General features: G+C 59.5%; 53 protein-coding genes, 4 tRNA genes, 1 pseudogene and 1 riboswitch (1 of these 59 only partly in view). Of the genes and pseudogenes, 41 read left to right on the top strand and 17 right to left on the bottom strand.

Annotation, left to right across the window (positions count from 1 at the left end):
* Positions 1-960, top strand: the 3' portion of a protein-coding gene (htpG, locus tag ICA16_RS13810; protein WP_150618448.1) for a molecular chaperone HtpG. Its footprint begins 945 nt before the window's first position; 960 of the gene's 1,905 nt are visible here — the last part of the coding sequence; its start codon lies off the left edge, out of view; the stop codon is at positions 958-960.
* Positions 961-1,028: 68 nt separating this feature from the next.
* Positions 1,029-1,757, top strand: coding sequence for a dienelactone hydrolase family protein (locus ICA16_RS13805; RefSeq protein WP_150618449.1), 729 nt, complete (start codon positions 1,029-1,031; stop codon positions 1,755-1,757).
* Positions 1,758-1,850: 93 nt separating this feature from the next.
* Here ICA16_RS13805 and ICA16_RS13800 read toward each other — a convergent pair whose 3' ends face one another.
* Positions 1,851-2,717, bottom strand: coding sequence for a pirin family protein (locus tag ICA16_RS13800; RefSeq protein ID WP_210700830.1), 867 nt, complete (start codon positions 2,715-2,717; stop codon positions 1,851-1,853).
* 61 nt (positions 2,718-2,778) lie between these two features.
* Entirely contained in the window at positions 2,779-3,195 is a 417-nt protein-coding gene (locus ICA16_RS13795) for an OsmC family protein (protein ID WP_042558302.1), read from the bottom strand.
* A 151-nt stretch (positions 3,196-3,346) separates the two neighbouring features.
* On the opposite strand from ICA16_RS13795, the gene ICA16_RS13790 reads away from it, so the two are divergent.
* The 3 genes and pseudogenes from ICA16_RS13790 to ICA16_RS28445 all read left to right on the top strand — a co-directional run bounded on the left by ICA16_RS13790 (position 3,347) and on the right by ICA16_RS28445 (position 6,132).
* Positions 3,347-4,369, top strand: coding sequence for an amidohydrolase family protein (locus tag ICA16_RS13790; protein ID WP_210553674.1), 1,023 nt, complete (start codon positions 3,347-3,349; stop codon positions 4,367-4,369).
* A 137-nt stretch (positions 4,370-4,506) separates the two neighbouring features.
* Positions 4,507-5,277: pseudogene (locus ICA16_RS28450) on the top strand (MCP four helix bundle domain-containing protein); the annotation flags it as partial.
* On the top strand, positions 5,269-6,132 hold the full coding sequence (locus tag ICA16_RS28445; RefSeq protein ID WP_411959647.1) for a methyl-accepting chemotaxis protein: 864 nt from the start codon (positions 5,269-5,271) through the stop codon (positions 6,130-6,132). The pseudogene ICA16_RS28450 and the gene ICA16_RS28445, both read left to right, overlap by 9 nt.
* Before the next feature lie 183 nt (positions 6,133-6,315).
* Here the strand turns inward: ICA16_RS28445 and ICA16_RS13780 are convergent, their stop codons facing one another.
* The 3 genes from ICA16_RS13780 to purM are packed head-to-tail and all read right to left on the bottom strand — an operon-like array spanning position 6,316 to position 8,746.
* Positions 6,316-7,029: a DUF3108 domain-containing protein gene (locus ICA16_RS13780; protein ID WP_210700829.1), complete on the bottom strand. Its 714-nt coding sequence runs from the start codon at positions 7,027-7,029 to the stop codon at positions 6,316-6,318.
* An 8-nt stretch (positions 7,030-7,037) separates the two neighbouring features.
* A complete protein-coding gene (gene purN / locus ICA16_RS13775; protein WP_210553673.1) occupies positions 7,038-7,688 on the bottom strand; it encodes a phosphoribosylglycinamide formyltransferase in 651 nt (216 codons plus the stop codon).
* Positions 7,688-8,746: a phosphoribosylformylglycinamidine cyclo-ligase gene (gene purM / locus ICA16_RS13770; protein WP_042558307.1), complete on the bottom strand. Its 1,059-nt coding sequence runs from the start codon at positions 8,744-8,746 to the stop codon at positions 7,688-7,690. Before purM ends, purN begins: the two co-directional genes overlap by 1 nt.
* Positions 8,747-9,115: 369 nt before the next feature.
* Between purM and ICA16_RS13765 the strand changes: the two genes are divergently transcribed.
* The 5 genes from ICA16_RS13765 to ICA16_RS13745 all read left to right on the top strand — a co-directional run bounded on the left by ICA16_RS13765 (position 9,116) and on the right by ICA16_RS13745 (position 13,806).
* Positions 9,116-10,174, top strand: coding sequence for a DUF2066 domain-containing protein (locus ICA16_RS13765; RefSeq protein ID WP_210700828.1), 1,059 nt, complete (start codon positions 9,116-9,118; stop codon positions 10,172-10,174).
* Between the two features lie 34 nt (positions 10,175-10,208).
* The gene (locus ICA16_RS13760; RefSeq protein WP_150601227.1) at positions 10,209-11,282 is read left to right on the top strand and encodes an AI-2E family transporter; all 1,074 of its coding nucleotides are present in this window, start codon (positions 10,209-10,211) and stop codon (positions 11,280-11,282) included.
* Positions 11,283-11,500: 218 nt separating this feature from the next.
* Entirely contained in the window at positions 11,501-12,205 is a 705-nt protein-coding gene (gene hda, locus ICA16_RS13755) for a DnaA regulatory inactivator Hda (RefSeq protein WP_150601228.1), read from the top strand.
* 226 nt (positions 12,206-12,431) lie between these two features.
* Entirely contained in the window at positions 12,432-13,049 is a 618-nt protein-coding gene (locus tag ICA16_RS13750; RefSeq protein WP_210700827.1) for a C40 family peptidase, read from the top strand.
* Between the two features lie 220 nt (positions 13,050-13,269).
* Complete coding sequence (locus ICA16_RS13745) at positions 13,270-13,806, top strand: C40 family peptidase (protein ID WP_150601230.1); 537 nt, start codon at positions 13,270-13,272, stop codon at positions 13,804-13,806.
* Positions 13,807-13,941: 135 nt separating this feature from the next.
* On the opposite strand, the gene ICA16_RS13740 is transcribed toward ICA16_RS13745, so the two are convergent.
* Both ICA16_RS13740 and ICA16_RS13735 read right to left on the bottom strand, forming a co-directional pair.
* Positions 13,942-15,255, bottom strand: coding sequence for a PQQ-dependent sugar dehydrogenase (locus ICA16_RS13740; protein WP_210700826.1), 1,314 nt, complete (start codon positions 15,253-15,255; stop codon positions 13,942-13,944).
* Between the two features lie 66 nt (positions 15,256-15,321).
* Positions 15,322-15,906, bottom strand: a complete 585-nt coding sequence (locus ICA16_RS13735) for a hypothetical protein (RefSeq protein WP_210700825.1) — start codon at positions 15,904-15,906, stop codon at positions 15,322-15,324.
* A 163-nt stretch (positions 15,907-16,069) separates the two neighbouring features.
* Positions 16,070-16,295, top strand: a riboswitch (cobalamin riboswitch).
* A gap of 81 nt (positions 16,296-16,376) precedes the next feature.
* Between ICA16_RS13735 and cobO the strand changes: the two genes are divergently transcribed.
* The 14 genes from cobO to ICA16_RS13670 all read left to right on the top strand — a co-directional run bounded on the left by cobO (position 16,377) and on the right by ICA16_RS13670 (position 27,911).
* Positions 16,377-16,988: a cob(I)yrinic acid a,c-diamide adenosyltransferase gene (cobO, locus tag ICA16_RS13730; protein WP_210700824.1), complete on the top strand. Its 612-nt coding sequence runs from the start codon at positions 16,377-16,379 to the stop codon at positions 16,986-16,988.
* On the top strand, positions 16,985-18,385 hold the full coding sequence (locus tag ICA16_RS13725; RefSeq protein WP_210700823.1) for a cobyrinic acid a,c-diamide synthase CobB: 1,401 nt from the start codon (positions 16,985-16,987) through the stop codon (positions 18,383-18,385). Before cobO ends, ICA16_RS13725 begins: the two co-directional genes overlap by 4 nt.
* On the top strand, positions 18,382-19,032 hold the full coding sequence (gene bluB, locus ICA16_RS13720; protein ID WP_210700822.1) for a 5,6-dimethylbenzimidazole synthase: 651 nt from the start codon (positions 18,382-18,384) through the stop codon (positions 19,030-19,032). The genes ICA16_RS13725 and bluB overlap by 4 nt, the downstream gene beginning before the upstream one ends.
* Complete coding sequence (gene cbiB, locus ICA16_RS13715; protein ID WP_150601235.1) at positions 19,029-19,937, top strand: adenosylcobinamide-phosphate synthase CbiB; 909 nt, start codon at positions 19,029-19,031, stop codon at positions 19,935-19,937. Before bluB ends, cbiB begins: the two co-directional genes overlap by 4 nt.
* Positions 19,930-20,922, top strand: a complete 993-nt coding sequence (cobD, locus tag ICA16_RS13710) for a threonine-phosphate decarboxylase CobD (protein WP_210700821.1) — start codon at positions 19,930-19,932, stop codon at positions 20,920-20,922. Before cbiB ends, cobD begins: the two co-directional genes overlap by 8 nt.
* Positions 20,919-22,370, top strand: coding sequence for a cobyric acid synthase (locus ICA16_RS13705; protein ID WP_210700820.1), 1,452 nt, complete (start codon positions 20,919-20,921; stop codon positions 22,368-22,370). The genes cobD and ICA16_RS13705 overlap by 4 nt, the downstream gene beginning before the upstream one ends.
* A 138-nt stretch (positions 22,371-22,508) precedes the next feature.
* Positions 22,509-23,030, top strand: a complete 522-nt coding sequence (cobU, locus tag ICA16_RS13700) for a bifunctional adenosylcobinamide kinase/adenosylcobinamide-phosphate guanylyltransferase (RefSeq protein ID WP_047300318.1) — start codon at positions 22,509-22,511, stop codon at positions 23,028-23,030.
* Positions 23,027-24,082 (top strand): nicotinate-nucleotide--dimethylbenzimidazole phosphoribosyltransferase, encoded by a 1,056-nt coding sequence (cobT, locus tag ICA16_RS13695; protein ID WP_210700819.1) that lies wholly within the window; start codon positions 23,027-23,029, stop codon positions 24,080-24,082. The genes cobU and cobT overlap by 4 nt, the downstream gene beginning before the upstream one ends.
* Positions 24,079-24,654: an alpha-ribazole phosphatase family protein gene (gene cobC, locus ICA16_RS13690; RefSeq protein WP_210700818.1), complete on the top strand. Its 576-nt coding sequence runs from the start codon at positions 24,079-24,081 to the stop codon at positions 24,652-24,654. Before cobT ends, cobC begins: the two co-directional genes overlap by 4 nt.
* A 1-nt stretch (position 24,655) precedes the next feature.
* The gene (locus ICA16_RS13685; protein ID WP_210700817.1) at positions 24,656-25,387 is read left to right on the top strand and encodes an adenosylcobinamide-GDP ribazoletransferase; all 732 of its coding nucleotides are present in this window, start codon (positions 24,656-24,658) and stop codon (positions 25,385-25,387) included.
* 124 nt (positions 25,388-25,511) lie between these two features.
* Positions 25,512-25,916, top strand: coding sequence for a MarR family winged helix-turn-helix transcriptional regulator (locus ICA16_RS13680; protein WP_042558324.1), 405 nt, complete (start codon positions 25,512-25,514; stop codon positions 25,914-25,916).
* A 52-nt stretch (positions 25,917-25,968) separates the two neighbouring features.
* Entirely contained in the window at positions 25,969-27,177 is a 1,209-nt protein-coding gene (locus tag ICA16_RS13675) for an MFS transporter (RefSeq protein WP_150601242.1), read from the top strand.
* Positions 27,174-27,296 carry a hypothetical protein gene (locus ICA16_RS28285; RefSeq protein ID WP_263596698.1) on the top strand — a complete coding sequence of 41 codons (123 nt, stop codon included), beginning with the start codon at positions 27,174-27,176 and terminating at the stop codon, positions 27,294-27,296. Before ICA16_RS13675 ends, ICA16_RS28285 begins: the two co-directional genes overlap by 4 nt.
* Before the next feature lie 54 nt (positions 27,297-27,350).
* Entirely contained in the window at positions 27,351-27,911 is a 561-nt protein-coding gene (locus ICA16_RS13670; protein ID WP_210700816.1) for a glutathione peroxidase, read from the top strand.
* 194 nt (positions 27,912-28,105) lie between these two features.
* On the opposite strand, the gene ICA16_RS13665 is transcribed toward ICA16_RS13670, so the two are convergent.
* The 3 genes from ICA16_RS13665 to ICA16_RS13655 all read right to left on the bottom strand — a co-directional run bounded on the left by ICA16_RS13665 (position 28,106) and on the right by ICA16_RS13655 (position 30,498).
* Positions 28,106-29,377, bottom strand: a complete 1,272-nt coding sequence (locus ICA16_RS13665) for an OmpP1/FadL family transporter (RefSeq protein ID WP_150601244.1) — start codon at positions 29,375-29,377, stop codon at positions 28,106-28,108.
* Positions 29,378-29,523: 146 nt separating this feature from the next.
* Entirely contained in the window at positions 29,524-30,006 is a 483-nt protein-coding gene (locus ICA16_RS13660) for a hypothetical protein (protein ID WP_150618464.1), read from the bottom strand.
* A gap of 267 nt (positions 30,007-30,273) precedes the next feature.
* A complete protein-coding gene (locus ICA16_RS13655; RefSeq protein WP_042558329.1) occupies positions 30,274-30,498 on the bottom strand; it encodes a hypothetical protein in 225 nt (74 codons plus the stop codon).
* Between the two features lie 1,037 nt (positions 30,499-31,535).
* Between ICA16_RS13655 and ICA16_RS13650 the strand changes: the two genes are divergently transcribed.
* Together ICA16_RS13650 and ICA16_RS13645 are read left to right on the top strand one after the other, a co-directional pair.
* Entirely contained in the window at positions 31,536-31,859 is a 324-nt protein-coding gene (locus ICA16_RS13650; protein ID WP_150618466.1) for an SEL1-like repeat protein, read from the top strand.
* Between the two features lie 175 nt (positions 31,860-32,034).
* On the top strand, positions 32,035-33,399 hold the full coding sequence (locus ICA16_RS13645) for a DNA recombination protein RmuC (protein ID WP_162184597.1): 1,365 nt from the start codon (positions 32,035-32,037) through the stop codon (positions 33,397-33,399).
* Positions 33,400-33,475: 76 nt separating this feature from the next.
* Here the strand turns inward: ICA16_RS13645 and ICA16_RS13640 are convergent, their stop codons facing one another.
* Entirely contained in the window at positions 33,476-36,946 is a 3,471-nt protein-coding gene (locus tag ICA16_RS13640; RefSeq protein WP_210700815.1) for a hybrid sensor histidine kinase/response regulator, read from the bottom strand.
* Between the two features lie 296 nt (positions 36,947-37,242).
* A complete protein-coding gene (locus tag ICA16_RS13635; RefSeq protein WP_210700814.1) occupies positions 37,243-37,785 on the bottom strand; it encodes a TetR/AcrR family transcriptional regulator in 543 nt (180 codons plus the stop codon).
* Between the two features lie 91 nt (positions 37,786-37,876).
* On the opposite strand from ICA16_RS13635, the gene ICA16_RS13630 reads away from it, so the two are divergent.
* The 4 genes from ICA16_RS13630 (at position 37,877) to ICA16_RS13615 (ending at position 42,684) form a co-directional block, all read left to right on the top strand.
* Positions 37,877-39,076: an MFS transporter gene (locus ICA16_RS13630; protein ID WP_150601250.1), complete on the top strand. Its 1,200-nt coding sequence runs from the start codon at positions 37,877-37,879 to the stop codon at positions 39,074-39,076.
* Between the two features lie 52 nt (positions 39,077-39,128).
* Entirely contained in the window at positions 39,129-39,440 is a 312-nt protein-coding gene (locus ICA16_RS13625) for a cupin domain-containing protein (RefSeq protein WP_210553659.1), read from the top strand.
* Positions 39,441-39,558: 118 nt separating this feature from the next.
* Positions 39,559-40,710 carry a TDT family transporter gene (locus tag ICA16_RS13620; protein ID WP_210700813.1) on the top strand — a complete coding sequence of 384 codons (1,152 nt, stop codon included), beginning with the start codon at positions 39,559-39,561 and terminating at the stop codon, positions 40,708-40,710.
* 99 nt (positions 40,711-40,809) lie between these two features.
* A complete protein-coding gene (locus tag ICA16_RS13615) occupies positions 40,810-42,684 on the top strand; it encodes an MFS transporter (protein ID WP_150618472.1) in 1,875 nt (624 codons plus the stop codon).
* A 122-nt stretch (positions 42,685-42,806) separates the two neighbouring features.
* Here the strand turns inward: ICA16_RS13615 and sugE are convergent, their stop codons facing one another.
* The 3 genes from sugE to rdgC all read right to left on the bottom strand — a co-directional run bounded on the left by sugE (position 42,807) and on the right by rdgC (position 45,280).
* Positions 42,807-43,121, bottom strand: a complete 315-nt coding sequence (gene sugE / locus ICA16_RS13610; RefSeq protein ID WP_042558337.1) for a quaternary ammonium compound efflux SMR transporter SugE — start codon at positions 43,119-43,121, stop codon at positions 42,807-42,809.
* 118 nt (positions 43,122-43,239) lie between these two features.
* On the bottom strand, positions 43,240-44,205 hold the full coding sequence (locus tag ICA16_RS13605) for a bile acid:sodium symporter family protein (protein WP_210700812.1): 966 nt from the start codon (positions 44,203-44,205) through the stop codon (positions 43,240-43,242).
* A gap of 154 nt (positions 44,206-44,359) precedes the next feature.
* The gene (rdgC, locus tag ICA16_RS13600; RefSeq protein ID WP_042558339.1) at positions 44,360-45,280 is read right to left on the bottom strand and encodes a recombination-associated protein RdgC; all 921 of its coding nucleotides are present in this window, start codon (positions 45,278-45,280) and stop codon (positions 44,360-44,362) included.
* 159 nt (positions 45,281-45,439) lie between these two features.
* On the opposite strand from rdgC, the gene ICA16_RS13595 reads away from it, so the two are divergent.
* The 5 genes from ICA16_RS13595 (at position 45,440) to ICA16_RS13575 (ending at position 47,543) form a co-directional block, all read left to right on the top strand.
* Positions 45,440-45,515 (top strand) — tRNA-Val (locus tag ICA16_RS13595).
* 19 nt (positions 45,516-45,534) lie between these two features.
* Positions 45,535-45,611 (top strand) — tRNA-Asp (locus ICA16_RS13590).
* A 191-nt stretch (positions 45,612-45,802) separates the two neighbouring features.
* Positions 45,803-45,878: transfer RNA gene (locus ICA16_RS13585), tRNA-Val, on the top strand.
* Positions 45,879-45,897: 19 nt separating this feature from the next.
* Positions 45,898-45,974: transfer RNA gene (locus ICA16_RS13580), tRNA-Asp, on the top strand.
* Positions 45,975-46,181: 207 nt separating this feature from the next.
* Positions 46,182-47,543: a hypothetical protein gene (locus ICA16_RS13575; protein WP_210700811.1), complete on the top strand. Its 1,362-nt coding sequence runs from the start codon at positions 46,182-46,184 to the stop codon at positions 47,541-47,543.
* Here the strand turns inward: ICA16_RS13575 and ICA16_RS13570 are convergent.
* Positions 47,482-48,672, bottom strand: coding sequence for a catalase family protein (locus tag ICA16_RS13570; RefSeq protein WP_210700810.1), 1,191 nt, complete (start codon positions 48,670-48,672; stop codon positions 47,482-47,484). The genes ICA16_RS13575 and ICA16_RS13570 overlap by 62 nt on opposite strands.
* Positions 48,669-50,477 carry a di-heme-cytochrome C peroxidase gene (locus ICA16_RS13565; RefSeq protein WP_210700809.1) on the bottom strand — a complete coding sequence of 603 codons (1,809 nt, stop codon included), beginning with the start codon at positions 50,475-50,477 and terminating at the stop codon, positions 48,669-48,671. The genes ICA16_RS13570 and ICA16_RS13565 overlap by 4 nt, the downstream gene beginning before the upstream one ends.
* A gap of 270 nt (positions 50,478-50,747) precedes the next feature.
* Between ICA16_RS13565 and ICA16_RS13560 the strand changes: the two genes are divergently transcribed.
* From ICA16_RS13560 to ICA16_RS13535, 6 genes are all read left to right on the top strand, one after another.
* The gene (locus ICA16_RS13560; protein ID WP_042558398.1) at positions 50,748-51,464 is read left to right on the top strand and encodes a BamJ family beta-barrel-assembly machinery protein; all 717 of its coding nucleotides are present in this window, start codon (positions 50,748-50,750) and stop codon (positions 51,462-51,464) included.
* 294 nt (positions 51,465-51,758) lie between these two features.
* The gene (locus tag ICA16_RS13555) at positions 51,759-52,214 is read left to right on the top strand and encodes a YkvA family protein (protein ID WP_150618477.1); all 456 of its coding nucleotides are present in this window, start codon (positions 51,759-51,761) and stop codon (positions 52,212-52,214) included.
* 112 nt (positions 52,215-52,326) lie between these two features.
* Complete coding sequence (locus ICA16_RS13550; RefSeq protein WP_210553651.1) at positions 52,327-52,668, top strand: helix-turn-helix domain-containing protein; 342 nt, start codon at positions 52,327-52,329, stop codon at positions 52,666-52,668.
* Positions 52,665-53,036 (top strand): hypothetical protein, encoded by a 372-nt coding sequence (locus tag ICA16_RS13545; RefSeq protein ID WP_003223109.1) that lies wholly within the window; start codon positions 52,665-52,667, stop codon positions 53,034-53,036. The genes ICA16_RS13550 and ICA16_RS13545 overlap by 4 nt, the downstream gene beginning before the upstream one ends.
* On the top strand, positions 53,037-53,444 hold the full coding sequence (locus ICA16_RS13540; protein ID WP_150601260.1) for an SEL1-like repeat protein: 408 nt from the start codon (positions 53,037-53,039) through the stop codon (positions 53,442-53,444).
* 233 nt (positions 53,445-53,677) lie between these two features.
* On the top strand, positions 53,678-56,187 hold a 2,510-nt coding region (locus ICA16_RS13535; RefSeq protein ID WP_210700808.1), incomplete at its 3' end, for a DUF6531 domain-containing protein.

Below are 56,187 nucleotides of genomic sequence, written 5' to 3'. Positions count from 1 at the left end.
GCCGAGTCGTTCCTGCCGCTCTATCTTCGCTTCATCAAAGGCGTGGTCGACTCCAACGACCTGTCGCTGAACGTGTCGCGGGAAATTCTGCAGAAAGACCCGATCATCGACTCGATGAAGTCGGCGCTGACCAAGCGTGTGCTCGACATGCTGGAAAAACTGGCGAAGAACGAGCCTGAGCAATACAAGGGCTTCTGGAAGAACTTCGGTCAGGTCATGAAAGAAGGCCCGGCAGAAGACTTCGCCAACAAGGAAAAAATCGCGGGTCTGCTGCGTTTCGCGTCGACCAACGGCGACGAAGGCGAGCAGATTGTCGGTCTGGCCGATTACCTGGCACGCGCCAAGGAAGGTCAGGACAAGATCTACTACCTCACCGGCGAAACCTACGCGCAGGTCAAAAACAGCCCACACTTGGAAGTCTTCCGCAAGAAAGGCATCGAAGTGCTGCTGCTGACCGACCGTATCGACGAGTGGCTGATGAGCTACCTCAGCGACTTCGACGGCAAGTCCTTCGTTGACGTGGCACGCGGTGACTTGGATCTGGGCAACCTGGACTCGGAAGAGGACAAGAAAGCCGCAGAAGAAGTCGCCAAGTCCAAAGAAGGTCTGGTCGAGCGTCTGAAAACCGCGCTGGGCGATTCCGTCGCTGAAGTGCGGGTTTCCCATCGCCTGACTGATTCGCCGGCCATTCTGGCCATCGGCGAACAGGACCTGGGTCTGCAAATGCGTCAGATCCTCGAAGCCAGCGGTCAGAAGGTGCCGGATTCGAAGCCTATCTTCGAATTCAACCCGAGCCACCCGCTGATCGAGAAACTCGACGGTGAGCAGAGCGAAGAGCGTTTCGGCGACCTGTCGCACATCCTCTTCGATCAGGCAGCCCTGGCCGCCGGCGACAGCTTGAAGGATCCGGCCGCTTACGTGCGCCGCCTGAACAAGCTGCTGGTTGAACTGTCGGTTTGATGAAGTTGTAAAAAAACCCGCTTCGGCGGGTTTTTTCATTCTGGTGTTCAAATAATCAGGAGTCAGAAATGAGCCAAGTCACAGTACGTTCCGTGATCTATCAGATTGATGGTCAACCTTATGAAGGTCGACTGGCATTCGACGCCGAGCACAAAGGCGCGCGTCCGGGTTTGTTGATGGCGCCGAACTGGATGGGCGTCAGCGCTGGCGCGGAAGAAATCGCCAAGTCAGTGGCGGCCAAGGGCTACGTGGTGTTGATCGCTGATGTCTACGGTCAGGCCGTGCGTCCGCAGAACGCTGATCAGGCCGGTGCGGCGATGATGCCGCTCAAGGATGATCGCGCACTGCTGCGCACGCGTATGCAGGCTGCGTTCGAGCAGTTACAGACTCAGGGCGAAGCGGCAGTGGATACTTCGAAACTGGCGGTGTTCGGTTTCTGCTTTGGCGGCTGCTGTGCGCTGGATCTGGCGCGTACCGGTGCGCCGGTGAAGGCTGCCGTTTCGTTCCACGGCACGCTGGATTCACCGAATCCTGCTGATGCGCAGAACATCAAAGGCTCGGTGCTGGTACTGCACGGCGCGTCCGATCCGTTGGTGCCGAAGGAGCAACTGCCTGCCTTCGAAGACGAGATGAACGCGGCGAAGGTGGATTGGCAATTGCTGAGCTACGGCGGTGCGGTGCACTCATTTACCGACCCGCACGCCAATGTGCCGGGCAAGATGATGTACGACGCGAAGACGGCCAAACGGGCGTTCAAGTCGATGCATGACTTGCTGGATGAAGTGTTCAGCGGCTGATTGTTTCAAGGTCAAAAGATCGCAGCCTTCGGCAGCTCCTACATTGATCCTGTGTAGGAGCTGCCGAAGGCTGCGATCTTTTGCTTTAACGTCTCAACGCGGTAACTCGATCCGCTCACTTTCCCCCGGCACCGTCGGCCAATCCCCGGCCGCCCATTTACGCCGTGCCTCATCAATCGCTGCCGGATCGCTCGCAACAAAATTCCAGTTGATCCGCCTCGGTCCGTCCAGCGGCGCGCCGCCGAACACCACAGCGTGAACATCGCTCTCGGCAAACAGACTCATTTCTTCCCCAACCGGCAACACCACCAGCGCATGCGGTTCGACCGTTTCGCCGTTCAGTTGTGCATCGCCACTCAATATATACAGCGCCCGCTCTTCATGCTCTGTGGGAATCAGCAATGTGGTCGCTGTTTGCATCTTCACTTCGGCATACAACGTAGGAGAAAGCACCGGAACTGGCGATTCCAGACAAAAGCCTGACCCGGCAATCATCCGAATCTGCACGCCGAGGTTATCGCTGACCGGCAAGGTCGCTGCCGGGTGATGGCTGTAATGCCCCGGGCCTTGTTCATGATCCTTGGGCGAGGCCAGCCAGATCTGCAAACCGTGCATCGTGAAACTCTGATCCCACAGCGGCGCCGGCGTGCGTTCAACGTGGGCAATCGCGCTGCCGGCGGTCATCCAGCTGACATCGCCAGCGCTGACTACCTGATCGGAGCCGAGGCTGTCCTTGTGCTGGAGTTGGCCTTCAAACAGATAGGTCAGTGTCGACAGACCAATGTGCGGATGCTGTCGGATGTTCATGCCTTTGCCCGTCGGATAAACCGTTTCGAGCATGTGATCAAAAAACACGAAAGGCCCGACGCTGCGGCATTTGGCTGACGGCAACGGGCGAAGAATCGGCTGGCCTTCGACGTCTTCGGCTCGTGGGCGGATGATCAGGGGTTGCGTGTCCATGGTGCATTCCAGGCTGAGCGGGTGATGCCAGAAGCATAACCCGCCGCTGGCATCAGGATGGTTATTGGCTGTCGAAGCCTTGTGGGGCATGGGTTTCGATGCTGACTTCGCTGGTGGTCATGAGCTTGTGGATCGGGCAACGGTCGGCGACTCGCAGCAGTTCCTCGCGCTGGGCGTCGGTGAGCACGCCTTTGAGGGTAAGGGTGACGTGCAGGGCGTATTTGCCTTTCTGTTCTTCACTGTTATCGCGTTTGACCTCGACACCCACGCCGGTCAGCGGGATGTCTTTCTTCTTCGCGTACATCTTCAGGGTCAGGGCCTTGCAGGCGCCGAGTGCGGCGTCGAAGTAATCGTGCGGCTCTGGCGCCGTGCCTTCGCCGCCGGCAGAGGCCGGTACGTCGGCAAACAGTTCGTGTTCATCGATCTGGACAGTGTGACGAAAACCTTCAGCGGAGACGGTATTGACGGTAACGGTCATGTGAACCTCACTGGCAGCAGGAAAAGTCGTTCGATCAAAAAGACCTTGCAGTTATAGAGCATTCCCACCGGCACGCGTTCCACTTTCCTGCGGGATGAACCCTTGGGGGCAGGGCGGGGTCTAGGCTATGCCTACTTGCCGGAGATTAATTGTGTCCCTGTATCGTTTGAGTCTTGCCTGTTTGCTGGTGCTTGCCGGTAGCGCCAGCGCCCGCGAATACACCTACAGCGATGCGCACCTGCACTACGTGGATTTTTTCCAGGAAACCGCCGGCATGCCGAAATTGCTGACGGCCATGAAGGAAAATTCCATTGAGCATGTGATGATTTCCGGCATTCCCGTGGCGAAAAAGTGGCACGAGGACGAACCGAAGCGCCCGCGCTATTACGCCGGTGATGATGCCGACGCCTACTGGTACAGCGCCACCGACGTGATCGTCGCTGATGCCGTGCAAAAACTGACGCCTGAGCAGCGGCCGTACTTTCATCCGTTCCTGTCAGGCTTCAACCCGAACGACAAGAATTCCGCAGCGCATATTCAGCGCATGCTCGAACTGTATCCGGGGCTGTGGCAAGGCATTGGCGAAGTGTTCACGCGGCATGACGACCTGACGGCGCTGACGTCCGGTGACACGCCGCGCGCTAACAATGAGGCGATGACCAAGATCTATCACTTGGCGGCAGAAAACGATCTGCCGGTGATGGTGCATTCCAACATCACCTCCAAGCGTGAGAGAAATCCGCTGTACCTGCAGGAAATCGAACAACCGCTGCGTAATCACCCGCACACGCGGTTCATCTGGGCGCATGCCGGCACCAGTGCGGAAATACATCGGCACCAGACACAACTCGACTTTCTCCTGCCGACCCTCACGCGCATGCTCGAGGCATATCCGAATCTGTTCATTGATCTGTCGTGGAGCATGCTCAAGCCGTATCTGCTGGATGAACAGGGCAAGCCGCGCCCGGAATGGCTGGCGCTGGTTGAAAAATACCCGGAGCGCTTCATGCTCGGCTCGGATGTTGTAGGGCGATTCAACAAGCTCGGTGAGGAAATGCACAACTTCGCGCCTTTCCTTGATGCACTTCCCGACGATGTTGCACAAAAGGTCGCTCGCGATAACTTCCTGGCGATATTGCCGCGAACAGCGCTCAAGTCCGGCAAATCGCGCTGAATCGTTAATGCCGAGGGTTAGAAGTATTAAGGCGTTTTGATATCACGTTTTCGTCTTACGCAAATTTCTGCCGGGCCGATACCTTCTAGAGCAACCCGCTGTAGGTTGATGCAGCGCTTCTGGAAGGAACCAAAGCAATGAGTATCCGTAGTCTCAATATTGCCCCGCGCGCCGGCCTCGGTTTTGGCCTGTTGGCGTTGATGGTGTTTGCCCTTGGGGCGTTCGCCCTGCTGCAAATGTCGAACATGCGCGCCCAGTCCGACGAGGTCGACAACAACTGGCTGCCGAGCGTGATGGCGGTCGGTGAGATGAGTCAGGACATGTTGCGCCTGCGCGCGCTGACCATGCGCCTGTTGCTCAATCGTGATCCGCAGGCATTGCAGCAGAATGTCGCCAAGCTCAATGACCTGCTCGGGGTACTGAATGAGGCCCAACAGCGTTATGACGTGCTGATCGTGCTGCCTGAAGAGCGCCAATTGTTTGATCGCTTCAAGGTGGCCGAGCAGCAATATCTGGAGCTTCAGGCGCAGGTCATGCAGTTGTCTGCGCAGAATCGGGTGGAGGAGGCGGCGCGCATTCTCAATGGCGAGATGAGCCCGTTGGCCGATGAAATCGCCGTACTCCTGCGTCAGCTGGTTGAACTGAACAAACACAATGCCAATCTCGCTACCGAGGCCGCGCGGCTGGTGTTCACTCATTCGCGGGTTTGGGTCGGGGTCATGATCGGCGTTACCGCGCTGATCACCATCGGTCTGGCGCTGTTGCTGACGCGCAGCATCGTATTGCCACTGGCGCAGTCCTTAGGTGTGGCGCAAGTGGTGGCCGGCGGAGATCTGACCGGCGACATCAACATCTCTGGCAAGGACGAGCCGGCGCGGTTGCTGCAAGCGCTCAAAAGCATGCAGCACAACCTGCGCGACACGATTCGGCAAATTTCCGAGTCGTCCAGTCAGTTGGCTTCAGCGTCAGAAGAGCTGAGTTGCGTCACGGAAGACGCTACGCGTGGGCTGCATCAGCAGAGTCTGGAAATCGAGCAGGCGGCGACAGCGGTAAATCAGATGACCGCGGCAGTGGAGGAGGTGGCCAGCAATGCTGTGGCGACCTCCGAGGCCTCGCGCGAATCCGATCGCATTGCCCAGCATGGCCGCCAGCAGGTGCAGCAGACCGTATCGTCAATCGAATCTCTCGCCGAGGACGTGACGGCCAATGCAACCCAGATGGAAGATTTGGCGCAGAAGGTTCATGGCATCAGCAAAGTGCTGGATGTGATCCGCTCGATTGCCGAGCAGACCAATCTGCTGGCGCTGAACGCGGCGATCGAAGCCGCACGGGCTGGCGATGCCGGGCGCGGTTTTGCAGTGGTCGCGGATGAGGTGCGGGCGCTGGCGCATCGCACTCAGCAGTCGACTCAGGAAATCGAGCAGATGATCGGTGGCATTCAGCAAGGCACGGATTCAGCGGTCGATTCGATGCAGCAGAGCAACGTGCGGGCGCGTGCGACGCTGGACCTGGCCAAGTCGGCCGGAACTGCGCTGGAGGAGATTGCCTCGGCGTTCACCTTGATCAACGAGCGCAATCTGGTGATCGCCAGTGCTTCTGAAGAGCAAGCGGCGGTGGCGCGGGAGGTGGATCGCAATTTGATGAATATTCGCGATCTGGCGATGCAGACGTCGGCGGGGGCGAATCAGACCAGTGCGGCGAGCCAGGAGTTGTCGCGATTGGCGGTGGATTTGAACAGCATGGTGGCCAGGTTCTCGGTCTAAATGCACCCTCCCGAAATATCCCTGTAGGAGCTGCGGCACGCTGCGATCTTTTGATCTTGAAAACAGGATCAAAAGATCGCAGCTTCGTTTCACTCGACAGCTCCTACAAGGGGTTGTGTCGTTGCAGAAATCGCAGGCAATAAAAAGCCCCACAATCGCGGGGCTTTTTTACATCGCGTCGGATCAGCTGCCTTTCACAGCCTTGCCGTTGACCGTACCGTCCTGGAGCATGATGTTGTACTCCTTGCCGTCGGTTTCAACTTGTTGCAAGCGAACCAGCAGGTAATCCCAGTCCTTGGCAAACCAAAGGACGGTGATGCGCTTGCTTTGTGTCGGGTCGCGTACGCGCTCGACCTTGATCGCATCGATCTTGCCTGCCTTGGTGTCGACTTTTTCCGAGCCAAGCACGCGGAAGTCATAGGTATCGATTTCGCCGTCATCGACCACTTGGTAGCTCATGGTCTTCTTGCCGGCGGCAACATCATGTTGCAGTGCCAGCTGATAAGTCGATTTGTCGACCATGCCACGGTTCAGCGGGATTTTCACCGCATCGCCACGGTCGGTGCCGGTGACCAGTTTGTTGGTCCAGTCGAAGTCCAGATCAGCCTTCTTGGCCTTGCCCAGACCGCCACGTTCGAAGTGGTAGGACTGCGGCAGCAGCGTGTCTTTGTCCAGGGTCAGGGAGCTGGTCTCAGTGAGGCTGGCGATCATCATCGACGCCTTGAAGCTGAGCGTCCAGACGCCTTTGGCATCCTTGGACAGGCTGCGTTCGGCAGTGCCGCTCATCGGCAGCTGTTTCCAGTCGGCGGTGTAGCTGGCGGAGAACGGTTGAAGGTCTGCCGCCTGCGCGAAAGGCAGGGCGAGCAGTGCGCAAGCAAATAGCAGGGCGCGACGCATAATATCTCCTAGTGTCGAATCAAATGGCCGCTGGCCGCGAGTAACTGGCCGTCCAGTGAAGCACCTGCGTCCCCGAGTGCAAGCCTGCCTTCGGCAAACCAGCGTACAGCCATGGGGTAGATCAAGTGTTCCTGAGCATGCACTCGCTGCGCCAGACTCTGCGGCGTGTCGTGCAACTCTACCGGTATTACTGCCTGTACGACCAGTGGTCCGCCATCGAGTTCCTCGGTGACGAAGTGGACGGAGCAGCCGTGCTCGGTGTCGCCGGCCTCCAGCGCGCGCTGATGGGTGTGTAACCCTTTGTATTTGGGCAGCAGCGAAGGATGGATGTTGAGCAGGCGACCCTGATAGTGGCGAACGAAGTCAGCGCTGAGAATACGCATGAAACCGGCCAGTACCACGAGTTTGGGATTGAATTCGTCGATCAGTTCGATCAGGGCAGCATCGAAGGCCTCGCGACCTTCGAAAGCCTTGTGATCCAGCGAGCGGGTGGCGATACCCGCGTCACTGGCGCGTTGCAGGCCGTAGGCGTCGGCGCGGTTGGAAATCACCGCAGCGATGCGGACCGGGCTTTCGCCGGTCCGCGTGCTGTCGATCAAGGCCTGCAAGTTACTGCCGGTGCCGGACAACAGCACCACGACATCACAGGTTGCGGACATTAATGAGCCTTAAGGTTCTTCAGTTCGACCTGAGCAGCGCCTTCGGCAGCGACTGCGATCTGACCGATGACCCAAGGCTGTTCGCCAGCGTCACGCAGGGTGTTCAGGGCAACTTCAACGTGCTCCTGAGCCACGCAGATGACCATGCCGACGCCGCAGTTCAGAACGCGGTGCATCTCGGTCTCGTCAACGTTGCCTTTCTCTTGCAGCCAGTCGAAGACGGCCGGGCGATTCCAGCTGGCGACGTCAACCACGGCCTGAGCGCCTTTTGGCAGAACGCGCGGGATGTTGTCGAGCAGGCCACCACCGGTGATGTGGGCCATGGCTTTAACCGCGCCGGTGTCTTTGATCAGCTTGAGCAGCGGCTTCACGTAGATGCGGGTTGGGGCCATCAGCAGGTCGGTCAGCGGTTTGCCGTCGAGCTGGATGTTTTCGATGTCGGAGCCGGACACTTCGATGATCTTGCGGATCAGCGAGTAGCCGTTGGAGTGCGGGCCGGACGAAGGCAGGGCGATCAGCGCGTCACCGGTGGCGACTTTCGAGCCGTCGATGATTTCGGCTTTTTCCACGACGCCGACGCAGAAGCCGGCCAGGTCGTAGTCTTCGCCTTCGTACATGCCAGGCATTTCAGCGGTTTCGCCGCCAACCAGCGAGCAACCGGACAGTTCGCAGCCGGCGCCGATGCCGGTCACAACCTGGGCAGCGGTCTCGACGTTGAGTTTGCCGGTGGCGTAGTAATCGAGGAAGAACAGTGGCTCGGCGCCGCACACCACCAGGTCGTTGACGCACATGGCGACCAGGTCGATGCCGATGGTGTCGTGCTTGTTCAGGTTCAGGGCCAGGCGCAGCTTGGTGCCGACTCCGTCAGTGCCGGAAACCAGTACTGGCTGCTTGTAGCCGGCCGGGATTTCGCAGAGGGCGCCGAAACCGCCCAGGCCGCCCATGACTTCCGGACGCGCAGTGCGCTTGGCGACGCTCTTGATGCGTTCGACCAATGCTTCACCGGCGTCGATGTCTACACCGGCGTCCTTGTAGCTCAGGGAGGGTTGCTTGCTCATGATCCAGGCCTTTAGGGGGGATTCAGGGGTAACGACCGAGTTCAGCGGGGCGCCGAAGTCGATGGGGCGATAGCCTCACGCGAGTTTCGAGGTGCCCGGCTGTTGCCGGTCTGCGAAGGCGCGCGATTTTATCAGGCTTGAGGGGCAGCGGCCATCCTCGTACCGACGGGCAGGGCCATATCACCCGAAATTTTTTGCAATTGAGGCGTACGGCTGCCTGTATAAGGTGTGGCAATTAACCGTCTATCGTTATCACTGTGCAAAAACTTACCGCCGCCGTGTGAATGTTTGGTGTTGGCAGATTGTCACAGCCTTGCTCAACCGATTCACGCGGCCTGTTCCAGCCGCTCCTGTCGACGGGAATTCTCCATGCGTTTTTGTAAATTGTTGTTTGTGGGCTGTTTGTCTTTGGTCAGCCTGGCGAGTCATGCCGAAAACCTCAAAGGTCTTTATCAAGTGCGTGAGCCGGTCCAGGGCCAGGCTCCTGAGGAGCGCGAGCGTGCTACTCAGGCCGCGCTGGATACGTTGGTATTGCGCCTGACCGGTGACCCAAAAGCTGCGCAAAATCCGGGGTTGGCAGCCGTTCGCAAGGATCCGCAGCAGATCATCAGTCAGTTCGGTTTTGACGCCGGGCCGCCGGAGGTGCTGAAAGTCGACTTCGATCCGAACAGTACCGAGCAGGCATTGCGCCGCGCCGGATTGTCCCTGTGGGGCGCCAGTCGGCCGTCGATACTGAGCTGGTGGCTGAACGACTCGGCTGAAGGTTCGAGTCTGGTCGGTGATGGTCAGGCGGCTGCGGCGCCGTTGCGCACAGCCGCTCAGCATCGTGGTTTGCCATTGCGTTTGCCTTTGGCCGATCTGAGTGAACAACTGGTCGCCACGGCGCCGGCACTCGAAGGCACGGATGCCGCGCCTTTGCGCGATGCTTCGGAGCGCTATAACGCTGACGCCTTGTTGGCTGTGCATGCGCGTGAAGAGGGTGGTCAGTGGCAGGCCAAATGGCATTTGTGGCTAGGTGATCAAAAAGAAGCGGGCAGTGTGCAAGGGGCGGATCAGGCAGCCGTTGCGGATGCAGTGATGCTTGCGGTTGCCCAGCGCCTGGCGCCACGCTTTGCCGCCAAGCCTGGGGCAAGCGGGCAGCAGACCCTGGAAGTGCAGGGCATGAATCTTGAACGTTACGCCGCGTTGTTGCGGTTACTTGAGCCGTTTGGCGTGCGTCTGAAAAGCGTTGATGGCGATCGTATCGTCTATCGGGTCAATGGCAGTGCCGATCAGATGCGCGCGCAGTTGTCGCTGGCCAAGTTGCAGGAACTGCCAGCCGAAGCTCCGGCTCCGGTGGCAGCGCCGCAGCCGGCGGTGGCAGGTTCAACACCGGTCGCGGCTCCGACCCCGACACCTGCAGCGCCGTCATTGCGGTTTCGCTGGTAAGTCTTTCCTTATATAGAAGCAGTAGGAGTGGTACATGGCCGATACGCGGCGTTGGTTTTGGCTCGGTGGGGTAGTCCTGCTTTGCGTGTTTGTGTGGTTATTGCACTCGATCCTCACGCCGTTTCTGGTGGCGCTGTTGTTGGCGTATCTGTTCGATCCGCTGGTGGATCGCCTGGAGAAGCTCGGTTTGTCGCGCACCTGGGGCGTTATCGCGGTGTTCACTTTGTTCACGCTGATCGTTACCGCGCTGATGCTGGTGTTGGTGCCGATGCTCGCCAAACAGCTGCTGCGCCTGTACGAACTGATGCCGCAGATGCTCGACTGGTTGCAACACTCGGCAGTGCCGTGGGCGCAATCGAAGCTGGGGCTGTCTGACGGCTTCTGGAAATTCGACAAGGTCAAAGCAGCGATCAGTGAGCACATGGGCCAGACCACCGACATTGTCGGCGTGGTGCTGAGCCAGGCGACGGCTTCGAGTCTGGCGCTGATCGGCTGGCTGGCCAATCTGGTGCTGATCCCGGTGGTGAGTTTCTACTTGCTGCGCGACTGGGACTTGATGATGGCCAAGATCCGCAGCCTGTTGCCGCGCGATCGTGAGCCAACCATCGTCGCGCTGGCCGGTGAATGCCATGAAGTGCTGGGGGCATTCGTGCGCGGACAGTTGCTGGTGATGGTGGCGTTGGGGGTGATTTACGCCGCGGGGCTGATGATCGTTGGCCTGGAACTGGGGCTGTTGATTGGTCTGATCGCGGGGCTGGCGGCGATCGTGCCGTATATGGGCTTTGTGATCGGCATCGGTGCGGCGTTGGTTGCCGGGTTGTTCCAGTTCGGTGGCGATCTTTATCCGATGGTCGGGATCGTCGCCGTGTTCATGGTCGGTCAGGCCCTGGAAGGCATGGTGTTGACCCCGTTGTTGGTAGGCGACCGGATCGGCCTGCATCCGGTGGCGGTGATCTTCGCGATCCTGGCCGGCGGCGAGCTGTTTGGCTTCACCGGTGTGTTGCTGGCACTGCCGGTGGCGGCGGTGATCATGGTGCTGGTGCGTCATATGCACGACTTGTACAAGGATTCCGACATTTATAGTGGCGCTGACGAGCCGGAGCTGTAGTGGAGAGGGGCGACCCGGCGAATAGCCGGGTTGGCCCGTGTCTTGCGGGGAATGCTGGATCGAATGCGTCAGAGAAACTGTCATAAAACCAGTGTGTTAACGCAAACCTTTGATTTTGCTTGGACTCTGTCGCATTGTGCGCTCAGCTTCACGGGTATAAACTTCGCCAACTTTACACAGAGGCCACTAACGGTTCCTTTGAGAACTGTTCAGTCAGCATGAAACCGATTCAGCTGCCCCTAGGTGTGCGTCTGCGTGACGACGCCACCTTCATCAACTACTACCCAGGCGCCAATGCCGCTGCACTCGGCTATGTCGAGCGCCTATGCGAAGCCGACGCCGGCTGGACGGAAAGCCTGATCTATCTGTGGGGCAAGCACGGCGTAGGGCGTACGCATCTGTTGCAGGCTGCTTGTCTGCGTTTCGAGCAGATGGGTGAACCGGCGGTGTATCTGCCGCTGGCCGAGTTGATGGATCGCGGCACCGAAATTCTCGACAACCTTGAACAGTACGAACTGGTTTGCCTGGATGACTTGCAGGTGATTGCCGGCAAGGCTGATTGGGAAGAGGCGATGTTTCATCTGTTCAATCGTCTGCGTGACAGCGGTCGGCGCTTGCTGATCGCCGCGTCCACCTCGCCACGCGAACTGCCGGTCAAACTGGCGGACTTGAAATCACGCCTGACGCTGGCGCTGATTTTCCAGATGCGCCCACTCTCCGATGAAGACAAATTGCGTGCGCTGCAATTGCGCGCATCGCGTCGTGGTCTGCATCTGACCGATGAAGTCGGGCATTTCATTTTGACTCGCGGCACTCGCAGCATGAGCGCGCTGTTCGAACTGCTGGAGCAACTCGATCAGGCCTCTTTGCAAGCTCAGCGCAAGCTGACAATTCCCTTCCTGAAAGAAACGCTCGGTTGGTAGCCAACCCTTGAAAATTGCGGCTTGCAGCATGCTTCGGCATCTTTCAGGCGCCAGAAAATCCGCTTTTCTGCACAGCGTGCAGACCGCGTATCGGTTCAAATGGGCTTAAGCGCTTAGATGTAAACGAGAAACCGAGAAGTCACAAAAAGATCGATTGAATTTGCAAATGAGGATGATAGCGGGCATAGTCTCGGCTTCTTTACAACTATCAGCCACGGTCGTGCCCATGCTAAAGCGCTTCGCACCCCTCGTGCCTCTCGCACTCGTCACCCTGTTGTACGGTTGCGCTGCTCATTCTCCAGTTCAAGAGCAGCCACAACAGGTTGAAAATTCTGCTACTGCCCAGTCTTCCGTTATTTACCAGGAAGAGCTGGACACCGAAAAAGAACTGTCGGATTTCAACGGCAACAAGCCTTACCAGCTGCCAGTTCTGGCCGACAGTATTCTCGAACGCGGCATGTCCCTGATCGGTACCCGTTACCGCTTCGGCGGTACCTCTGAAGCCGGTTTCGATTGCAGCGGTTTCATCGGCTACCTGTTCCGCGAAGAAGCTGGCATGAACCTGCCACGCTCCACTCGCGAAATGATCAATGTGGATGCGCCGCTGGTTTCGCGCAAAAACCTTGAGCCGGGCGATCTGCTGTTCTTCGCCACCAATGGTCGTCGCGGTCGCGTCAGTCACGCCGGGATCTACCTGGGTGACAACCAGTTCATTCACTCCAGCAGTCGTCGCAGTGGCGGTGTTCGCATCGACAGCCTGGGTGACAGCTACTGGAGCAAGACCTTCATCGAAGCGAAACGCGCTCTGGCTAACGCTCCAACTGTAGTCACTGCTCGCAAGTAACTCCCCGATGTCGCTGCGTTCGCGGCGACAATCAGGCTCCCGGCAACGGAGTAGACCTATACTTTACAAGGTGAAGTTAAAGTCTTACTTGAAGTTTGCCGCGTAGCCGCTAGAATCCTGAATCTATATTGATGGCAAACCGCCTGCGTGCTGACGCAGGCGGTTTTGTTTTCTGTCCCTCCGGCAGAAAAAGCCGCAGCCAGATCAGGATGTTCTGCTTATGACCATGTCGGCCCGCCTCACATTGATCTTTTTCGCAGCGCTGCTCAGCGCCTGCGCCAGCCGTACGCCGCCACCAGCACCCGTGGTGCGCGCTCCGGTGGTCTTCGGCCCCTCGCAATCATTCTCGCCCGCTGCTGAAGACGTGCTGTTCCGCGCGCTCGGTCTGGTTGGCACGCCTTATCGCTGGGGCGGCAATACACCGGACTCGGGATTCGATTGCAGCGGGCTGATAGGTTTTGTTTACCGTGATGCGGCGGGTATTTTGCTGCCAAGAACCACGCGCGACCTGATCGTCATGCAGGCGCCGAATGTGGGTAAGGAAGGTTTGCAGACAGGTGATCTGATCTTCTTCGCCACCAATGGCGGTTCGCAGGTCAGTCATGCGGGGATTTATGTCGGGGAAGGGCGCTTCGTGCATGCGCCGGCAACCGGTGGCACGGTGAAGCTCGATAGCCTGTCGAAGGCGTATTGGCAGAAGGCTTATCTGAGTGCGAAGCGGGTGTTGCAGCCGGAGCATCTGGCGCGTAACCCGTAATTGAGGTCGACGCTGATCCCTGTGGGAGCGGGCTTGCCCGCGATGGCGGTGGATCAGTCAAAGAATGCTCTGGCTGAAGAGGCCTCATCGCGGGCAAGCCCGCTCCCACAGGTGATGTGTGCAGCGTTAGTGTATTTACTTCGCTGAAGACACCCGCCACACCTTGTTCCCCACATCATCAGCCACCAGCAAGTCACCTTGCTGGTCGATCACCACGCCTACCGGGCGACCCAGTGCGTTCTCGTCCTTGTCGAGAAAACCGCTCAGCACATCCACCGGCTGGCCCGTCGGTTTGCCTGCCGCGAAGGGTACGAAAATCACTTTATAACCACTGTGCGGCTTGCGGTTCCAGGAGCCGTGCTGGCCGATGAATGCGCCTTCCTTGAACTGCGCTGGCAGCTTGTTGCCCTCGGCGAACGTCAGACCCAGCGAAGCGGTGTGTGGGCCAACGGCGTAGTCCGGCGCAATGGCTTTGGCGACCAGATCGGGGTTCTGCGGTTCTACGCGCACATCGACGTGCTGGCCGTAATAGCTGAACGGCCAACCATAGAAGCCACCGTCCTTGACCGAAGTGATGTAGTCCGGCACCAGATCGCTGCCGATTTCGTCGCGCTCGTTGACCGCGGTCCACAACGCGCCACTGGTGGGCTCCCACGCCAGGCCGTTGGGGTTGCGGATGCCCGATGCGAAGATGCGGTGATTGCCGGTTGCGCGGTCCACTTCCCAGATCGCTGCGCGGCCATCCTCTTTATCCAGACCGTTTTCGCCGACGTTACTGTTCGAGCCGACTGTGACGTACAGCTTGCTGCCGTCCTTGCTGGCGATGACGTTCTTGGTCCAGTGATGGTTGAGCGTGCCGCCAGGCAGATCGACAACTTTGATCGGCTGCGTCTTGATTTCGGTCGCGCCGGGTTCGTAGTTGAAGCGCAGCAGGCGATCGGTGTCGGCGACGTACAGGTCGTTGCCAACCAGCGTCATGCCGAACGGTGAATTGAGATTCTGCAGGAATACCGTGCGCGTTTCGGCCACGCCATCATGGTCGGCATCGCGCAGTAGAGTAATGCGATTGGGGCTTGGTACGCCGGCGCCGGCCTTGCCCATGACTTTTTCCATGACCCAGCCGCGCACGCCTTTGCTGTCATCAGGTTTGGGCGGTGCATTGGTTTCTGCCACCAGCACATCGCCATTGGGCAACACATAGAGCCAGCGCGGATGATCGAGGCCTTCGGCAAACGCGGCGACTTGTGTGCCTGCCGCAGCGGTTGGTTTACCGCCCGCGGGCCAGCCGACCGCGGGGGCGATATTCACCGTCGGGATCAGGGTTTTGTTCGGTTCGGGCAGTTTCGGTGACGGGCCGGTGCCGTCGATGACCTGCAGGCTGGACGATTCACCACAGGCGGCGAGCCCTCCGGCGAGGGCGATGACGAAAACGAGCTGGGGCTTGCGCATTGCTGATCTTCCCTATGAATGCATTCCTAGTCATAGAGGAGCGCGCAAGCCCGATGGTTCAACTGCTCAGCCGCGGGCTTCTTTGAACAGCACGGCAATGCCCGGGTGATAGTTGCCGGCTTCATTGCGCAATTTGCGATAGGCGTAGGGGAAATACCAGGCGACGGCGCAGGTGTGTTCCTTTTGCAGGTCGTCGACCATGTCCTGCAATTCTTCCGGGCTGGCGCTGTGCTGGGCTTTTTGCGGGGCGACAAACAGGCAGCCGAGTTTGAGGTCGCTGGCGTAGCTGAGGCGTTTGGCGTCGTTGGTGATATCCAGCAGGGGTTGAGTCAGGTTGAGGTTGTTGACGCGTGGCCAGCGTTGCGTGGCCTGGATAAATGCGCGGTCTTCGGCACCCGCCAGGAACAGATCGGCGCGGGCGTTGCGCTCGCCTTCCTCGTTCTGCTTGCGGGTGGCGGTGTCGCGCAACGTCACCAACTCCGCCACCCAGGCGGCCGCACAGAGCAATCCGAGATTGGCTTTCTCGTCATGCCAGTAGGGCGTGTCACTGTCGCCGCGCACGGCGTTGTAGCGGTCGATACAGTCAAACCAGCGTTCTAGCACCGGGCGCAGGAATTCCAGGCGCGGATTGCTGATGATCATGCCTTGCATCGTAATCATCCTTATTGTTGTGGTGTGCTTTCGCGGCAAAAGCATGGCTCTTTGATATCATTTGTTTCAGCGTGGCACAAGATTGGTGTCGGATAATTGATCGGCGGCAGTTATTCGCCCGATGACCCCCTCTTTAATTGACGCTCCACCCCCAACCCTCTAACCTTCGCGGCTTGTTTCAGGTGCTCTGTGACCTGCGTCGACAGAGTGAAACAGGGAAGCCGGTGAGGGTTGTCTTCAAGCGAAGAACAACCACGATCCCGGCGCTGCCCCCGCAACGGTAAATGAGTGAAAACTGCGTCTTGTGCCACTGCTTAACAGCGGGAAGGCGCGCAGTCAGGCGAACGCCGCTCATGAGCCCGGAGACCGGCCTGATCCATCCAGCGGCATCACGGTGGGCGATGCCAGGCTTTTTGCCGTCTATTCTTGTGCCTGCCCGCCGTTATCCAGCCTCAACGGAGAGCTCCCCCATGACTGATTCCCCCAAGCGTGACGAACGCCATCTGGCGCGTATGCAGCGCAAAAAAGCCGTGATCGATGAACGCATCGCCAACTCGCCCGACGAGTGCGGCTTGGTGCTGGTGCTGACCGGCAACGGCAAAGGCAAAAGCAGCTCGGCGTTTGGCATGCTCGCCCGCGCAATGGGCCACGGCATGCAGTGCGGCGTGGTGCAGTTCATCAAGGGCCGTAACAGCACCGGTGAAGAGCTGTTCTTCCGCCGCTTTCCCGAGCAGGTGCGTTTTCATGTGATGGGCGAGGGCTTCACCTGGGAAACCCAGGATCGCCAACGCGACATCGCCGCCGCCGAAGCTGCATGGGCGGTGTCGCGCGAGTTGCTGCGTGATCCGTCGATCGGTCTGGTGGTGCTCGATGAATTGAACATCGCCCTCAAGCACGGCTACCTCGATCTCGATCAGGTGCTGAGCGATTTGCAGGCGCGTCCGCCGATGCAGCACGTGATCGTCACCGGTCGCGGGGCCAAGCCGGAAATGATTGAGATGGGCGACACGGTCACCGAAATGGGCATGCTCAAACACGCCTTCCAGGCTGGTATCAAAGCGCAGAAAGGCGTCGAACTTTGAATCAGCCACGTCACTGCCCGGCGGTACTGATCGCCGCGCCGGCCTCCGGTCAGGGCAAGACCACCGTCACCGCCGCGCTCGCTCGTTTGCATCGCAATCAGGGGCGCAAGGTGCGCGTGTTCAAGTGCGGCCCGGATTTCCTCGACCCAATGATTCTCGAGCGCGCCAGCGGAGCGCCGGTTTATCAATTGGACATGTGGATGGTCGGCGAGCAGGAAAGTCGTCGTCTGTTGTGGGAAGCCGCCGCCGAAGCCGATCTGATTTTGATCGAAGGCGTGATGGGCCTGTTTGACGGCACACCGTCGAGCGCTGACCTGGCGCGGCATTTCGGCGTGCCGGTACTCGGTGTGATCGACGGCACCGCGATGGCGCAGACCTTTGGCGCATTGGCGCTGGGCCTGGCGCGTTATCAGCCGGACTTGCCGTTTGCGGGCGTGCTGGCCAATCGCGTCGGCACTTTGCGTCACGCGCAACTGCTTGAAGGCAGCCTCACCGAGGGTTTGCGTTGGTACGGCGCGCTGTCCCGCGAGACCGGGATCGAGTTGCCCAGCCGTCATCTGGGTCTGGTGCAGGCCAGCGAACTGAACGACCTGGATGTTCGCCTCGACGCCGCCGCCGAAGCGCTTGCCAGCAGTTGCGAGGTAGCGCTGCCACCGGCCGTGGAATTCGTGGCGCCGGAAGTGATCGTTGCCGAACCGCTATTGCAAGGTGTGCGAATCGCTATCGCCCATGATGAGGCGTTTGCCTTCACCTACGGCGCCAGCCTCGATTTGCTGCGGGCGATGGGTGCCGAGTTGAGCTTCTTCTCGCCGATCCGCGACACGCAATTGCCTGAGGCGGACAGTCTGTATCTGCCGGGCGGCTACCCGGAATTGCACCACGTGACGTTGTCGCAGAACACCGCGATGCTCGACGCGATCCGCGCGCACCATGCAGCGGGCAAACCATTGCTGGCCGAGTGTGGCGGCATGCTTTATCTGCTTGATTCGCTGACAGACGTTGAAGGCACCCGCGCCGAACTGGTCGGTTTGCTGAGCGGCGATGCGGTGATGCAAAAGCGTCTGGCGGCGTTGGCGCTGCAAGCGGTTGATCTGCCGGAGGGCTCGCTGCGCGGGCACACTTATCATCACTCCCTGACAACGACTGAATTGACCCCGATTGCTCGCGGGCTGAGCCCGAATGGTGGGCGTGGGGCGGAGGCGGTTTATCGCGATGGGCGGATGACGGCGTCGTACGTGCACTTTTATTTTCCGTCGAATCCTGTGGCTATCGCTGCACTGTTTGCGCCTCAACTTGAGGCCGCCATCGCTGGCAAGCCAGCTCCCACAGGGGATCGCGTTTCTTCAGGCATTACACCGCCCATTGTGGGAGCTGGCTTGCCAGCGATGGGGCCATGAAAGACAACGCATTCTCCGAAGCCGAACGCGCAGCGGTCTACAAAGCCATCGCCGAACGCCGCGACATGCGCCACTTCACCGGTGGCACCGTCGCGCCCGAGCTGCTGCGCCGCCTGCTCGAAGCCGCGCATCAGGCCCCGAGCGTCGGTCTGATGCAGCCGTGGCGGTTTATTCGTATCAGCGACCGAGCGCTGCGCGGGCAGATTCAGAACCTGGTGGAAGAAGAACGCATCCGCACCGCCGAAGCCCTCGGCGAACGCAGCGATGAGTTCATGACCCTCAAGGTCGAAGGCATCAATGATTGCGCCGAAGTATTGGTCGCCGCGTTGATGGACGATCGCGAAAAACACATCTTCGGTCGCCGCACGTTGCCGGAAATGGACATGGCCTCGCTGTCCTGTGCGATCCAGAACCTGTGGCTGGCGTCCCGCGCCGAAGGTCTGGGCATGGGCTGGGTCTCGCTGTTCGAGCCGCAGGCGCTGGCCGATCTGTTGAAACTGCCGGAAGGCGCCAAACCTCTGGCCGTTTTGTGCCTGGGCCCGGTCAAGGAATTCTATCCGGCGCCGATGCTGGTACTCGAAGGGTGGGCGCAGGCGCGTCCGCTCAATGAGTTGCTGTACGAAAATTATTGGGGAGTGAGTCAATGAGTGTGGCGTTGTTGAGTGTCGCCGCGGTTGCGCTGGATGCGCTGCTGGGTGAACCGAAACGCTGGCATCCGCTGGTGGCGTTCGGCAATTTTGCCGGGCGCATCGAGCAACGTTTCAACGCCGGGGGGCGCGGCTGGCGCAGTCATGGCGTCACCGCGTGGGTGATCGCGGTGCTGCCGCTGACGTTGCTCGCCACCGCATTTTCCTGGGCGCCGTATGTTGGCTGGATCGTCGAGATTCTCGCGCTGTATTGCGCTCTCGGCATGCGCAGCCTCGGCGAGCATGTCGAGCCCGTGGCCAAGGCGTTGCGCGCCGATGATCTGGATGAGGCGCGCAAGCGTGTCGGCTATCTGGTCAGCCGCCAGACCAGCGAACTCGACAGCACGGCGGTTGCCCGTGCCGCCACCGAGTCGGTGCTGGAAAACGGCAGCGATGCGGTGTTTGCCGCGTTGTTCTGGTTTGCCGTGGCCGGCGCGCCGGGCGTGGTGCTTTATCGCTTGAGCAACACGCTTGATGCGATGTGGGGTTATCGCAACGAACGTTTCGAGCGATTTGGCTGGTGTGCGGCAAAAATCGACGACGTCCTCAACTACATTCCCGCGCGCCTTGTGGCGTTGACTTACGCGCTGCTGGGCAAAACCCGATTGGCCTTGAAGTGCTGGCGTACACAGGCGCCAAAATGGGACAGCCCCAACGCCGGCCCGGTAATGGCGGCGGGTGCCGGTGCGCTGGGTGTGGAGCTGGGCGGCCCGGCGATCTATCACGGCGAATTGCATGAGCGTCCGCAACTCGGCGAGGGCTTGCCCGCGGATGCCGATTCCATCGACCGTGGCTGGCAATTGGTCCAGCGCGGGGTATGGTTATGGCTGCTGATTCTCTGCGTGGGGGCTGAATTCTATGCTTGAGCACGGTGGCCGACTGCGCAAGGCTGCACTCGATTACGGCATCGCCGAAGCGGATTGGCTGGATCTTTCCAGCGGTCTGGCGCCATGGCCGTTCCCGATCCCGGAGATCCCGCTGCGCGCCTGGGCGCGCTTGCCGGAAACCGACGATGGCCTGGAACAGGCTGCGTGTGATTACTACGGTGCGGCGCAGGTGCTGCCGGTGGCCGGTTCGCAAATGGCCATTCAGTTGCTGCCGCGTTTGCGTCGGGCCGGCAAGGTCGGCGTGTTGTCGCCATGTTATGCCGAGCACGCCGAGGCCTGGCGCCGTAGCGGTTACATCGTGCGCGAGGTGCTGGAGCAGGAAGTCGAGTTCTTTATCGACAGCCTCGACGTACTGGTGGTGGTCAATCCGAACAATCCCACCGGCCTGAGCCTGACCCCGGCGCGCCTGCTCGACTGGCATGCGCGACTGGCGCAGCGCGGCGGCTGGCTGGTGGTCGATGAAGCGTTCATGGACAACACGCCACAATTGAGTCTGGCCGCGCACTCGCATTTGGTGGGCCTGGTCGTACTGCGTTCGTTTGGCAAATTCTTCGGTCTGGCCGGCGTGCGACTGGGCTTTGTGCTGGCCGATCGCAAGTTGCTCAAACTGCTCGCCGAACAGGTCGGGCCGTGGGCGGTCAGCGGGCCGACCCGGGTGCTCGGCCAGGCGTGTCTGCAAGACACCGATGCTCATACACGCCAGCGGATACGCAGCGATGAAGCCAGTGAGCGGCTGGCCGCGTTGCTTGCGCGTTACGGCTTCAAACCCCAGGGCGGTTGCGCGCTGTTTCAATGGTTGATCACCGATCAGGCGCAAGTGCTGCACGAATTCATGGCCCGACGCGGCATCCTCCTGCGCCTCTTCACACACAACAGCAGTTTGCGTTTCGGCCTGCCTGTCGATGCCGCTCAAGAGTTACGCCTCGAACAAGCGCTGCAAGCGTTCGCCAAGGAAACCCGATGACAACCCTGATGGTGCAAGGCACCACTTCCGACGCCGGTAAAAGCACATTGGTGACGGCACTCTGCCGCTGGGCCACCCGTCAGGGTGTAGCGGTGGTGCCGTTCAAACCGCAGAACATGGCGCTCAACAGCGCAGTGACGGCTGATGGTGGCGAGATCGGTCGCGCACAAGCGGTGCAGGCGCAAGCGGCGAATATTCAACCGCACACCGACATGAACCCGGTGCTGCTCAAGCCGAACAGCGACACCGGCGCGCAAGTGATCATCCATGGCCGCGCCGTCACCAGCATGAACGCTGTCGCCTATCACGACTACAAAGCCATCGCGATGCAAGCCGTGCTGGCCTCCCACGATCGCCTCAGCGCTGCGTATCCGCTGGTGATGGTCGAAGGCGCAGGCTCGCCGGCGGAGATCAATTTGCGCGCCGGCGACATCGCCAACATGGGTTTTGCCGAGGCCGTGGATTGCCCGGTGCTGCTGATTGCCGACATCAATCGCGGCGGCGTTTTTGCCCATCTGGTCGGCACGCTGGAGCTGCTGTCGCCGAGCGAACAGGCGCGGGTCAAAGGCTTCATCATCAACCGTTTTCGCGGCGACATTGCGTTGCTGCAACCGGGCCTCGACTGGCTGGAACAGCGCACCGGCAAACCGGTGGTCGGCGTGTTGCCGTACGTGATGGATCTGCATCTTGAGGCCGAGGACGGCATCGATCAGCGCCAGACCGACAAGGCCGAACACGTGCTGAAAGTCGTGGTGCCGGTGCTGCCGCGCATCAGCAACCACACCGATTTCGATCCGCTGCGTTTGCATCCACAGGTCGATCTGCATTTTGTCGGCCCGGGACAGGCGATTCCGCCGGCCGATCTGATCATTCTGCCGGGCTCGAAAAGTGTACGTAGTGATCTGGCGTATCTGCGGGCCAATGGCTGGGACGCAGCGATCAGTCGCCATTTGCGTTACGGCGGCAAAGTGCTGGGTATTTGTGGCGGTCTGCAAATGCTCGGCGAGCACGTGCACGATCCGCTGGGTCTTGAGGGCGCACCCGGTTCCAGTGCCGGTTTGGGTTTACTCGCCTTCGAAACGCAGCTTGAAGCCGAGAAGCAATTGCGCAACGTGCGCGGTCGTCTCGCGCTGGAAGATGCCGAAGTCAGCGGCTACGAAATTCATGCTGGCGTCACCACCGGGCCGGCACTGGAGAACGCGGCGGTGCGGCTGGATGACGGTCGTTGTGACGGTGCGCAGAGTGCTGATGGTCAGGTGTTCGGCACTTATCTGCATGGCTTGTTCGAATCGCCGGCAGCCAGTTCGGCGTTGCTGCGCTGGGCCGGGTTGAGCGATGTGCAAACGGTGGATTACCACGGGTTGCGTGAGCGCGATATCGAGCGTTTGGCGGATCTGGTGGAAAAGCATCTGGATACCGGGTTGTTGCGTCAGCTCTGTGGGATTTGAGGTGAATTTAATGGCCTCATCGCTGGCAAGCCAGCTCCCACAGGGGGCTGAGGTGATCCAGCTACCGCGATCACTGTGGGAGCTGGCTTGCCAGCGATGGGGCCGGTTGCTTCAACACATAATTTTCAGGATGTCCCCATGCTCCAACTGATCCTCGGCGGCGCCCGCTCCGGCAAAAGTCGTCTGGCCGAAAAGCTCGCCACCGACAGCGCATTGGCCGTGACCTACATCGCCACCAGCCAGCCGCTGGACGGTGAAATGAGCGAGCGTGTCGCCCATCACCGCGCGCGCCGTCCCGTCGAATGGGCACTCATCGAAGAGCCGCTGGAACTCGCCCGCATCCTGCGTGAAAACGCCAGCGCGGAGCGCTGCCTGCTGGTCGATTGCCTGACCCTTTGGCTGACCAACCTGCTGATGCTCGAAGACGCTACACGCCTCGCCGCCGAACGCGAAGCCCTGCTGGACTGCCTGGCGTCACTGCCGGGCGAAATCATTTTTGTCAGCAACGAGACCGGAATGGGTGTCGTGCCGCTGGGCGAATTGACTCGCCGCTATGTCGATGAAGCCGGTTGGCTGCATCAAGCCCTGGCTGAGCGCTGTCAGCGTGTCGTGCTGACCGTCGCCGGCTTGCCCCTGACTCTGAAAGGACCTGCGTTATGACTCAAGCCTGGTGGCTCAATCCGTGTAAAGCGGTGCATGCCGATATCGTTGAACAAGCAGCGGCACGGCAGCAGCAACTGACCAAACCGGCCGGTTCGCTGGGACGTCTTGAGTCGGTGGCGGTGCAACTGGCCGGCCTGCAAGGGCAGATCAAACCGACGCTTGAACAGGTCTGGATTGCGATTTTCGCCGGTGACCACGGTGTGGTCGCTGAAGGCGTGTCGGCATTCCCGCAGGAAGTCACCGGGCAGATGTTGCTCAACTTCGTCAGCGGTGGCGCGGCGATCAGCGTGCTCGCGCGTCAGCTCAATGCGCAACTGGAAGTGGTGGATCTGGGCACGGTGACGCCGTCGCTGAACCTGCCGGGTGTGCGTCACTTGAACATCGGCCCGGGCACGGCAAATTTTGCCAAGGGCGCGGCGATGACTCAGGCCCAGGGCGAATTGGCGTTACAGGCGGGTCGCGACAGCGTGCTGCGGGCGAAAGCTGCCGGCACTCAGCTGTTCATCGGCGGCGAAATGGGCATCGGCAACACCACGGCAGCCAGTGCCCTGGCCTGTGCCTTGCTCGACTGTCCGGTGGCCCATCTGACCGGCCCCGGCACTGGCCTGAATGCAGAAGGCGTCAGCCATAAAGCGCATGTGATCGAGCGCGCCCTGGCGCTGCACGCGGCCCAGCGCGGTGATGCATTGCAGACGCTGTTCAACCTGGGCGGTTTCGAAATCGCCGCACTGGTCGGCGCGTATCTGGCCTGCGCGCAGGAAGGTGTTGCGGTGCTGGTCGACGGCTTTATCTGCACAGTCGCTGCGCTTGTCGCGGTGCGTTTGAATCCGGCCTCTCGCGATTGGCTGCTGTTCGGCCATCGCGGTGCCGAGCCGGGGCATCGTCATGTACTGGAAGCCCTGAGCGCCGAACCGCTGCTCGAACTGGGCCTGCGCCTGGGTGAGGGCAGTGGTGCGGCGTTGGCGGTGCCGTTGTTGCGCTTGGCGTGTGATCTGCACGGGCAGATGGCAACGTTCGCGGAAGCGGCGGTGGCGGATCGTCCGGCATGATTTTGCGACTTGATCTGCTGCGCCATGGTGAAACCGAACTCGGCGGTGGTTTGCGCGGCAGCCTCGACGATGCACTCACCGAAAAAGGTTGGGCGCAAATGCGCGAAGCGGTGATCGCAGGCGGGCCGTGGGATCGCTTGGTCAGTTCGCCGTTGCAGCGCTGTGCGCGGTTTGCCGCTGAGTTGGGTGAGCAGCTGAATCTGCCGGTGCATCTGGAAAAAGATCTGCAAGAGCTGCATTTTGGCGCGTGGGAGGGGCAGAGCGCGGCGGCGCTGATGGAGACTGATGCCGAAGCGTTAGGGCTGTTCTGGGCCGATCCGTATGCGTTTACGCCACCGCAGGGCGAGGCGGTCAGCGATTTTTCCGCGCGGGTGCTGGCGGCCGTCGCGCGCCTGGAAACGGAATACTCCGGTGAGCGGGTGTTGCTGATCAGTCATGGCGGAGTCATGCGCCTGCTGCTGGCGCGGGCACGGGGATTGCCGCGTGAGCAATTGCTCAACGTCGAAGTGGCGCACGGTGCGCTGTTTTCGCTGAGCGTCGAAGCCGATGGGTCGCTCAAGGAAGGTCGCTGATATGTTGCCGCTGTGGATCGCTCTGCAATTTCTCAGCAGTCTGCCGATTCGTCTGCCGGGGATGCCGGAGCCTGAACAGCTCGGGCGTTCGCTGCTGTTCTATCCGCTGGTAGGGTTGCTGTTCGGCGTGATTCTGTGGGGGCTGAACCTGGCGTTGGCGGGCGCGCCGCTGCTGTTGCATGCGGCATTGCTGTTGACGATTTGGGTATTGCTCAGCGGCGCATTGCACCTTGATGGCCTGGCGGACAGCGCCGATGCCTGGCTCGGTGGCTTCGGTGATCGCGAACGTACCCTGACGATCATGAAAGATCCGCGCAGCGGGCCGATTGCGGTGGTGACGCTGGTGCTGGTGTTGCTGCTCAAGTTTGCCGCGTTGCTGGCGCTGATCGAGCAGCAGCACGGTCTGGTGCTGATCATCGCACCGTTGCTCGGGCGGGCGGCGTTACTGGGGTTGTTTCTGACCACGCCGTATGTGCGCAAGGGTGGGTTGGGGCAGGCGCTGGCCGATCATCTGCCGCGCAAGGCGGGTTGGTGGGTGCTTGCGGGCAGCGCGCTGGCCTGCGTGGCGATTGCCGGGTTCCAGGCAATTATTGCGCTGCTGTTAGCGGTCGGCGTGTTTGTCTGGCTGCGGCATGTGATGATGCGGCGGTTGGGCGGGACGACCGGGGATACGGCCGGGGCGTTGCTGGAATTGCTGGAGATGGCGGTGCTGGTTGGAATCGTGCTGCCTTAACGTCAAAAGATCGCAGCCTTCGGCAGCTCCTACAGGGTAAGCATCCCAATGTAGGAGCTGCCGAAGGCTGCGATCTTTTGATCTATAACTTGATTTAACACAGTCGCGGGTATATACACGCATCATGCTTCCTTCTCAGTGTTTGTGCACCAACCTGCGTCGCGCCGCTCGTGGCGTCAGCAGGCATTACGACGGCGCTCTCGATGGCTTCGGGATCAACGTTGCCCAGTATTCTTTGCTGTGCAATCTGCAGCGTCTGGATCAGCCGAGCATCTCCGAACTCGCCGAAGCCATGGGCCTGGATCGCAGCACCCTCGGGCGCAATCTGCGGGTGCTGGAAGGCGAAGGGCTGGTGGCGCTGGCCGAGGGTGAAGATATGCGCAACCGCATCGTCTGCCTCACCGAAACCGGCGCGCAACGACTGGCAGCAGCCTTGCCGGCCTGGGAAGCGGCGCAACAGCGATTGATTGATCGTCTGGGTGCCGAGAAGCGTGAAACCTTGCTGAAGTTGCTCGACGAACTGGCTTGATGCCAGTTTTTTCGGGCTCAAGCGGGTATATACCCGCGACTGGAGAATAATAATGACATCGATGTGGCGTACGTGCGGTTGGGTGTTGCTGGGAAGTGCGTTGATCCTGGCGTTGTCATTGGGCGTGCGACACGGCTTTGGCCTGTTCCTGTCACCGATGAGCGCGCAGTTCGGCTGGGGGCGTGAGGTATTCGCCTTCGCGATTGCCTTGCAGAACCTGATCTGGGGTCTGGCGCAGCCGTTCACCGGCGCGCTGGCCGACCGTTTTGGCGCGGCGAAAGTGGTGCTGGTTGGCGGTGTGCTCTACGCCGTGGGTCTGGTGTGCATGGGCTTGTCCGATTCGGCGGTGACATTGTCGTTGAGCGCCGGCCTGTTGATCGGCATCGGCCTGTCCGGCACTTCGTTCTCGGTGATCCTCGGCGTGGTCGGGCGGGCCGTGCCGCCGGAGAAACGCAGCATGGGCATGGGCATCGCCAGTGCCGCCGGGTCGTTCGGCCAGTTCGCCATGTTGCCGGGCACGCTCGGGCTGATTGGCTGGCTCGGCTGGTCGGCCGCGTTGCTCGTGTTGGGCCTGTTGGTGGCGATGATCGTGCCGCTGGTGAGCATGCTCAAGGACAAGCCGCTGCCGGTACTGGGCCATGAGCAAACATTGTCTGAAGCGCTGCGCGAAGCCTGCTCGCATTCGGGATTCTGGCTGTTGGCGCTCGGTTTCTTCGTCTGCGGGTTTCAGGTGGTGTTTATTGGCGTGCATTTGCCGGCGTATCTGGTCGATCAACATCTGCCGGCCACCGTCGGCACTACGGTGCTGGCGTTGATCGGACTGTTCAATATCTTCGGCACGTACACGGCCGGATGGTTGGGTGGGCGAATGTCCAAACCGCGTTTGCTGACGGCGCTGTACCTGATGCGGGCGGTGGTGATCGTGCTGTTCCTGTGGCTGCCGGTGACGACCACGACGGCCTATCTGTTCGGCATGGCCATGGGCTTCCTGTGGCTGTCGACGGTGCCATTGACCAACGGCACGGTGGCGACCTTGTTCGGCGTGCGAAATCTGTCCATGCTCGGTGGCATCGTGTTCCTGTTCCATCAGCTCGGCTCGTTCCTCGGCGGCTGGCTGGGCGGGGTGGTGTATGACCGTACCGGGAGTTATGACTTGATCTGGCAAGTGGCGGTGCTTCTGAGTGTGCTGGCGGCGGCGTTGAACTGGCCGGTGCGCGAGCGTCCGGTCGAACGTCTGCAACCCGGTACGAGCGCCGCATGAGCCGTTTCTGGCCGCGAATCGCCATTACCGCACTGGCTGCTGCATTGTTGGCGCTGGTGTGGTGGGGCTGGCAGCAGGGCGGCCTGGCCTTGATGCAATTGGGCATGAGTATTTGCTAGACGCAGGCTTGGCGAGTAACTTCAAAGTCTGACAACTGCTCAAGGATGCTCGACATGCTGATGCGCTGGTGTGCTGTTCCCGCGTTGCTGATGGCGTTGACTGGCCTGGCCCAGGCGGCTGAATGTCCGGAATTGTTGCAAGGCTCGCTGCCCAAGTTGCGCGCCAAGGATTCCATCGATCTGTGCAAGCAATACGCCGACAAACCGCTGGTGGTGATCAACACCGCCAGCTTCTGCGGTTTTGCGCCGCAATTCGAAGGCCTTGAAGCACTCAATCAGCGTTACAAGGCGCAGGGGCTGGAAATGCTCGGCGTGCCTTCCAATGACTTCAAGCAGGAGTCCAAGGACAGCGTCGAGACTGCCAAGGTCTGCTACGCCAATTACGGCGTGACGTTTGCCATGACCGAGCCACAGAAAGTCCGCGGCGATGATGCCACGCATATGTTCCAGGTGCTGGCCGCACAGAGCAGCGCGCCGAAGTGGAATTTCTACAAATACGTGGTGGATCGCCAAGGCAAGGTGATCGCCAACTTCTCCAGCCTGACCAAACCGGATGATCCGGAATTTATTGCCGCGATTGAGAAAGCTATCGCCTCGAAACCGCTGAAACCCTAAAACTCAGGGCGTTTGCGCTTTCCCTGTAGGAGCTGCGGCACGCTGCGATCTTTTGATCTTTAACAGCAGGATCAAAAGATCGCAGCGTGCCGCAGCTCCTACAGGGGTTAACAAGTCAGGCACAAAAAAGCCCCGCTTTCTGCAAAGAGAGCGGGGCTTTTTAGTGGGCGAGGAGTCAACCTCGCCGCGCAGTATCAGAAGCGGTAAGTAGCGCCGACACCGAAACCGTTTGCCGAGTTTTCATACTTGGCGTTGTAAGTCTGGCCACGCGCGTTTTCGTTGCGAACGTTAACCGACTCTTCCTTCAGGTACGAATAGGCGACGTCGATGGTCAGGTCTTCGGTCGGGCTCCAGCCGGCACCAACGCTGAAGATGGTCCGGTCGCCGGTCGGGATGCGTGGCGAACGGTCGACGTTGTTGGTCGGCGACTGGTCGAAGGTCAGACCGGTGCGCAGCACCCATTCCTTGTTCAACTGGTACGAGGTACCGATGGCGTAAGCCCAAGAGTCGTGCCAGTTCTGGTCTTCGTTGATTTCGCCGAACTGACCGGCCAATGCAGGCTGAACGCCGGAGTTCTCGACGGTGATTTTATCCAGCTGACTCCAGCGGGTGAAAGTCGAACCGGCGTAAACAGTCCACTGATCGTTGATCGCTTGAGTGACGGACAGATCCACCGACTCAGGCGTGGTGATCTTCAGCGAAGCGTCGTACTTCTGGCTGGAACTCAGACCGGCCAGGCCCAGTACGCCGTAGTTGACCTTGGTGTCGCCTTCGAGCTTGTAGTCGACTTTCGAGTGGTAGGTCAGGCCCACGCGGGTGGAGTCCGTCGCTTGTACCAATACACCGATGTTGTAGCCCAGCGCGGTGTCGTCACCCTTGATCTTGACCTTGCCATCGGGGAAGGCCTGGGTGATAGACAGGTTGGATTCCAGCTTGCCGTCGATACGGTTGATGGTCGGACCGAAACCGATCGACACCTTGTCGTTGAAGGCGTAGCTGATGGTCGGCTGGAAGGTGATGACTTGCACTTCCGACTTGCTGCCGAAATAACGGCCGGCGAAGTTGTTTTCGTAGTCGGTGATCAGGCCGAACGGCACATAAACGCCGAAACCGAATGCCCAGTGATCGTCGATTGGCTTGACGTAGTAGCCCATAGGTACGGCGGTGAAGGGCACCATGTCGCCTTTGTTGCTCCCACCATTCGGGCTGGAGCTGGCGTTGCTGATATCGGTCGATGCGTCGAGGAATGCAGCGCCGCCGGTGATTTGTTCGCGCTTGATGCGCGACATGCCGGCAGGGTTGCCATAAACAGTGCTTGCGTCGTCGGCAGAAGAAGATCGCCCGGCGTACCCAGTCCCCATCCCGCTAATGCTGTGTTCGTTGATGGCAAAGCCAGCGGCGAAAATCTGCGTGGATGCCAAGGTAACGGCAAGGCTAAGGGTGGTTTTGAGCATTACTTTTTTCATTATTAGAACTCCTGGTGATCACCGGGGCGAAAATTACCAACATTTTCGTCCCAGCGCTATAGCCTGTATGCCTTGAGTTAGAGCGGTTTTGTAGGACAATCCGACCAAATTCGCGACCTGTTACACGATCTTGCGGAACTGGACGGTCAGCAAGCGACCTGATTCACCGGTGAAACACACGTCTGCCAGGCACAGGTGAAATCGCGCAGACGACCCTGAGGCTGGAAGGTCTGACGCCAGATACGCGCCATACCGAGCAAGTCGGTCGGGTCGGGGAGGGTAGGGTTTTGTTCTTCGACCAGCAGCCAGGCGATGGCTGTGGCGTAACGCAGATTGACGGTCAATTCCAGGTGCGGTCCGCTGAGAAATGCGTGTTGGCTGGCGAGTCCGCGAACCAGGCTGGCACGCTCCGGATCAAGCGCCAGGTAGTCATCCCACAGTGCTTGATGGCGATGCTCGGCAATGCAGTAGAGGCCGTGCCCGCGGCGGTCATGCAGGGCGGAGCCGAGGGCGGACTGGCTGGCGGCGATGCCCAGCAACAGGGATTCGGCAGTTGCGCAGTGACGTCCCAGATAAATCAGCGTGGGGCGGATCACGTAGCGGCACAGTTCGCTGGCAGCGATACCCATAAAGCCCTCGGATCTTGTTATTGGGCGGCGATACCTGAAGGGGCCTTGGCAGCGGTGGATCGGCTCAGGCTCGCCGGAAGCGGATCACGCCGCTTGAGTTGAAGTGTAGTGTCATATTCGCGACGTAAAGGCCTGTTTTTAAAATATTTCCGGCTGCACGTTATAACCGTTATATCCAATGGTGCTTAAGCGCCAAGGCTCAAAAGTGAAACATCAGGCAATAAAAAGCCCCGCGTTTTAAGCGAGGCTTTTGCTTCTTGCAGTCTCTCAGGCAACAAGTGCCTGACGAGTACGATCAATGACAGCCTGCAGCGGTTCGGCGCTGGAGTACTGATCGGGATACAGACGCTCACTGTGGCGGGCGATCCCGTGTTCATTGACCAGTGTGAAGCTGAAGCAGCCTTTGCGAGCGGCCATGATCAGGCAGTTCATTGGAGCAAAGGCGTTGGTTAGGGCGCGAATGGCGTCCTGAGTGTGGATTTGAGTCGACATAGTTATTAGGTGTTCCTACAAATGACACGGATAAGAACCGTGCAACGTTAAAACGTTCCAGTAACGTCGACCACCATTGGTCGAACGAAGAACCCGACTGGAACAAAGCAGCCAGTTTGAAGCGCTGATGAGTTGGCGCGCTTGGGCTGGCAGGTAGGTACTTAGGAGGACAGGCAACACATCAAGGGCAAAGGTTCTGGGCCCGGGGTGAAGATCCTGATCAATTTGCAGGTTGGTTCGGTCAGAGTAAATGGCCTTCGCAACACCCTTTGCATGATTCAAAGGCTGTGTTGTCGCAAGATTTACCTGGAAACCATCGAGAGGTCGTACCCGCTTTTTCGGTAAGGCTTCTTGATAGAAGGCTCTCCGTTGGGGATATGTTCGACCGGGATTGACTTTCAGCTTGGTACTAACGCCGCGGATAGTAACGGATCGAAAATGGTAAAGCAAACCCTGCGCCAAAAAAGATTGTGTTCAACAGGAAAATCACAGGGTGGCATTGCCGGCCTCATCGTGAGCAGGCTCACTTCTACAGGTAGCGCAGCCATTGTGGGGGCGAGCTTGCTCGCGAAGGCCCTGATCAGGTAACAAATGAAAACGCCAGGTTGACCATTCGTCGCCACAAAACCGTGCGCGGTTCCTGTCCAGAAGCCGTTTATCCCCAGCCTGAAGCGCAAAACGACCCGAAAAAGCGCATCGATATAACCGGGTAACAGGTACTTGTGCACATTAGTTGCACAGGCTGTAACGGCACTGTCATATCAAACCTGACTCTCGTGGCTGCCTGTATCGAAAGTTTAAGTCAATGAAAAACATCGCTTTTTTTTGTTGGTGAAAAAATCGTCAGTTTGACTGCGGGCCCCATTCCATAAGGCTTTGCGAGGGTTGGAGGGCGGTTGTCCACTGACTTATCCACAGCTTCTGTGGATTGTCCCGAGCGCTTGCTCTAGGACGGGCGTGCCGGGTTTTTTTTCGACTTTACCTGTAAGAAAAAGAGAGTAGAGTGGCGCGCCTTCCGATCTGTCCCACAGTGCTTTATGAAGTTTCGCTCAGTATCAGACCCTGTTACCTCACAAACCCCTCATGTTATCCCGCCCAAGCGATTTTCCGTGCGCGTGGCCGAATGGCTGCTCGACAGTCCGCGCCTGAGCGAAAGCCACAATGCCAAGCACCTTGCCGGCCGCCTGCTCAAGCAACCGGCGCGCGAAGGTGTGGTCGCCGCGCAAAGCCGTCTCGGCCAGTTGATGTGTCGCGAGTGTGGTAATGCGCGCGATCGCCGCATCGGTCAGGACCTGCTGCGTCAGGCTGCTCGCGCTGGCGATCATCGTGCCCAAGTGGAACTTGGTCTGCTCGAAGACTGAGCTGTCCAAGTTCTGACACCTTGGTTACCCTTCAGGCTTTAACCGATCGGCAGGAGTCGCTATGGCTATGGACTTGACCAGCGTATTGCTCGGTCTCGCAGGCGCTGGGCTGCCGTTGTTGGCTTTGGCCTGGCAACTGCAACGTCGGGCAAGCAACGGGCAAGCGCAGGTGGCGTTGCTGGAAGAGCGGTTGGCCATGGCGCAACTGGCGCAGGACGGGCTCAACGCGCAACTGGATGCCGGCCGCGATGAAATTGCCGACCTCGGCCAGGCCAACGCCGCCAAGCAAGCAGAACTGGCAGCCCTGCGCCGCGAAGTCGAGCTGTTGCAGATAGAGCGTGACGACGCCCGTGACGCCTCCCACGCCTGGAACCTGGAGCGCGCCAACAAGGAAGCCGAACTGCGCCGTCTCGACGCTCAGGCGGCTTCGCTGAACGCCGAGCTGCGTGAACAGCAGGAGAGCCATCAACAGCGCCTCGACGATCTGCAAGGTTCGCGTGATGAATTGCGGGCGCAGTTCGCCGAACTGGCGGGCAAGATCTTCGACGAGCGTGAACAGCGCTTTGCCGAAACCAGCCAACAACGCCTCGGTCAGTTGCTCGATCCGTTGAAAGAACGCATTCAATCCTTCGAAAAACGTGTGGAAGAAAGTTACCAGGCCGAGGCCCGCGAGCGCTTTTCGCTGGCCAAGGAATTGGAGCGTCTGCAAGCGCTCAATCTGCGTTTGAGTGACGAAGCCACCAACCTGACCCGTGCCCTGAAAGGCCAGAAAACCCAAGGTAATTGGGGCGAGTTGATTCTCGAACGCGTGCTGGAACACGCAGGCCTGGAGAAGGGCCGCGAGTATCAGACGCAGGTCAATCTCAAAGGCCCGGATGGCGAGCGCTTCCAGCCGGATGTGGTCATTTATCTGCCGGGCGACAAACAGGTGGTGGTCGACTCCAAGGTCAGTCTCACGGCGTATCAGCAATACGTCGCGGCCGAGGACGACACCCTCGGGCAGATCGCGATCAAGCAGCACGTGCTGTCCCTGCGCAATCACGTCAAAGGCCTGGCCGGCAAGGATTACAAACGGCTTGAGGGCCTGCACAGCCTCGATTTCGTTTTGCTTTTCGTGCCGATCGAAGCCGCGTTTTCGGCGGCATTGCAGGCCGAGCCGTCGCTGTTTCAGGAGGCGTTCGACCGCAACATCGTGATCGTCAGCCCAACTACGTTGCTGGCGACATTGCGCGTCATCGACAGCCTGTGGAAGCAAGAGCGCCAGAGCCAGAACGCCCGCGAAATCGCCGAGCGCGCCGGGTGGCTTTACGACAAGTTCGTGTTGTTCATTCAGGATCTGGACGAAGTCGGCAATCGTCTGCAACAACTGGACAAAGCCTACAGCTCGGCGCGCAACAAACTGACAGAAGGGCGCGGCAACCTGGTCAGCCGCAGTGAGCAGCTCAAACTGTTGGGGGCACGGGCGAGCAAAAGTTTGCCGGCGGACTTGCTGGAGCGGGCGATGACGGATGTTGATGGGTTGGTTGAGTTGCCTGAATAAAGATCAAAAGATCGCAGCCTTCGGCAGCTCCATGAACTTCGGTGTAGGAGCTGCCGAAGGCTGCGATCTTTTGCTTTTAAAGCGGTAGATACCGACTCAACAACGCCCGCAACGCCGCCGGTTTCACCGGTTTCGCCAGATAATCCAGCCCCGCCGCATGCACCTGCGCAATCATCTCCGGGCGTCCGTCGGCGCTGATCACCACGCCTGGTACGGGCTCGCCAAGACGCGTGCGCAACCACGCCATCAACTCGGTGCCGGTATCGCCGTGATCCAGGTGATAGTCGACCAGCGCCAGTTGCGGCCGCACTCCGTCACTGAGCAACGCCTCGCATTCCTCGCGATTGCGCGCTGTCCAGACCTGGCAGCCCCAGCGGCTTAGCAGGCTGTTCATGCCGATCAGAATGCTGTCTTCATTGTCGATGCACAGCACCTGCGCACCGTTCGGCAACTTGCCGTTCAATTCGACAGCGGCACTGGCCGGTACGGTTTGCGTGCGCGCATACGGCACCGTAACGCTGAACACACTGCCGCGCCCCGGCCACGAGCGCACGCGTAAGGTATGGCCGAGCACGCGACACAGACCATCAGCAATTGCCAGCCCAAGCCCCAGGCCTTTTTCGGCGCGCGTCTGATGGCTGTCGAGACGTTTGAATTCCTCGAAAATTACCTGCTGCTTGTCTTCCGGAATGCCCGGTCCGCGATCCCATACTTCCAGGCACAACTTCCCGCCGCGCCGACGTACACCGAGTAGGACCGGGCCTTTGGCATAGCGGAAAGCGTTGGTCAGGAAGTTTTGCAGAATCCGCCGCAGCAACTTGATGTCGCTGTCGATGCGCATGTGGCTGCCACGCACACGGAAGGTCAGACCTTGCTCCTGGGCCAGCGCCTTGAACTCGGCGCCGAGAATGTCGAACAGTTCATTCACCGCAAAGGACTTGCGATCGGGATTGATCTTGCCGTTTTCCAGTCGGGAAATGTCCAGCAAATCGCTGATCAGATCCTCGGCCGAGCGCAACGAACTGTCGAGATGCTGCACCAGTTTCTGCGCCTCGCTGCTCAAGCCGTCGTCTTGATGGGAGAGGGCGGCGGAGAACAGTCGCGCGGCGTTCAACGGCTGCATCAGGTCATGGCTGACCGCCGCGAGAAAGCGGGTTTTCGATTGGTTGGCGGTTTCGGCGGTGCCCTTGGCTTCGGTCAGCGCGACGTTGAGTTGCGACAGTTCCTGGGTTCGCTCGCTGACCCGTTGTTCCAGGCCTTCGTTGGCCTCGGTCAGCGCCTGTTCGGCTTCACGGAACGCGGTGATGTCGGTGAAACTCATGACGAAGCCGCCACCGGGCATCGGATTGCCGATCAGCTCAATCACCCGGCCGTTGGGGAACAGGCGTTCGGAGGTGTGCGCGCGGCCCTGGCGCATCCAGTGCAAACGGCGCGCGACATGCACTTCCGCCTCGCCGGGACCACACAAGCCACGCTCGGCGTTGTAGCGAATGATGTCGGCGATTGGCCGGCCGACGCTGATCAAGCCGTCCGGGTAGTTGAACAACTCCAGATAACGTCGGTTCCAGGCGACAAGCTTCAGCGACTGGTCGACCACGCTGATGCCTTGCGTGATGTTTTCAATCGCGCCTTGCAGCAGCGCGCGGTTGAATTGCAGGACTTCCGAGGCTTCGTCAGCGATTCGGACTACGTCCTCCAACTGCATTTCCCGACCTTCGATGGCGGCTTTTACCACCGCTCGCGTCGAAGAAGCGCCAAGCACACCGGCCAGCAAGCGTTCGGTATGGGCGATCCATTCGCCGTCGGCATTCTGGTTCGGGTTGAAGGCCTTGCCTTGGCGATAGGCGAATCGAATGAAGCTTTGACGGGCGCGCTCCTCACCGACAAACCGCGCCGCCAGTTGCAGCAGATCGTCGATCTGCACCGACAGCATCGACCGCGCATTCGGTCGGGCGCTGATCTCCTGGCCGATGAAACGCCCAGCCTGCCAGTGCTCCGACACCCGCGTGCGGGACAGCACCGAGACCCACGCAAACAGCGTGAAGTTACCGGCCAGCGACAACACCACGCCTTGGGTCAACGGACTGATCGGCAGGTTCAGCGGATTACTGTGCAGCCACGCCAGCCCCGGGAAACTGTTCAGCGACCAGCCGAGGCTGTGAGCGGCAATCGGCAAAACCAGCGTGTAAAACCACAGGAAGGTGCCGGCGGCGAGCCCGGCAAACACGCCGCGTCGGTTGGCCTGTTTCCAGTACAGCGCGCCGAGCATGGCCGGCGCCAGTTGGGTCACGGCGGCGAAGGCAATCTGGCCGATGGTCGCCAGGCTCGCCGTCGAACCGAGCAGGCGATAGCTGACGTACGCCAACAGCAGAATCACCACAATGCTCACGCGGCGCACCGACAGCATCCACTGGCGGAACACTTCAAACGGGCGCTCGGCGTTATTGCGCCGCAGCAGCCACGGCAACAGCATATCGTTGGAGACCATGGTCGACAGCGCCACGCTGGCGACAATGACCATGCCGGTGGCCGCCGATGCGCCGCCAATAAACGCCAGCATTGCCAGCGCCGGATGGGCCTGCGCCAGCGGCAGACTGATCACGAACGAGTCGGGCAATACGTCGCTCGGCAGCATCATCTGACCAGCGAGGGCGATAGGGACTACAAACAATGCCGCCAACGCGAGGTACGCCGGGAACACCCATTTGGCCAGGCGCAGATCCTGCGGATCAATGTTCTCGACCACCGTGACGTGAAACTGCCGTGGCAGACAGATGATCGCCATCATCGCGACGCCTGTCTGTACCACCATTGATGGCCAGTTAATGGTTTCTTTCCAGTATTCCTCGAGGCGCGGGGCGAGCATGGCTTGATTAAACAGGTCGTCGAAACCGTCGTAGAGGCCATAGGTCACAAACGCGCCGACGGCGAGAAAGGCGAACAGCTTGACCAGCGACTCAAAGGCAATCGCCAGCACCATGCCGCGGTGGTGCTCGGTGGCGTCGAGGTTGCGTGTGCCGAAGACGATGGTGAACAGCGCCAGCACCAGTGACACGATCAACGCGGTGTCCTGGGCGCGCGTGCCCATCGCATCGGCACCGGCGCCGATCAACAGGTTCACACCGAGTACGATGCCCTTGAGTTGCAGGGCGATGTAGGGGAGGACGCCGACCAGGCAGATCAGCGCGACGACGACCGCCAGCGATTGCGATTTGCCGTAGCGCGCAGCGATGAAGTCAGCGATGGAGGTGATGTTCTCCTGTTTGCTGATCATCACCATTTTTTGCAGGACCCACGGCGCGCCGACCAACAGCAGGATCGGCCCGAGGTAAATCGGCAGGAATGACCACAACTGTTCAGCCGCCTGGCCGACCGCGCCGAAGAATGTCCAACTGGTGCAATAAACCGCCAGCGACAGGCTGTATACCCACGCGCGCACCCGCGGCGGCAGCGGCGTGCTGCGACGGTCGCCGTAGAAGGCGATGGCGAACATGATGGCCATATAGGCCAGGGCGACGGCGGCGATCAGCCCGGTGGACAACGACATGCAACACTCCCGACTAAAGACTCCCCGGCACTCCTGCCCGGGCGGACAGTCTCGCATGCGCGCGGCGGTTAGTCAGTGTCGACCAAGGTCGAGGCGTGGCGGGGTGTCGCAGGAATGGAACCGAGTGGTTCTGCGGTGACCGTTAAGGTCTCATCGCGAGCAGGCACCGCAAGATTCAGTGCCTGAATCGGAAATCCTGTAGGAGCTGTCGAGTGAAACGAGGCTGCGATCTTTTGATCCTGTTTTTAAGGATCAAAAGATCGCAGCGTGCCGCAGCTCCTACAGGGATGTCGGTGTTAGTCCTGCTGCAGCGCGATATCAATCAACCGATACAATTCATCCACCTCCAGCGCCGCCGCTGAAAACAGAATCCTGAACACGACCGGCGCCACCACCTGATTGATCAACCGATCGACACTGGGCGCCGCTTCATCGGGATGGCGCTCGATAATGGTCTGCAACTGCGCCCCGATGATCGCCACGCAATACCCCGGCGTGGCGCTCGCCTGCACATCGCGCATCATGTTGCGCCCAGGCTCGGAGCTCATCTCGTCGAGGTATTGCTCGGCCCATGCGCGGATGTCGCTGCGCAGGCTGCCGGTTTCTGCGGGCTCGCTGTCGGGGCGCATGCGGGCGAGGGCGACGTCGGCCAGCAACGCCGCCAGATCGCCCCAGCGCCGATAGATAGTCGACGGCGTAACGCCCGCCCGCGCCGCAATTTGCGGAACGGTCACGGTCGAGCGCTCCTGCTCTTGCAGCAGTGAGCGGACTGCCGAATGTATCGACTCTTGCACCCGGGCACTGCGACCGCCGGGGCGTAAACCTTCTTTAATAGCCATGCGTCAGACCTTAACACAAAGAATTTGCTTTAAGCGTTGGGCGGTAGCACACTCCGCAAAAGCAAAAAATTAGCTTTTGCGGAGTGTGCACATGATTAGCCCCCAGTCCCGATTAGCGTCAAACCGTCCCAGCCTGTGGTTTCTGGCGATCACCTTACTCAGTTTTCTCGCCGCTTCCACCGCGCCGACGCCGCTGTACCACCTGTATCAGGATCAACTGCACTTCTCGGCAGCGGTGCTGACCCTGATTTTCGGCGTCTACGCCCTGAGTCTGTTGGCGGCGCTGTTAACCGTCGGTTCGCTCTCCGATCATCTGGGACGCAAACCGGTGATCTTCACCGCCGTGTTGCTCAATGCACTGGCGATGTTGCTGTTCATCAGCGCCGACAGCGTGACGTGGTTGATCAGCGCGCGCGTGCTGCAAGGCTTCGCCACCGGCATGGCGACAGCGGTCCTCAGCGCCACATTGCTCGACATCGACCGTCAGCAAGGGCCGTTGATCAACAGCGTCGCGCCATTGCTGGGCATGGCGCTGGGCGGCATGGGCTGCGGCTTGTTGGCGGAATTCGCGCCGGCGCCGTTGCAACTGACCTATTGGTTACTGCTCGCGCTGTTCGTGGGGCAGGCACTGTACGTCTGGCGGCTGCCCGAAAGCGTCACCCCGCAAGCGGGCGCATGGGCGTCGTTGCGACCGACACTGCATGTGCCGGTTCAGGCCCGCGCTACGCTATGGCGAGTCCTGCCGCTGAATACCGCGACCTGGGCGCTCGGTGGTTTTTACGCATCGCTTGCACCGTCGCTGGTGCGCACCGCCACTGGGTCCACTTCCAACCTGATCGGCGGCGCAACCGTCGCGGCATTGACCGTGACCGGGGCGCTGATGATCTTCACCCTGCGCAATCGTCCTGCCACGCGCGCTTTGCAACTGGGCGCAAGCTTGCTGCCGATCGGGCTGGTGCTGATTCTGCTCGGTGTGCACAGCGCCAGTCTGTCGCTGTTCTTCCTCGGCACACTGGTGGCCGGTTGTGGTTTCGGTGCCGGATTTCTCGGCGCGGTGCGCAGCCTCGTACCGCTGGCCTTGCCCCATGAACGGGCCGGGTTGATGTCGGCGTTTTATGTGCTGAGTTATCTGGCGTTTTGCTTGCCGGCGCTATTGGCAGGGCATTTCACCCATCGCCTGGGGCTGCTCGCGACGACCGACGTGTATGGCGCGGTGCTGATCGTGCTGGCAGTGGCGGCGCTGTTGCTCAGCCTGCGCGTTCGACCGGCCAAGGTGTGCGGCGCTCCATAACCACCGCGCTTTCGGTTAGCCTTGCGCAGCCTTTCTGCCAACGGATCGACTCATGAAGATTATTCGTAGCAAAACCTTCACCGCCGAGCGTGCCTGGGGTGCCTTGGATATCGCCAACATGAACGGCATCACCACGCGCCTGCACTGGACTGATCAGCCATATAAATGGCACGTCAACGATGGGGAGGAAGTGTTCGTGGTGCTCGATGGGCGGGTGCAGATGCGCTATCGCGAAAATGGTGAGGAAGAGCAAGTCATGCTCGAAGTCGGTGACATCTTTTACGCCTCAGTCGGCACCGAACACGTTGCCCATCCGCAGGGTGTGGCGCGGATTTTGGTGATCGAGAGCGAAGGTAGCGTTTGACTATTTATCTGGCTCATTATCGATAAAGCAGATAACAGTTAGAGATATTACCCGTTATATAGATATTCGATTCGGATCTACCATGGACTCAACCTCACCAGAGGAAGAGGAATCCATGATGATTTGCACCAATAGCACCAAACCCGGCTTAAAGCCGCTCAGCCAACTTCAGCACCCACGTGAGGTGATCCGCCAATTCACGCCGAACTGGTTTGCCGCAACCATGGGTACCGGAGTGCTGGCACTGGCGTTGGCGAACCTGCCGGTCGCGATCCCCGGTTCACACGCTGTGGCGGAAGGGCTGTGGCTGTTCAACATCCTGTTGTTCTCCCTGTTTACCGTTGCCTACGCCGCCCGCTGGATTCTGTTCTTCGACGAGGCGCGGCGGATTTTCGGGCATTCCACCGTGTCGATGTTCTTTGGCACCATTCCCATGGGCTTGGCAACGATCATTAACGGCTTTCTGCTGTTCGGGCTACCGCGTTGGGGCGAGGGCGTCATTCAGCTTGCCGAAGTGTTGTGGTGGCTCGATGTGGCAATGTCGCTGGCCTGCGGCGTGTTGATTCCCTACATGATGTTTACCCGTCAGGAGCACAGCATCGACCAGATGACTGCGGTTTGGCTGTTGCCGGTGGTGGCAGCAGAAGTCGCGGCGGCCAGTGGTGGTCTGCTCGCGCCGCACCTGACCGATGCACACTCGCAACTGGTGGTGCTGACCACAAGCTACGTGCTCTGGGCATTTTCCCTACCGGTGGCGTTCAGCATTCTGACCATCCTGTTGCTGCGCATGGCCCTGCACAAACTGCCCCACGAAAACATGGCCGCCTCGAGCTGGCTGGCACTCGGGCCAATCGGCACCGGTGCCCTGGGCATGTTGTTGATGGGCGCTGAAGCACCGGCGATTTTCGCTGCCAATGGAATGCCGGGCGTTGGCGAAATCGCTTCTGGCCTTGGTCTGGTGGCCGGAATCACGCTGTGGGGTTTCGGGCTGTGGTGGATGCTGATGGCGTTGCTGATCACCGTTCGCTATCTGCGTGACGGCATTCCGTTCAACCTCGGCTGGTGGGGTTTCACCTTCCCGTTGGGCGTGTATTCGCTGGCGACCCTTAAACTCGCCAGTACGCTGAACCTCGGCTTTTTCAGCGTGGTCGGCTGCATGCTGGTGGCGTTGTTGGCGGTGATGTGGCTGATTGTCGGCAAGCGCACCGTGCAGGGCGCGTGGCGCGGCGAGCTGTTTGTCTCGCCGTGCATTGCAGGTTTGAAGAAATAACCTGAAAAGTTTAGGTAAGGTGTGGCCTGGATCGCGGATCGGGATTCCAATAAGCAGTATCCAGGCCTCTCTACCTTAAACATCAGGGAAACACGGAAGATGAGTCACCCCTCACAGTTCAACCTGCTGCGCACCCGGCGCTTCCTGCCGTTCTTCATCACGCAGTCGCTCGGCGCGTTCAACGACAACGTGTTCAAGCAGTCGCTGATCCTCGCCATTCTCTATCGGCTGACCATCGAAGGTGACCGTTCGATCTGGGTCAACCTGTGTGCGTTGCTGTTTATTCTGCCGTTCTTCCTGTTCTCGGCGCTGGCCGGGCAGTTCGGCGAGAAATTCGCCAAGGACGCGCTGATCCGTCTGATCAAACTGGCGGAAATCGCCATCATGGCTGTGGGATCCGTCGGCTTTCTCTTCGATCACTTGTCTTTGATGCTGGTGGCGTTGTTCGCCATGGGCACTCACTCGGCGCTGTTCGGGCCGGTGAAATATTCGATCCTGCCGCAGGCCTTGCGTGAAGAAGAACTGGTCGGCGGTAATGGTCTGGTGGAGATGGGCACGTTCCTGGCGATTCTGGCCGGCACCATCGGCGCCGGGGTAATCATGTCGTCGACCCACTACGCGCCGCTGGTGTCGATCGCCATCGTCGGCATTGCAGTGCTGGGTTATCTGGCCAGCCGCAGCATTCCCCGCGCGGCGGCTTCATCCCCGGATATGCGCCTGAACTGGAACATCTTCAGTCAGTCTTGGGCTACTTTGAAACTTGGCTTGGGCCAGACGCCGGCGGTGTCGCGCTCGATAGTCGGCAACTCGTGGTTCTGGTTTGTCGGGGCGATTTATCTGACGCAGATCCCGGCCTACGCCAAGGAGTGGATGCACGGCGACGAAACCGTGGTCACCTTGATCCTTACCGTGTTCTCGGTCGGGATCGCGCTGGGTTCGATGCTCTGCGAGAAGCTTTCCGGGCGCAAAGTCGAGATCGGTCTGGTGCCGTTTGGTTCGTTCGGTCTGACCGTGTTCGGCCTGCTGCTGTGGTGGCATTCCGGCGGAATTCCCGACAGTGTCACTGGCCATAGCTGGATTGAAGTGCTGAGTTTCGGCCACACCTGGGCTGTGCTGTTCGACATTCTCGGCCTCGGCGTTTTCGGTGGTTTCTATATCGTGCCGTTGTATGCGTTGATCCAGTCGCGCACTGCCGAGAACGAGCGGGCGCGGGTGATCGCTGCCAACAACATTCTCAACGCGTTGTTTATGGTTATTTCGGCCATCGTGTCGATCGTGCTGCTGAGTGTGGTCGAGCTGTCGATCCCGCAACTGTTCCTCGTGGTGTCGCTGCTCAACATCGGCGTCAATGCCTACATCTTCAAGATCGTCCCCGAGTTCAGCATGCGTTTCATGATCTGGCTGCTCAGCCACTCCATGTACCGCGTCGAACATCGCAACCTGGACGCGATTCCGGATGAAGGCGCGGCGTTACTGGTGTGCAATCACGTTTCGTTCGTCGATGCGTTGCTGATCGGCGGCGCAGTGCGTAGGCCGATTCGCTTCGTCATGTACTACAAAATCTACAACCTGCCGGTGCTGAACTTTATCTTTCGCACGGCGGGGACAATTCCGATTGCCGGCCGCAACGAAGACATCCAGATCTACGAAAAGGCCTTCAGTCGTATCGCTCAATATCTGAAGGACGGTGAATTGGTGTGCATCTTCCCTGAGGGCAAGTTGACGACCGATGGCGAGATCAATGAGTTCAAGGGCGGGCTGACGCGGATTCTGGAAGAGACACCGGTGCCGGTGATTCCGCTGGCGTTGCAGGGGTTGTGGGGGAGTTTCTTCAGTCGCGATCCGAACAAAGGCGTGTTTCGGCGGTTGTGGTCGCGGGTGACGCTGGTGGCGGGTTCTGCTGTTGCGGTGGAAGCGGCTGAGCCGTTGAAGTTGCAGGGGTTGGTGGGGGAGTTGCGAGGCACCGTTAGATAATCGGTGATTGTGCTGGTCTCATCGCTGGCAAGCCAGCTCCCACAGGGAGCTTCGGTAAACACCGGTTTTGTGTACACCAACGAAACTGTGGGAGCTGGCTTGCCAGCGATGGGGCCAGTGGCCTAAGCGCTGACCTTGAGCCCGATCAAACCCGTGATGATCAACGCCACACTGGCCAGCCGAATCAGCGCCATCGACTCACCAAACAGAATGATCCCGGCAATCACCGTGCCCACGGCACCGACGCCCGTCCAGATCGCATAGGCCGTGCCCAGCGGCAATTCCTTCATGGCAAGGCCCAGCAAGCCAAGGCTGACGGCCATGGCGGCAATGGTCAGTGCGGTGGGGAGTGGACGGCTGAAGCCATCGGTGTACTTGAGGCCGACGGCCCAGCCGACTTCGAACAGGCCGGCGAAAAACAGAATGATCCAGGACATGAAAGACCTCCATCGATTGACGGGGTCGTCCCCAGATTAAAACTCGATCGAGCCGCAGGGTCGTCCCCGCGTTGCGCAACATATTGACGAGCATTAACCCGGGGATCAAGTTCTGAAGTCAGTCAGCCGCCTGTCGGGCCAACGTTTCGCGATCGTCCTTCTCGCTCATTCGCCGGAAATACGTCGACAGCAGCGCCCCGGAAATATTGTGCCAAACGCTGAACAACGCGCTCGGTACCGCCGCCAGTGGCGAAAAGTGTGCACTGGCCAGCGCGGCGCCCAATCCCGAGTTCTGCATGCCCACTTCCAGTGCCAGCGATTTGCGCTGCGCCAGCGGCAGGTTGAACAAACGCCCGGTGAAGTAGCCCAGCAAGTAACCGAAGCTGTTGTGCAGCATCACCACAGCCATGATCAACACACCGGATTCGGCGATCTTCGCCTGACTGGCCGCCACTACGGCGGTAACGATGATCACGATGCTCACCACCGACACCAGCGGCAAAACATCCACCGCATGACGAACCTTGTCGCCCAGCAAACGTTGCGCAACCACGCCAAGAACGATCGGCAACAGCACCACTTGCAGGATCGACCAGAACAGCTCCATGAACGACACCGGCAACCACGCCGAGGCCAGCAGCCAGATCAGCGCCGGGGTCAGCAGCGGAGCGAGGAGGGTGGTGACGGCGGCGATGGCCACCGACAACGCCAGATCACCGCGGGCCAGCCAGGTCATCACATTGGACGACGTGCCGCTCGGACAGCAACCGACCAGAATCACGCCGACGGCGATCTCCGGTGGCAGATGAAAAATCTGGCAGAGCAACCACGCCATGCCCGGCATGATCACGAAATGTGCGACCACGCCCAGCGCCACACGCCAGGGTTGGCGGGCGACGGCGGCGAAGTCATCAAGTTTGAGAGTCAGGCCCATGCCGAACATCACCAGCCCGAGCAGCGGCACGATCGCGCTTTTCAGGCCGAGGAACCACGCCGGTTGCAGGAAGGCCACAACGGCGAAAATCAGAACCCAGTAAGCGAAGGTGTTGCCGACAAAGCGGCTGAGTGCAGCCAGTGCGCGCATGGCTTGTTCCTTGTTATGTGAAAGCGTTAGGAAGCTAAGCATACGTCGCCAGCAAAAAGATCGCAGCCTCCGGCAGCTCCTACAGGAAAAATGCATTCCAGTTGTAGGAGCTGCCGAAGGCTGCGATCTTTTAAGCTTTCACACAAAAGGCAGGTCAGATCCCCTGCGGAGTCTCTTCGCCACCCAACGCTTCAACCAGCGCCGGCAGGAAGTCGCCGAATGTCAGCATCATCAGTGTGAAGCTCGCATCCAGCTGGCCGAGGGCCTCTTCGCCGCCGTCCTGTTCCGCCTGATCCTGCAACAGATCTTCGAACTTCAGGCGTTTGACGGTCATCTTGTCGTCGAGCATGAACGACAACTTGTCCTGCCAGGCCAGCGACAGTTGAGTAACGACTTTGCCGGTGCTCAGGTGCAGCTGGATTTCTTCGCTGGTCAGGTCCTGACGCTTGCAACGCACGATACCGCCGTCTTCGTGGGTGTCGCGCAGTTCGCACTCGTCCAGCACATAGAAGTCGTCGGCGGCTTTCTGCGTGGTGACCCATTCGGTCATGGTCGCGGTTGGCGACATTTTTACGGTCAACGGGCGAACGGGCAGGGTGCCGATCACTTCACGCAGGGTCGACAGCAGGTCTTCGGCGCGTTTCGGGCTGGCCGAGTTGACCAGGATCAGACCCTGTTTCGGTGCGATGGCAGCGAAGGTCGACGAGCGACGGATAAAGGCGCGCGGCAGAAAGGCCTGGATGATTTCATCCTTGATCTGGTCGCGTTCCTTCTTATAGACCTTGCGCATTTGCTCGGCTTCGATCTCTTCGACCTTTTCCTTGACCGCATCGCGTACGACGCTGCCCGGCAGAATGCGTTCTTCTTTACGCGCAGAGATCAGCAGGAAATCACCGCTGACGTGCACCAGTGGAGCATCTTCGCCTTTGCCGAACGGCGCGACGAAACCGTAGGTGGTCAACTCCTGGCTTGCACATGGACGCGCCAGTTTGGTGGCCAGTGCAGTTTCCAGCGCCTCGGCATCGACAGGCAGGTCTTGGGTCAGGCGATAGATAAGCAGGTTTTTGAACCACATGGGGTGAGTCTCTCCTTTATACAAAGGGGGGCATTATTGTCTTCGCCGTGGCATAGGCCAACCCTTCTCTAAGCCTTTGGAAGGCCTCGGAAAATTATTTAAAAAAGTGCTTGCCAGAGGTGGGGTCGCTCCGTAGAATGCGCGCCACACCGAAGCGAAGGGTGATTAGCTCAGCTGGGAGAGCGTCTGCCTTACAAGCAGAATGTCGGCGGTTCGATCCCGTCATCACCCACCATTCGTTTCATGTGTTACGCGCAGCGGTAGTTCAGTCGGTTAGAATACCGGCCTGTCACGCCGGGGGTCGCGGGTTCGAGTCCCGTCCGCTGCGCCATATTCGGTAACCTGGAACGCTGAACGCCAGGTCACCACGGAAAAACCCGCCAAGGCGGGTTTTTTTCTGCTCCAAGGTTGTACCCGCGGGATGTGTCGTTTCACCGGTTTTCGGATTTATTTGAAAAAATATTCAATTAAATCAACACGTTACGAAAACTTGTGGCATAATGCGTCCCGTAACGAAGCGAAGGGTGATTAGCTCAGCTGGGAGAGCGTCTGCCTTACAAGCAGAATGTCGGCGGTTCGATCCCGTCATCACCCACCATTCGTTTCAAGCGTTTCGCGCAGCGGTAGTTCAGTCGGTTAGAATACCGGCCTGTCACGCCGGGGGTCGCGGGTTCGAGTCCCGTCCGCTGCGCCATATTCGGTAATCTGGAACACTGAACGCCAGATCACCACAGAAAGCCCGCCTAGTGCGGGCTTTTTGCTGTCTGGCGTTTGAGTATTTTTCGCTGCGTATATCTATGTAGTGCCTGCCAGCCAAGCCGCTTTCGGACAATGGGCAACGTTGTTCATGACTCATTTCGCGTCATGACTCCGTTCAATAGCCTACCGAGAGACTGACCCTATGCCTGACAGCACTGCTGTAGAACCCCCCAAATGTCCGTTGAACAAAAAAAACCTCCTTGCGCAAAATCCGGCGTTCCGGACGTCGGACGACGCTGCCGCGTATTTGCATCGATTGGAGTTCGAATCCAATACCGAGGTGCGCTGGTACATTCTGAAAAATGAGCAGGGACAGTACGTTTGTAAAGAGTTTGCTAAACCCTTAACAGAAACATGGCCTCCATCTACCATTTTCAAAAGTCCGCCCGGTCATTCGATCGAGGCAAGTTTTCATCGGAATGTACCCCTCTCGCCCAACACGTTTAATACTCTTGAGGAAGAAAGTACTCGCAACGAATTCTTCAGGATTTACGATGTGTGGCTTGTTACACACTCCGAGCGCCAGTGTTCCAAGTGTTACGTGTCGTCAGATGGCGGTCTCCTCTCATACACATCCACCTCATCGGCATACGAGGAAGAACTCACTCCCATCATCAGCAACGGCGCTAACGGACTACCTCAGCTGTTTCGGGCAAAGTATGAGAAAGGTTGGCTACCGGCCAGTATCTGGATCCTGTTGGCAATAGCCGCGGGTGAAGTCGCCACGGTCGTAAAAGGTGATAAGTGGGTTCACCGGGGGGAACTGACGCCAGACTGGAACTGGGACGATGAAATCGATCCGGAGCAGGAAGCTGATAAGCCACTCGTCGAACTCATGCCTGTTTGCGGGCCTATCCTCAAGGATGTCACGGGCGTCGCGAATTACCTGCGAATGCAGCAAAAGTCTTGCTCGTCTTCCGGACAAGCCGTCGGCATCGTTCTCAAACACAAGAACCGTGACGAGTATCTTGTAACCGCTGGCGAATTCACCGATTACGCCAGTTTCGATCGTGCGGTGATCTTCCCCAAGGATGTCCATGGCAATCCACTGCTTCCTGATGGCTTCCAGGTAGATGGCTTTTATCACTCGAGCAATCCATTGCCCCTGGACCGTTTACCCCCGCAGGATGTTGATCTCTACAAAAACTTTTTCTCGCCCGCCGACCTGAAAGTCGGGCTGCAACGACTGAACGCAGCACCCCATCAACAACTGTATCTGATCACCCCCGACGGTGCGGTTCTGAGCTTTTCCTTTCCCAACGTGCTCATCAGGCGACTGATCGCCGAAATGTCGGAGGACTTTGAGGAGGATCTGATCGAGGGGGTGACGACCCCGCGGATGTTTGTCGACAAAGTCGTATACGCAGGAGAGTTGGATGTTCTCTTGCCAAGCAAGACCTGGCCGACTGTCGGCCAGGTCTTCCCATCGGCCCCCAGGGAGGCTAAATGCCGTCACTCAGCAGGAAAGATCCTTCGACATTGCGCTGATGACGGTAGTCGCTGACTGCTTCGTACACCGCTTTGCGCAACCGATTGATCCCGCCGATAGGCCGATGCGCTTCAATTCCGAACCACGGATTGAACGACAGGTTATCGCAGGCCAGATTCAGCGCCGGGTTATCGAAATCCTGCGGCGGCAGGGTGATCCGCGCGACCGTTTCGAAGGGCGAATCCTGTTCGCGCCATTCGATGCTGGTGTCCTCGATCGGCATGTAATCATGGGTATCCTGACGCTGAATCTGCAGCACGAAGCAGGCGGGTACGCGATCTGTCGACAGCTGTTGATTCAACGCGCTGCGCAGAAAGTTCGGCAGGTCGTGATTCTGTTCAGGCAGCTTGTAAGCGGGGCAGTTATCCGGATCGGGTGCTACACGAAACTTTGCATTCGCCTCACCGAATTTGTAGGGCGAAACCGAAAAGTATGTGGTTGCCGTCGGGCTATCCGGCGGCGGCGACAATGTTGCCAGCGCAATAAACAAATGCCTGATCTGCCAGGTGCGCGGATCCCACCCGGGGAAAAACGCCATGACCTTTTTGCCGTCAGCCTGCGCGGCCACATTCTGACGGTACTCGGCGACATCGCTGACAAAGAAATTCGGGTGGCTGAACATCACGAAGTCTTGTTCATGTTGTTGCTGGCGGTTGTCGAGCAATTGTTTGCCGGCAACGTCGAACAGTTTGATCGCCATGCCTCGGGCATCGCGCATGCTGTCGAACTGCGGATAGGCGTTGCCGTTGGACAAGCGAATCATCGCCTGCCAGGTTTTACCCGGCTCGCTGAACACGCCTTGTCGCAATGACTGAGTCAGTTCCGGCAAAACCTTCACTTCAGCTTTTACGCAACCATGTGCCTTGGCGTGAGCATCGCGCAGATAGCGTGTGCCTTCGCGGTGTTGATCGACAATGCGCACGGCCGTCTGGATCACGTCCTGAGTCATGCCTGCTTCACTGGCCGGGACCTGCTCCAGTGCCGACACCGGGCCACGATGCTGCCAGGCGAACCATGCCGTGGCGACGGCCCAGCCGAGCACGCCGATGACGAGCAGGATCAGCAGGGTTTTGCCCAGCAAACGGCCTAGCCATAACCAGATTCGGGCCAGTACCGGCAGTTCTTTTTTAAAGGTCGAAATCATGGCAATTGCGCCTCCAATGGGCCGCCGAGAACTTTCAGGTATTCCAGCAATGCCCAGCGCTCCTCAGGTTGCAGCAGTCGGCCGATGACGCCATTGCCACGCGCGCCGGCGCGGAATTCATGTCCGCTGTTGCGATTGCCGCTGATGCGCGTATCGAAAAGGAAACCATTGGTGAAGGCTTCGGTGCGATATCCCAAGTGCCGCGGGTCGTATTCGAAGGTGCCTTTATAGAAGGTGGTAGCGCGCTCATCCTGCGGCGACAGCAACTGATAAAGGTTTGGCACTGAGCCGTTATGCAGAAACGGCGCAGTGGCCCAGACGCCGGCCAATGGACGCGCCTTGTAGGCGAGCTTTTCGCGCACGCCGATGGGCAGACCGAAACCGTCGAGGCGGGGTTTCTCTTCAGGGCTGACGTTTGCCTCGCGATAGGCACGGTTTTCGACGAATGCAGTGACGTACGCCAGACCTTTGGCCACCGACAACTGGCTCAGATCCAGCGGCTCTTTGGGCGAGGGATGCAGTTTCACGTCCATTTTTTCCAGCTCCTGCAAATTCCATTGCAGGGCTGTCAGGTCGAAACGGTGGCTGGCAACGTTGTTGGCCGCGTTCGAATCGGTGCCGATCACCGCGACGGGCAACATGTGCAAATGCTGCACCCAGCGGTCGCCTTCCTGGGCCTTGCGCGGGACGTGGCAACTGGCGCAGTTTTCGACAAACAGCGTACGGCCCTTGGTGGCCAGCGGCTTGTCGACGGTACCGAACAAGTCTTCGGGCCAGGTGGGTGGTTGCAGGCGTTGCAGGGTTTCTTCGATTTTATGCAGGTCGCGCACGCGCACGCTGGATGCGTAGCGATCATCGCCTTGCAGCGGCTGGCCGTTGGCATCGAAGAAATTCAGAGTCGCGCCGACGCCCAAAGCCTCGCCAATATTGCGCGCCATCGGTTGTTGCGCCGAACCGTTCCACTGCACCCAGTCGAACGTCCACATGTCCCACAGTTGCGGGTAGTCCACCGGCGCGTTGGCCACGCGGTAGTTGGTGGGGGAAATCGCGTCGCCGAATGTCGCGTTGGCAATTCGCCCGAACGCATCGGTACGGCCGGGGCCTTCCTCGGTTGGGTAGAGGCCGCGGTGAGTGTCGTTCCAGGCGACTTTCACGAAGGTGTCCAGCGAGGCTTTGAAATCATTGCGCAGCTGTTCGTGACGGGCGTCGTAGTCATTGCCCAGAACACTTCGGGCGAAGCGTTCGAATTTCCACGGGTTGTAGTAAGTCGAGGTCAGACTGGCGACCAATGCCTGTCCGAAACTGCCACCGCGTAATGTAGGAACGCTGGAAGGCAAGACATGCTGTGCCGTACCGCCGTCGATGCGCACAGCCTGACCGTTGAATCGCAGTTCACCGGTGTGGCAAGCCGCGCAAGTTATGTCCAGATATTGCTCGGAGTTACCAGGATTCTGGTGTCGTGCGAAACCGACCGGAAGGTTGCCGGGGTTGTTTGGCGTGGCTTTTTGCTGCGGATCAATCAAAAAGCCAAAGCGCGCGAGGTATTCCGGGGAGGCGAAACGCTGCTGCGAGAATGGCAGCTCCAATGCCTGGAACCATTCATAGCGCAGCCCTTTGACCTGTGTGCCCTGGGGCGTGAAGTAATAGGTCTGCCGCTCCTGTTCAGTCCACTGATTCAGGTAATGCACCTGCTGGGCGGGGATATAAACGGGTAATTTCGGGTTGGCGACGTAATACAAAACCACCGCCAGGACGAGTCCCAGCAGGAGCGCGATCAGGGTCAGCACACGGAGTAAGAGGCGCAAGTTAAACATCCTTGTCAAATTGTTGCGCTGTTATGCCTGAGCCTGACCTTATGCGGCAAGTGGCCATTACGCCAGATATTGGAGCAAGGAGAGTCGGTCGTTGTCGGCGGCAGATGACAGAAGCTTCATCGTGTCTGCACCCCAATGCGTTTTAATCCCTGAACTTATCGGAAGTTTCCTGCTCTCATGCCGGTAGCCATTGGTCGTGGCGGCCTGATAAGCTCGCGGCTTTACTCGATTGCCCTTTCGGCGCATGAACAAGGAAATAGCATGAAACAGCATCGGTTGGCGGCGGCGGTAGCCCTGGTTAGCCTGGTACTTGCGGGTTGTGATTCGCAGACCAGCGTAGAGCTGAAAACCCCGGCGCAAAAAGCTTCCTACGGTATCGGCCTGAACATGGGCAAGAGCCTTGCTCAGGAAGGCATGGATGATCTGGACTCCAAAGCGGTAGCCCAGGGCATCGAAGATGCCGTCGGCAAGAAAGAACAGAAGCTGAAAGATGAAGAGCTGGTCGAAGCTTTCGCTGCGCTGCAAAAGCGTGCCGAAGAGCGCATGGCCAAGATGAGCGAAGAGTCGGCATCTGCCGGCAAGAAGTTCCTCGAAGAAAACGGCAAGAAGGCGGGTGTGACTACCACCGCTTCCGGTCTGCAATACGAAGTGGTCAAGAAAGCCGACGGCGCACAGCCCAAGCCTACCGACGTAGTGACCGTTCACTACACTGGCAAGCTGACCAATGGCACCGTATTCGACAGCTCCGTCGAGCGCGGCAGCCCGATCGATCTGCCGGTGAGCGGCGTGATTCCGGGTTGGGTTGAAGGTCTGCAACTGATGCACGTTGGCGAGAAGTACAAACTGTACATCCCTAGCGATCTGGCTTACGGCGCGCAATCGCCAAGCCCGGCAATCCCGGCCAACTCGGTTCTGGTCTTCGACCTGGAACTGCTGGCCATCAAGGATCCAGCCAAAGAAGACGCCGCTGCCAAGTAACCGGTAACGGCTTCGACAACAACGCCTCGCTTATGCGGGGCGTTGTTGCATCTGGACCTTGACAAGGGTAAACAGAGCGAACCGATGCCGGTCAGAAGAGTCATAGCCTTTAAGGCTGCCCGCGCTAGACGCCCTGAGCCGCCAAGTCAATGAAATATTGGGGTTTTTTATGTGAGTAAAAAACGCCCGATCTGAGCGCAGCCCTTATAAAACGGGGCTCTCAGCGCGCAAATGCAGCTCTGTTCACAAGGTTATCCACAATTTGTGTGGATAACATTTCAACGGGAGGAATAGATGAAAGCTCCGTGGAATTTCGCTCGATTCCTGCCTCTGGCTGGCCGTCTGCTGGCTCGCGGTCGTCTGCCGACCTTGCTGTTCGCCGTGGCCAGCAAAGGCGCCGCGCAAGGTAATCGGCTCGGCAAGCTCAAGGATGATCTGCGTTTGCTGCAGGCATTGTGTCTGGCTTACTGGCGCGGTGATTATCGGGCGATCAGTGGCAAAGCCCTGGTGTCAGTAGTCGCGGGCCTGATGTACTTCCTCAGTCCGGTCGACGCGATTCCGGATTTCATCCCGGTATTCGGCATGCTCGATGACATCGCTGTCCTCGCCTGGCTGATGAAAGTCCTCGATGATGAACTCAATGCCTTCCGGCTCTGGCGCAATCGCCAGCATCCGGAAAAACTCGCGGTCGCCGAACGCTTGCCCGATACCCCCGAACAACTTCAGCTCCAGGGTCCGAAAAAGCCCTGATTCAACCAGCCTGCGCACAGATAGATACCCCTCGCGACCTTGGCCGCTGTTAGGATTACACTTCTAGGGAAAAGCGCCGACTCGCTAAGTGTTGTTGTCCTACGGGGTAGACATGGATATTCAGATAATTGCACGCGATGGCGAGCCCGAATACGCGGTTCTGCCTTGGGCTCAGTATCAGGCTCTATTGAAAGCAGCAGGCATCAAAGAAGCACCGTCGCGGCAGGCTCCAGAGCCGCTCGCGGCAACACCGGACCCGATTCTTCCAGGTCTGGATCAACTCCGCAGTTTGCGCGAAGGGAAGGGCATCGCCATCGAGGCGCTGGCCCGCACGGTAGGCATCAGCCCGTCATATCTGGCCATGATCGAAAGTGGCGAGCGTCTGCCAGACGCCGCGATTCGTCGTAGCCTCGCTTGGGAGCTGACGGTGCCAGGGTGGAGGGATGAATCGTGAGCGTACGCATCAGTCGTCAACATTGGGACGGATTACTCGGGGAGCTGGATCAGGCGCGCCGCCAGCGTCATCTATTGACCTACCGCGCGTTGCTTGAACGGCTGCAATTGCCGACACCAGCGATGCAAACCTTGACCGCCGCGCTTGAGCATCTGGCCGCGCTGGATGCCAAGGCCGAGCAGCCGTTGCGCAGTTCGCTGGTTATCAGCCAGGGCGCGAGTCGTTTGCCACGCACCGGGTTTTTTGAATGTGTCGAACGTCTGGGGCGGTTTTCCGGGCCGTCCGATGGCGTTGCCGCAGCGTCCTGGCATGCGTCGGAAGTGGTCAGGGTTTTCGAATATGAATACCCGGAATCAGCGGAGGCCTGAGTGTTTTTACGACTCAAGGCGCGGGCCAGTTATTGGCTGGCTCGCAGGCTGTTTCACTGGTCATGGTTTGTGCGCCAGCCTCGCGGGTGGCGCTGGCTTGAAGGTCAGTTTGCGCGCATGGCCAACCTCGGCGATGTCGGCGCGCAAAGCTTCTATGGCCACATCCTGACCTTTCGCGGTGTGGGGCTGGGAGCGCGTGAAGAAGGCGTGCGCCTGTTGCGGTTGGCGGCTCTGGCCGGCGATGGCAAAGCGGCCTATCAAGTCGGCGTGATCAGTCTCGCGGGTACAGCGAGCAAAGCGCCAGACCCTGACGAAGCCGCGCGCTGGTGGGGTATGGCCGCCAAGGCCGGGCACCCGTTGGCCGAGCTTAAATTGAAAGAGCTGGGTGCTGGAGATTCAACGCAGTAAATCCAGTTGTGTCGTCCGATAAACGGGGCGTGAGGGAAACCTCACGCCCCGTTTGCGTTTTGTTGTCCGTTTAGGTTTTTGCTGTTTTGCAGATAAGTCCTACAGCCATCGCCTACTTGCCTGACTTCTTTTCTGACTGATCCCCAGCACAGTTCCCGCGCCTAATTTTTGCGCGAGGGAACGCTCATGTTCGACCCGGTCATTCAGTTCATCTCGCACAGCCGCGTGCGTTGATGGAAGCCATCACCCGCATCGAGCAAGCACTCGACAGCTTTCCAGAAACCCTCAGTCTTTACCGCGAACAGCTCAAGCATTGGGCCAGCCGCACCGCCGATACCGTCAGCCACGCCGCTGATCTGCCCTCGCTGGTAGGCATGGAACGGTTGATCCGCTTCGGTGAAAACAGTACCGCCGTCAGCAGCAGCGACAACAAATTCTTCTCCAATGTCGTCCAGTGCCCGAAGGGCGGATTGATGTTGATCGAGAGCAAGTTCGAATCGGTCTACGACATCCCGCTGGGCAATATCGTGGTCGATGTGGTGGCGATGGATGGCGGCGAATCGACGCCCGTCACCCTCGATGCCAAAGGTAAAGGTGTATTCGAAGGCACACCGGGCAAGTTCTATCGCGTGCATGTGCACAGTGAAGTCAGTGAGGATCAGGTCGAGGAGCTATTCAAGTCCTACGACGGCTTGAGCGGTGAACTGGATGGCTGGTTGCGCAACGAATGGCAGGGGTTCAAGCCGCAGTGGTCGCAGTCGGTGGCGACGGCGGCAGGCAACGGCATGTTGGCCGGTAGTTGGGCGGCGATCGAAGGGGTGTGGGACAGCATTGGAATGCTGTCGGACATTCTCAAGGATCCGGGCAAGTTTGCGGAGCAGTTGGGCAGTGGCGCGACTGACCTGATCAATCTGGCAAAAACGGCTCCTGAGGTCATGGAGCAGCTTCAGTTGCTGGTCAGTGACGAGGCCGCGCTGTGTTTGCTGTTACGTACCGCCAGCCTTTGGCTGGAGATGCTCCCACCCAGTGAAGTCGCCGGCAAAACCGCAGAAGCGGTGTCGATGGTGATGGTGCAGGTGCTGATCGATGTGCTGATCGCCGTCGCACTGACGTTCGCGAGTGGCGGCGGCGGAATCGCTTATCTGACGCTACGGCTGGCAGGTCACGCGGTTCAACTGCTGTCGGCGCTGGTGCGGTTGGTGAAGGCGATGTTCGGCATCGTCAGCGGCTTCATCAAGTACGTTGATCAATACAAGACCGTTGCCGCGCGCGGGATCGCCGCCAGCGTGAAAAAAGGCCGGATGCAATTGCGCTGGAATGCCAAGCGCAACGCCTCGTTGAAGCAAAACGAACACCACGACGATTCGCCGGATCAGGCGAAAAATCCCAATGGCGACAGCGCCGATTGCGTGTCACTCACCTGCAGAGACGGCTGCCCGGTGTCGATGGTTACCGGTGAGGAACTGCTGACTCTGAGCGATGGCGTGCTTGATGGTTTGTTGCCATTCGAGTTCACAAGGCTTTATCGCACCAGTGCCGCCGAGATCGACCTCGGGCTGGGGTTTGGCTGGAGTCATTCGCTGGCGCATCGACTGGAGTTCGATGGCGACTGTGTTGTCTGGGTTGACCATGAAAACCGGCGTACGCGGTTTCCGTTGCCGAGTGTTGAGCGGCCGGCGATCCATAACAGTCTGTCGCGAGCGGCGATCTTTCTCGGGGATGAACCGGAGGAATTGATCCTCGCGCTGGCGGGGGATGTGGCGCGGTTTTATCACTTTCGCGCCGGGCGGCTGACGGCGATCAGCGATGCGTATGGCAATCGTCTGCGCATAGTTCGGGATCGGCAGGATCGGGTTCAGCGTCTGGACAACGGCGCGGGTCGGGCGCTGTTGTTGCGGTATGACCGGGCGCATCTGATCGCGGTTGATTACCAGCGCTTTGACTCGGCGCTGAACCTTGCCGAGCCTTGGCACACCGAACACACCCTCGTCAGTTATCGCTACGACGCCTATCAGCATCTGGTCGAGGCGCGTAACGCGGTCGGCGACAGCGAGCGTTACGACTACGACGATCAGCACGTCATTCTCCAGCGGCAACTCACGGGCGGCGCGAGTTTTTTCTGGGAGTGGGAACGCGCTGGCAAGGCTGCACGTTGCGTCAGGCACTGGGCGTCGTTCTCGCAAATGGACACGCGTTATGTCTGGCATGACGACGGCAGCGTCGTCGTGCATCACGTCGATGGCACCGAAGAAACCTACGTCCACGACGACCGTGCACGACTGGTGCGCAAGGTCGAGGCCGACGGCGGCGAACACCTCAAGACCTACGACGCTGCGGGCCGCTTGGTCGCCGAGCAGGATCCCTTAGGCGCCGTCACCGAATACCGCTACGACGATGTCGGACGGCTGATCGCGCTGCTTCCGCCAGACGATGTGCCAACGTCCTACGAGTACCGCAACGGTTTCCTGCACAGCCGCTCACGTGGCGACGCGGTATGGACCTACCGGCGCAATGCTCAGGGCGATGTCACTGAGGCGGTCGATCCCGATGGTCAGGTCAGCCATTACCACTACGACGCTCGCGGGCAGTTGCTGTCGATCCGTTACCCGGACACCGGTCGACACGTGTTTGTCTGGAACCCCCTCGGTCAGTTGGTTGAAGAAACCCTGCCCGATGCTGGCGTGCGGCGTTTTTCCTACGATGCGCTGGGGCGCAGGACTACCACTGTTGATGAACACGGTGC

It is taken from the genome of Pseudomonas anatoliensis (assembly GCF_017976235.1).
Lineage (GTDB): Bacteria > Pseudomonadota > Gammaproteobacteria > Pseudomonadales > Pseudomonadaceae > Aquipseudomonas > Aquipseudomonas anatoliensis.
Note: the sequence above shows the minus strand (reverse complement) of the source record. Positions and strands in the feature narration are given on the sequence as shown.

Bases quoted from the DNA above. Each gene is read 5' to 3' on its own strand.
- ICA16_RS13640 (WP_210700815.1), bottom strand. From the start codon at position 36,946: ATGTCGTTGTCCACCGGGCTGATCGCCGCCGTCGCCCTGGCCTATATG.
- cobU (WP_047300318.1), top strand. From the start codon at position 22,509: ATGCTCCAACTGATCCTCGGCGGCGCCCGCTCCGGCAAAAGTCGTCTG.
- ICA16_RS13635 (WP_210700814.1), bottom strand. From the start codon at position 37,785: ATGGCTATTAAAGAAGGTTTACGCCCCGGCGGTCGCAGTGCCCGGGTG.
- ICA16_RS13805 (WP_150618449.1), top strand. From the start codon at position 1,029: ATGAGCCAAGTCACAGTACGTTCCGTGATCTATCAGATTGATGGTCAA.
- cobD (WP_210700821.1), top strand. From the start codon at position 19,930: ATGCTTGAGCACGGTGGCCGACTGCGCAAGGCTGCACTCGATTACGGC.
- ICA16_RS13670 (WP_210700816.1), top strand. From the start codon at position 27,351: ATGCTGATGCGCTGGTGTGCTGTTCCCGCGTTGCTGATGGCGTTGACT.
- ICA16_RS13550 (WP_210553651.1), top strand. From the start codon at position 52,327: ATGGATATTCAGATAATTGCACGCGATGGCGAGCCCGAATACGCGGTT.
- ICA16_RS13800 (WP_210700830.1), bottom strand. From the start codon at position 2,717: ATGGACACGCAACCCCTGATCATCCGCCCACGAGCCGAAGACGTCGAA.
- ICA16_RS13620 (WP_210700813.1), top strand. From the start codon at position 39,559: ATGATTTGCACCAATAGCACCAAACCCGGCTTAAAGCCGCTCAGCCAA.
- ICA16_RS13765 (WP_210700828.1), top strand. From the start codon at position 9,116: ATGCGTTTTTGTAAATTGTTGTTTGTGGGCTGTTTGTCTTTGGTCAGC.
- ICA16_RS13655 (WP_042558329.1), bottom strand. From the start codon at position 30,498: ATGTCGACTCAAATCCACACTCAGGACGCCATTCGCGCCCTAACCAAC.
- ICA16_RS13570 (WP_210700810.1), bottom strand. From the start codon at position 48,672: ATGATTTCGACCTTTAAAAAAGAACTGCCGGTACTGGCCCGAATCTGG.
- ICA16_RS13650 (WP_150618466.1), top strand. From the start codon at position 31,536: ATGAAGTTTCGCTCAGTATCAGACCCTGTTACCTCACAAACCCCTCAT.
- ICA16_RS13760 (WP_150601227.1), top strand. From the start codon at position 10,209: ATGGCCGATACGCGGCGTTGGTTTTGGCTCGGTGGGGTAGTCCTGCTT.
- cobT (WP_210700819.1), top strand. From the start codon at position 23,027: ATGACTCAAGCCTGGTGGCTCAATCCGTGTAAAGCGGTGCATGCCGAT.
- ICA16_RS13735 (WP_210700825.1), bottom strand. From the start codon at position 15,906: ATGCAAGGCATGATCATCAGCAATCCGCGCCTGGAATTCCTGCGCCCG.
- cbiB (WP_150601235.1), top strand. From the start codon at position 19,029: ATGAGTGTGGCGTTGTTGAGTGTCGCCGCGGTTGCGCTGGATGCGCTG.
- purM (WP_042558307.1), bottom strand. From the start codon at position 8,746: ATGAGCAAGCAACCCTCCCTGAGCTACAAGGACGCCGGTGTAGACATC.
- ICA16_RS13705 (WP_210700820.1), top strand. From the start codon at position 20,919: ATGACAACCCTGATGGTGCAAGGCACCACTTCCGACGCCGGTAAAAGC.
- ICA16_RS13780 (WP_210700829.1), bottom strand. From the start codon at position 7,029: ATGCGTCGCGCCCTGCTATTTGCTTGCGCACTGCTCGCCCTGCCTTTC.
- ICA16_RS13625 (WP_210553659.1), top strand. From the start codon at position 39,129: ATGAAGATTATTCGTAGCAAAACCTTCACCGCCGAGCGTGCCTGGGGT.
- cobO (WP_210700824.1), top strand. From the start codon at position 16,377: ATGACTGATTCCCCCAAGCGTGACGAACGCCATCTGGCGCGTATGCAG.
- ICA16_RS13630 (WP_150601250.1), top strand. From the start codon at position 37,877: ATGATTAGCCCCCAGTCCCGATTAGCGTCAAACCGTCCCAGCCTGTGG.
- ICA16_RS13740 (WP_210700826.1), bottom strand. From the start codon at position 15,255: ATGCGCAAGCCCCAGCTCGTTTTCGTCATCGCCCTCGCCGGAGGGCTC.
- ICA16_RS13675 (WP_150601242.1), top strand. From the start codon at position 25,969: ATGACATCGATGTGGCGTACGTGCGGTTGGGTGTTGCTGGGAAGTGCG.
- ICA16_RS13665 (WP_150601244.1), bottom strand. From the start codon at position 29,377: ATGAAAAAAGTAATGCTCAAAACCACCCTTAGCCTTGCCGTTACCTTG.
- ICA16_RS13660 (WP_150618464.1), bottom strand. From the start codon at position 30,006: ATGGGTATCGCTGCCAGCGAACTGTGCCGCTACGTGATCCGCCCCACG.
- cobC (WP_210700818.1), top strand. From the start codon at position 24,079: ATGATTTTGCGACTTGATCTGCTGCGCCATGGTGAAACCGAACTCGGC.
- purN (WP_210553673.1), bottom strand. From the start codon at position 7,688: ATGTCCGCAACCTGTGATGTCGTGGTGCTGTTGTCCGGCACCGGCAGT.
- ICA16_RS13615 (WP_150618472.1), top strand. From the start codon at position 40,810: ATGAGTCACCCCTCACAGTTCAACCTGCTGCGCACCCGGCGCTTCCTG.
- ICA16_RS13680 (WP_042558324.1), top strand. From the start codon at position 25,512: ATGCTTCCTTCTCAGTGTTTGTGCACCAACCTGCGTCGCGCCGCTCGT.
- ICA16_RS28445 (WP_411959647.1), top strand. From the start codon at position 5,269: ATGCAGCACAACCTGCGCGACACGATTCGGCAAATTTCCGAGTCGTCC.
- bluB (WP_210700822.1), top strand. From the start codon at position 18,382: ATGAAAGACAACGCATTCTCCGAAGCCGAACGCGCAGCGGTCTACAAA.
- ICA16_RS13575 (WP_210700811.1), top strand. From the start codon at position 46,182: ATGCCTGACAGCACTGCTGTAGAACCCCCCAAATGTCCGTTGAACAAA.
- sugE (WP_042558337.1), bottom strand. From the start codon at position 43,121: ATGTCCTGGATCATTCTGTTTTTCGCCGGCCTGTTCGAAGTCGGCTGG.
- ICA16_RS13795 (WP_042558302.1), bottom strand. From the start codon at position 3,195: ATGACCGTTACCGTCAATACCGTCTCCGCTGAAGGTTTTCGTCACACT.
- rdgC (WP_042558339.1), bottom strand. From the start codon at position 45,280: ATGTGGTTCAAAAACCTGCTTATCTATCGCCTGACCCAAGACCTGCCT.
- ICA16_RS13685 (WP_210700817.1), top strand. From the start codon at position 24,656: ATGTTGCCGCTGTGGATCGCTCTGCAATTTCTCAGCAGTCTGCCGATT.
- ICA16_RS13745 (WP_150601230.1), top strand. From the start codon at position 13,270: ATGACCATGTCGGCCCGCCTCACATTGATCTTTTTCGCAGCGCTGCTC.
- ICA16_RS28285 (WP_263596698.1), top strand. From the start codon at position 27,174: ATGAGCCGTTTCTGGCCGCGAATCGCCATTACCGCACTGGCTGCTGCA.
- hda (WP_150601228.1), top strand. From the start codon at position 11,501: ATGAAACCGATTCAGCTGCCCCTAGGTGTGCGTCTGCGTGACGACGCC.
- ICA16_RS13555 (WP_150618477.1), top strand. From the start codon at position 51,759: ATGAAAGCTCCGTGGAATTTCGCTCGATTCCTGCCTCTGGCTGGCCGT.
- ICA16_RS13750 (WP_210700827.1), top strand. From the start codon at position 12,432: ATGCTAAAGCGCTTCGCACCCCTCGTGCCTCTCGCACTCGTCACCCTG.
- ICA16_RS13560 (WP_042558398.1), top strand. From the start codon at position 50,748: ATGAAACAGCATCGGTTGGCGGCGGCGGTAGCCCTGGTTAGCCTGGTA.
- ICA16_RS13605 (WP_210700812.1), bottom strand. From the start codon at position 44,205: ATGCGCGCACTGGCTGCACTCAGCCGCTTTGTCGGCAACACCTTCGCT.